The organism is Pandoraea sp. NE5 (assembly GCF_024363545.1).
Lineage (GTDB): Bacteria > Pseudomonadota > Gammaproteobacteria > Burkholderiales > Burkholderiaceae > Pandoraea > Pandoraea cepalis.
In genome coordinates, this window is the sequence record NZ_AP025517.1 from 1,195,467 (window position 1) to 1,251,793 (window position 56,327).

General features: G+C 65.3%; 54 protein-coding genes and 1 riboswitch (2 of these 55 cut by a window edge). Of the genes, 10 read left to right on the plus strand and 44 right to left on the minus strand.

Annotation, left to right across the window (positions count from 1 at the left end; translation table 11 throughout):
- The 5 genes from PanNE5_RS05605 to PanNE5_RS05625 all read right to left on the minus strand — a co-directional run.
- Positions 1 to 204: the 5' portion of a TlyA family RNA methyltransferase gene (locus PanNE5_RS05605; RefSeq protein WP_261939384.1), read on the minus strand. The gene continues 636 nt to the left of window position 1, outside the view; 204 of the gene's 840 nt are visible here — the first part of the coding sequence; the start codon lies at positions 202 to 204; the stop codon falls past the left edge of the window.
- Positions 205 to 251: 47 nt separating this feature from the next.
- Positions 252 to 611: a phage holin family protein gene (locus PanNE5_RS05610; RefSeq protein WP_017234007.1), complete on the minus strand. Its 360-nt coding sequence runs from the start codon at positions 609 to 611 to the stop codon at positions 252 to 254.
- Positions 612 to 784: 173 nt separating this feature from the next.
- Positions 785 to 2,200: an adenosylhomocysteinase gene (gene ahcY / locus PanNE5_RS05615; protein WP_017234006.1), complete on the minus strand. Its 1,416-nt coding sequence runs from the start codon at positions 2,198 to 2,200 to the stop codon at positions 785 to 787.
- Between the two features lie 32 nt (positions 2,201 to 2,232).
- Positions 2,233 to 2,358: riboswitch (S-adenosyl-L-homocysteine riboswitch) on the minus strand.
- A gap of 108 nt (positions 2,359 to 2,466) precedes the next feature.
- On the minus strand, positions 2,467 to 3,150 hold the full coding sequence (locus tag PanNE5_RS05620; RefSeq protein ID WP_261939385.1) for an LrgB family protein: 684 nt from the start codon (positions 3,148 to 3,150) through the stop codon (positions 2,467 to 2,469).
- 70 nt (positions 3,151 to 3,220) lie between these two features.
- On the minus strand, positions 3,221 to 3,664 hold the full coding sequence (locus PanNE5_RS05625; RefSeq protein ID WP_017234004.1) for a CidA/LrgA family protein: 444 nt from the start codon (positions 3,662 to 3,664) through the stop codon (positions 3,221 to 3,223).
- A 196-nt stretch (positions 3,665 to 3,860) separates the two neighbouring features.
- On the opposite strand from PanNE5_RS05625, the gene PanNE5_RS05630 reads away from it, so the two are divergent.
- Both PanNE5_RS05630 and PanNE5_RS05635 read left to right on the plus strand, forming a co-directional pair.
- Positions 3,861 to 4,805 (plus strand): LysR family transcriptional regulator, encoded by a 945-nt coding sequence (locus tag PanNE5_RS05630; protein ID WP_017234003.1) that lies wholly within the window; start codon positions 3,861 to 3,863, stop codon positions 4,803 to 4,805.
- Positions 4,806 to 4,898: 93 nt separating this feature from the next.
- Positions 4,899 to 5,672, plus strand: a complete 774-nt coding sequence (locus PanNE5_RS05635) for an exodeoxyribonuclease III (RefSeq protein WP_039830358.1) — start codon at positions 4,899 to 4,901, stop codon at positions 5,670 to 5,672.
- A gap of 88 nt (positions 5,673 to 5,760) precedes the next feature.
- Here the strand turns inward: PanNE5_RS05635 and PanNE5_RS05640 are convergent, their stop codons facing one another.
- The 19 genes from PanNE5_RS05640 to PanNE5_RS05730 all read right to left on the minus strand — a co-directional run bounded on the left by PanNE5_RS05640 (position 5,761) and on the right by PanNE5_RS05730 (position 23,795).
- On the minus strand, positions 5,761 to 7,056 hold the full coding sequence (locus tag PanNE5_RS05640) for an AmpG family muropeptide MFS transporter (RefSeq protein ID WP_017234001.1): 1,296 nt from the start codon (positions 7,054 to 7,056) through the stop codon (positions 5,761 to 5,763).
- 106 nt (positions 7,057 to 7,162) lie between these two features.
- A complete protein-coding gene (gene metW / locus PanNE5_RS05645; protein WP_017234000.1) occupies positions 7,163 to 7,825 on the minus strand; it encodes a methionine biosynthesis protein MetW in 663 nt (220 codons plus the stop codon).
- Positions 7,822 to 9,003, minus strand: coding sequence for a homoserine O-acetyltransferase (locus tag PanNE5_RS05650; RefSeq protein WP_017233999.1), 1,182 nt, complete (start codon positions 9,001 to 9,003; stop codon positions 7,822 to 7,824). Before PanNE5_RS05650 ends, metW begins: the two co-directional genes overlap by 4 nt.
- Before the next feature lie 308 nt (positions 9,004 to 9,311).
- Positions 9,312 to 9,968 carry a nucleoid occlusion factor SlmA gene (gene slmA / locus PanNE5_RS05655; RefSeq protein ID WP_261939386.1) on the minus strand — a complete coding sequence of 219 codons (657 nt, stop codon included), beginning with the start codon at positions 9,966 to 9,968 and terminating at the stop codon, positions 9,312 to 9,314.
- A gap of 10 nt (positions 9,969 to 9,978) precedes the next feature.
- Positions 9,979 to 10,782: an HAD-IA family hydrolase gene (locus tag PanNE5_RS05660; RefSeq protein WP_017233997.1), complete on the minus strand. Its 804-nt coding sequence runs from the start codon at positions 10,780 to 10,782 to the stop codon at positions 9,979 to 9,981.
- Between the two features lie 270 nt (positions 10,783 to 11,052).
- Positions 11,053 to 12,132, minus strand: coding sequence for a porin (locus PanNE5_RS05665; RefSeq protein WP_369751577.1), 1,080 nt, complete (start codon positions 12,130 to 12,132; stop codon positions 11,053 to 11,055).
- A 196-nt stretch (positions 12,133 to 12,328) separates the two neighbouring features.
- The gene (locus tag PanNE5_RS05670) at positions 12,329 to 12,811 is read right to left on the minus strand and encodes a nuclear transport factor 2 family protein (RefSeq protein ID WP_017233995.1); all 483 of its coding nucleotides are present in this window, start codon (positions 12,809 to 12,811) and stop codon (positions 12,329 to 12,331) included.
- Positions 12,808 to 13,563 (minus strand): alpha/beta fold hydrolase, encoded by a 756-nt coding sequence (locus PanNE5_RS05675; RefSeq protein WP_261939387.1) that lies wholly within the window; start codon positions 13,561 to 13,563, stop codon positions 12,808 to 12,810. The genes PanNE5_RS05670 and PanNE5_RS05675 overlap by 4 nt, the downstream gene beginning before the upstream one ends.
- On the minus strand, positions 13,560 to 14,678 hold the full coding sequence (locus PanNE5_RS05680; protein ID WP_017233993.1) for a 4-oxalomesaconate tautomerase: 1,119 nt from the start codon (positions 14,676 to 14,678) through the stop codon (positions 13,560 to 13,562). Before PanNE5_RS05680 ends, PanNE5_RS05675 begins: the two co-directional genes overlap by 4 nt.
- Positions 14,679 to 14,688: 10 nt before the next feature.
- Entirely contained in the window at positions 14,689 to 15,393 is a 705-nt protein-coding gene (locus PanNE5_RS05685) for a 4-carboxy-4-hydroxy-2-oxoadipate aldolase/oxaloacetate decarboxylase (protein WP_017233992.1), read from the minus strand.
- Positions 15,390 to 16,145, minus strand: coding sequence for a PIG-L deacetylase family protein (locus PanNE5_RS05690; RefSeq protein WP_261939388.1), 756 nt, complete (start codon positions 16,143 to 16,145; stop codon positions 15,390 to 15,392). The genes PanNE5_RS05685 and PanNE5_RS05690 overlap by 4 nt, the downstream gene beginning before the upstream one ends.
- A 35-nt stretch (positions 16,146 to 16,180) precedes the next feature.
- A complete protein-coding gene (locus tag PanNE5_RS05695) occupies positions 16,181 to 16,900 on the minus strand; it encodes an ABC transporter ATP-binding protein (protein WP_261939389.1) in 720 nt (239 codons plus the stop codon).
- On the minus strand, positions 16,893 to 17,645 hold the full coding sequence (locus PanNE5_RS05700) for an ABC transporter ATP-binding protein (protein ID WP_017233990.1): 753 nt from the start codon (positions 17,643 to 17,645) through the stop codon (positions 16,893 to 16,895). The genes PanNE5_RS05695 and PanNE5_RS05700 overlap by 8 nt, the downstream gene beginning before the upstream one ends.
- Positions 17,642 to 18,730 (minus strand): branched-chain amino acid ABC transporter permease, encoded by a 1,089-nt coding sequence (locus tag PanNE5_RS05705; protein ID WP_261939390.1) that lies wholly within the window; start codon positions 18,728 to 18,730, stop codon positions 17,642 to 17,644. Before PanNE5_RS05705 ends, PanNE5_RS05700 begins: the two co-directional genes overlap by 4 nt.
- 10 nt (positions 18,731 to 18,740) lie before the next feature.
- On the minus strand, positions 18,741 to 19,613 hold the full coding sequence (locus tag PanNE5_RS05710) for a branched-chain amino acid ABC transporter permease (RefSeq protein WP_017233988.1): 873 nt from the start codon (positions 19,611 to 19,613) through the stop codon (positions 18,741 to 18,743).
- A gap of 37 nt (positions 19,614 to 19,650) precedes the next feature.
- The gene (locus PanNE5_RS05715; protein WP_261939391.1) at positions 19,651 to 20,847 is read right to left on the minus strand and encodes an ABC transporter substrate-binding protein; all 1,197 of its coding nucleotides are present in this window, start codon (positions 20,845 to 20,847) and stop codon (positions 19,651 to 19,653) included.
- A 389-nt stretch (positions 20,848 to 21,236) separates the two neighbouring features.
- Positions 21,237 to 22,577, minus strand: coding sequence for a LysR family transcriptional regulator (locus tag PanNE5_RS05720; RefSeq protein ID WP_150562099.1), 1,341 nt, complete (start codon positions 22,575 to 22,577; stop codon positions 21,237 to 21,239).
- A 19-nt stretch (positions 22,578 to 22,596) separates the two neighbouring features.
- The gene (locus PanNE5_RS05725) at positions 22,597 to 22,956 is read right to left on the minus strand and encodes a hypothetical protein (protein ID WP_017233985.1); all 360 of its coding nucleotides are present in this window, start codon (positions 22,954 to 22,956) and stop codon (positions 22,597 to 22,599) included.
- Positions 22,953 to 23,795 (minus strand): gallate dioxygenase, encoded by an 843-nt coding sequence (locus PanNE5_RS05730; RefSeq protein ID WP_017233984.1) that lies wholly within the window; start codon positions 23,793 to 23,795, stop codon positions 22,953 to 22,955. Before PanNE5_RS05730 ends, PanNE5_RS05725 begins: the two co-directional genes overlap by 4 nt.
- 211 nt (positions 23,796 to 24,006) lie before the next feature.
- Here PanNE5_RS05730 and PanNE5_RS05735 point away from each other — a divergent pair, with 211 nt between their 5' ends.
- The 3 genes from PanNE5_RS05735 to PanNE5_RS05745 all read left to right on the plus strand — a co-directional run bounded on the left by PanNE5_RS05735 (position 24,007) and on the right by PanNE5_RS05745 (position 26,774).
- Positions 24,007 to 24,675 carry a GntR family transcriptional regulator gene (locus PanNE5_RS05735; RefSeq protein ID WP_017233983.1) on the plus strand — a complete coding sequence of 223 codons (669 nt, stop codon included), beginning with the start codon at positions 24,007 to 24,009 and terminating at the stop codon, positions 24,673 to 24,675.
- A gap of 84 nt (positions 24,676 to 24,759) precedes the next feature.
- Positions 24,760 to 25,833, plus strand: coding sequence for an aromatic ring-hydroxylating oxygenase subunit alpha (locus tag PanNE5_RS05740; RefSeq protein WP_150562096.1), 1,074 nt, complete (start codon positions 24,760 to 24,762; stop codon positions 25,831 to 25,833).
- Entirely contained in the window at positions 25,830 to 26,774 is a 945-nt protein-coding gene (locus PanNE5_RS05745; RefSeq protein ID WP_261939392.1) for a PDR/VanB family oxidoreductase, read from the plus strand. The genes PanNE5_RS05740 and PanNE5_RS05745 overlap by 4 nt, the downstream gene beginning before the upstream one ends.
- A gap of 115 nt (positions 26,775 to 26,889) precedes the next feature.
- Here PanNE5_RS05745 and PanNE5_RS05750 read toward each other — a convergent pair whose 3' ends face one another.
- The 3 genes from PanNE5_RS05750 to mdlC all read right to left on the minus strand — a co-directional run bounded on the left by PanNE5_RS05750 (position 26,890) and on the right by mdlC (position 31,503).
- The gene (locus PanNE5_RS05750) at positions 26,890 to 28,257 is read right to left on the minus strand and encodes an MFS transporter (RefSeq protein WP_261939393.1); all 1,368 of its coding nucleotides are present in this window, start codon (positions 28,255 to 28,257) and stop codon (positions 26,890 to 26,892) included.
- A 94-nt stretch (positions 28,258 to 28,351) separates the two neighbouring features.
- A complete protein-coding gene (locus tag PanNE5_RS05755; RefSeq protein WP_261939394.1) occupies positions 28,352 to 29,821 on the minus strand; it encodes an aldehyde dehydrogenase in 1,470 nt (489 codons plus the stop codon).
- A gap of 53 nt (positions 29,822 to 29,874) precedes the next feature.
- Positions 29,875 to 31,503 (minus strand): benzoylformate decarboxylase, encoded by a 1,629-nt coding sequence (mdlC, locus tag PanNE5_RS05760; protein WP_261939395.1) that lies wholly within the window; start codon positions 31,501 to 31,503, stop codon positions 29,875 to 29,877.
- Between the two features lie 249 nt (positions 31,504 to 31,752).
- On the opposite strand from mdlC, the gene PanNE5_RS05765 reads away from it, so the two are divergent.
- Positions 31,753 to 32,658: a LysR family transcriptional regulator gene (locus PanNE5_RS05765; protein WP_261939396.1), complete on the plus strand. Its 906-nt coding sequence runs from the start codon at positions 31,753 to 31,755 to the stop codon at positions 32,656 to 32,658.
- Positions 32,659 to 32,673: 15 nt separating this feature from the next.
- Here the strand turns inward: PanNE5_RS05765 and PanNE5_RS05770 are convergent, their stop codons facing one another.
- The 3 genes from PanNE5_RS05770 to PanNE5_RS05780 all read right to left on the minus strand — a co-directional run bounded on the left by PanNE5_RS05770 (position 32,674) and on the right by PanNE5_RS05780 (position 35,582).
- Complete coding sequence (locus PanNE5_RS05770; protein ID WP_261939397.1) at positions 32,674 to 33,372, minus strand: diphthine--ammonia ligase; 699 nt, start codon at positions 33,370 to 33,372, stop codon at positions 32,674 to 32,676.
- Positions 33,373 to 33,485: 113 nt separating this feature from the next.
- Positions 33,486 to 34,391 carry an acetylglutamate kinase gene (gene argB, locus PanNE5_RS05775; RefSeq protein ID WP_150562090.1) on the minus strand — a complete coding sequence of 302 codons (906 nt, stop codon included), beginning with the start codon at positions 34,389 to 34,391 and terminating at the stop codon, positions 33,486 to 33,488.
- Positions 34,392 to 35,054: 663 nt separating this feature from the next.
- On the minus strand, positions 35,055 to 35,582 hold the full coding sequence (locus PanNE5_RS05780) for a copper chaperone PCu(A)C (protein ID WP_261939398.1): 528 nt from the start codon (positions 35,580 to 35,582) through the stop codon (positions 35,055 to 35,057).
- 241 nt (positions 35,583 to 35,823) lie between these two features.
- Between PanNE5_RS05780 and PanNE5_RS05785 the strand changes: the two genes are divergently transcribed.
- Positions 35,824 to 37,092 (plus strand): ATP-binding protein, encoded by a 1,269-nt coding sequence (locus PanNE5_RS05785; protein WP_150562088.1) that lies wholly within the window; start codon positions 35,824 to 35,826, stop codon positions 37,090 to 37,092.
- On the plus strand, positions 37,089 to 37,631 hold the full coding sequence (locus tag PanNE5_RS05790; RefSeq protein WP_017235115.1) for a response regulator transcription factor: 543 nt from the start codon (positions 37,089 to 37,091) through the stop codon (positions 37,629 to 37,631). The genes PanNE5_RS05785 and PanNE5_RS05790 overlap by 4 nt, the downstream gene beginning before the upstream one ends.
- Positions 37,632 to 37,705: 74 nt before the next feature.
- Here the strand turns inward: PanNE5_RS05790 and hslU are convergent, their stop codons facing one another.
- The 7 genes from hslU to PanNE5_RS05825 form a co-directional block, all read right to left on the minus strand.
- Complete coding sequence (gene hslU, locus PanNE5_RS05795) at positions 37,706 to 39,064, minus strand: ATP-dependent protease ATPase subunit HslU (RefSeq protein ID WP_017235116.1); 1,359 nt, start codon at positions 39,062 to 39,064, stop codon at positions 37,706 to 37,708.
- A 107-nt stretch (positions 39,065 to 39,171) separates the two neighbouring features.
- The gene (gene hslV, locus PanNE5_RS05800; protein ID WP_017235117.1) at positions 39,172 to 39,723 is read right to left on the minus strand and encodes an ATP-dependent protease subunit HslV; all 552 of its coding nucleotides are present in this window, start codon (positions 39,721 to 39,723) and stop codon (positions 39,172 to 39,174) included.
- Positions 39,724 to 40,012: 289 nt separating this feature from the next.
- Positions 40,013 to 42,202 (minus strand): TonB-dependent receptor, encoded by a 2,190-nt coding sequence (locus PanNE5_RS05805; protein ID WP_261939399.1) that lies wholly within the window; start codon positions 42,200 to 42,202, stop codon positions 40,013 to 40,015.
- A gap of 225 nt (positions 42,203 to 42,427) precedes the next feature.
- Positions 42,428 to 42,910 carry a hypothetical protein gene (locus tag PanNE5_RS05810; RefSeq protein ID WP_157211529.1) on the minus strand — a complete coding sequence of 161 codons (483 nt, stop codon included), beginning with the start codon at positions 42,908 to 42,910 and terminating at the stop codon, positions 42,428 to 42,430.
- 236 nt (positions 42,911 to 43,146) lie between these two features.
- Complete coding sequence (dksA, locus tag PanNE5_RS05815) at positions 43,147 to 43,566, minus strand: RNA polymerase-binding protein DksA (protein ID WP_130027651.1); 420 nt, start codon at positions 43,564 to 43,566, stop codon at positions 43,147 to 43,149.
- 390 nt (positions 43,567 to 43,956) lie between these two features.
- A complete protein-coding gene (locus PanNE5_RS05820; RefSeq protein WP_017235121.1) occupies positions 43,957 to 45,024 on the minus strand; it encodes a CobW family GTP-binding protein in 1,068 nt (355 codons plus the stop codon).
- A 91-nt stretch (positions 45,025 to 45,115) separates the two neighbouring features.
- Entirely contained in the window at positions 45,116 to 45,610 is a 495-nt protein-coding gene (locus tag PanNE5_RS05825; protein ID WP_017235122.1) for a Fur family transcriptional regulator, read from the minus strand.
- Between the two features lie 144 nt (positions 45,611 to 45,754).
- Here PanNE5_RS05825 and PanNE5_RS05830 point away from each other — a divergent pair, with 144 nt between their 5' ends.
- On the plus strand, positions 45,755 to 46,630 hold the full coding sequence (locus tag PanNE5_RS05830) for a DMT family transporter (protein WP_261939400.1): 876 nt from the start codon (positions 45,755 to 45,757) through the stop codon (positions 46,628 to 46,630).
- Between the two features lie 19 nt (positions 46,631 to 46,649).
- Here the strand turns inward: PanNE5_RS05830 and PanNE5_RS05835 are convergent, their stop codons facing one another.
- The 5 genes from PanNE5_RS05835 to PanNE5_RS05855 all read right to left on the minus strand — a co-directional run bounded on the left by PanNE5_RS05835 (position 46,650) and on the right by PanNE5_RS05855 (position 51,718).
- Entirely contained in the window at positions 46,650 to 47,864 is a 1,215-nt protein-coding gene (locus PanNE5_RS05835; protein WP_026132182.1) for a class I SAM-dependent rRNA methyltransferase, read from the minus strand.
- Between the two features lie 120 nt (positions 47,865 to 47,984).
- Positions 47,985 to 49,031, minus strand: a complete 1,047-nt coding sequence (gene xerC, locus PanNE5_RS05840) for a tyrosine recombinase XerC (protein WP_261939401.1) — start codon at positions 49,029 to 49,031, stop codon at positions 47,985 to 47,987.
- Positions 49,032 to 49,089: 58 nt separating this feature from the next.
- Entirely contained in the window at positions 49,090 to 49,758 is a 669-nt protein-coding gene (locus PanNE5_RS05845) for a DUF484 family protein (protein ID WP_130024549.1), read from the minus strand.
- 168 nt (positions 49,759 to 49,926) lie between these two features.
- On the minus strand, positions 49,927 to 50,778 hold the full coding sequence (gene dapF, locus PanNE5_RS05850; RefSeq protein ID WP_026132183.1) for a diaminopimelate epimerase: 852 nt from the start codon (positions 50,776 to 50,778) through the stop codon (positions 49,927 to 49,929).
- A gap of 43 nt (positions 50,779 to 50,821) precedes the next feature.
- Positions 50,822 to 51,718: a lipid A biosynthesis lauroyl acyltransferase gene (locus tag PanNE5_RS05855; RefSeq protein WP_017235128.1), complete on the minus strand. Its 897-nt coding sequence runs from the start codon at positions 51,716 to 51,718 to the stop codon at positions 50,822 to 50,824.
- Between the two features lie 188 nt (positions 51,719 to 51,906).
- Here PanNE5_RS05855 and metK point away from each other — a divergent pair, with 188 nt between their 5' ends.
- On the plus strand, positions 51,907 to 53,085 hold the full coding sequence (gene metK / locus PanNE5_RS05860; protein WP_017235129.1) for a methionine adenosyltransferase: 1,179 nt from the start codon (positions 51,907 to 51,909) through the stop codon (positions 53,083 to 53,085).
- 128 nt (positions 53,086 to 53,213) lie between these two features.
- On the opposite strand, the gene PanNE5_RS05865 is transcribed toward metK, so the two are convergent.
- Together PanNE5_RS05865 and PanNE5_RS05870 are read right to left on the minus strand one after the other, a co-directional pair.
- The gene (locus PanNE5_RS05865) at positions 53,214 to 54,692 is read right to left on the minus strand and encodes a coniferyl aldehyde dehydrogenase (protein WP_017235130.1); all 1,479 of its coding nucleotides are present in this window, start codon (positions 54,690 to 54,692) and stop codon (positions 53,214 to 53,216) included.
- A 70-nt stretch (positions 54,693 to 54,762) separates the two neighbouring features.
- A protein-coding gene (locus PanNE5_RS05870; protein WP_261939402.1) for an isovaleryl-CoA dehydrogenase crosses the window boundary here: on the minus strand, positions 54,763 to 56,327 show its 3' portion. It continues 100 nt past the right edge of the window; the window shows 1,565 of its 1,665 coding nt (coding positions 101–1,665); the start codon falls outside the window, past its right edge — the gene reads right to left on this strand; the stop codon is at positions 54,763 to 54,765.

The window sequence follows — 56,327 nt, forward strand, 5'->3', positions numbered from 1 at the left end:
GCGGTCCTCGCCGGGCAGGCCGTCGGCGGCGGCACGTACTTCCAGATCTTCGTCGCTCGCCACAACCTCGCTGGCTTTCTTCACGGCCGTTTCGGTGCCCGCGTAATAAACACGTGCGGCATCGATCAGACGTTGCGCGGCGGTGCGCGATGCGGCCAAGCCTCGGGCGACGAGGGCTTGATCGGCACGAAGGGCTTGCGACATGACAGCGAATTTCCTGCAATACAAGGTCGACGACGACGCGTCGACCGTTACACGTTGGTAGCGCGGTCGCCGCCGAACACCAGCGCCGACAGAATCCACGAGATCAGGCTATACAGCAGCGAGCCGAAGAGCGCCGCCCAGAAGCCCGAGACTTCAAAGCCCTTGACGACATGCGCCGCCAGCCAGAACAACAGCGCATTGATCACGAAGATGAACAACCCGAGCGTGAGCACCGTGACCGGCAACGTCAGCACGACGAGCAACGGCCGGAGAAACGCGTTGATCAGGCCGAGCACGATCGCAACGACCAGGGCCGTCCCGATGCCCTTGAGCTGAATGCCCGACACAACGTGCGGCAAAACGAGAAGTGCAATGGCATTGATGAGCCAAATCAGCAGCAGACGCATGGCAAGCTCCGAAGGACAGGCCGGTGCGGGAGGTCGCTCCCGGCACCGGCAGTGACAAAAACCAACGCGGCGCACGATGTCGCCGCGCGAAACCGTTGCCCGTCACCCGTGCCTTGCAGCGCACCGGCGACGGTCGGTAAGACACGTTATTGATCGGTAGCGATCGCGACCGATCAATAACGGTAATGCGCCGGCTTGAACGGACCGTTCTTGTCGACGCTGATGTAGTTCGCCTGATCGTCGGTGAGCACCGTCAGTTCGGCGCCGATACGTCCCAGGTGCAGGCGCGCGACCTTCTCGTCCAAATGCTTCGGCAGCACGTACACGCTGTTCTTGTACTTGTCGCCATGCACGAACAATTCGATCTGCGCGAGCGTCTGATTGGTGAACGAGTTGCTCATCACGAACGACGGGTGGCCCGTGGCGCAGCCCAGGTTCACGAGGCGGCCTTCCGCCAGCAGGATGATGCGCTTGCCGTCCGGGAAGATGATGTGATCGACCTGCGGCTTGATGTTTTCCCACTCGTACTTGCGGGTCGACGCCACATTGATTTCCGAATCGAAGTGACCGATGTTGCACACGATGGCCTGGTGCTTCATGGCCGCCATGTGGTCGTGATCGATCACGTGGAAGTTGCCCGTGGCCGTCACGAAGATGTCGGCCTTGTCGGCGGCGTATTCCATCGTCACCACGCGGTAGCCTTCCATCGCGGCCTGCAGCGCGCAGATCGGATCGATTTCCGTGACCCACACCGTGGCGCCCAGACCGCGCAGGCTTTGCGCGCAGCCCTTGCCCACGTCACCGTAGCCCGCCACGAGGGCGATCTTGCCGGCGATCATCACGTCGGTCGCGCGCTTGATACCGTCGACCAGCGACTCGCGGCAGCCGTACAGGTTGTCGAACTTCGACTTGGTGACCGAGTCGTTCACGTTGATGGCCGGGAACGGCAGCGTGCCGTCCTTTTCCATCTGATACAGACGGTGCACGCCCGTGGTGGTTTCTTCGGTCACGCCCTGGATCTGGGCCAGGCGCTTGCTGTACCACTGCGGATCGATGGCGATGTGGCGCTTGATCGACGCATACAGCGCGACTTCTTCCTCGTTGGTCGGGTTGCCGACAACCGACAGATCCTTCTCGGCCTTGCTGCCCAGAATCAGCAGCAGCGTGGCGTCGCCGCCGTCGTCGAGAATCATGTTGGCGAACTCGCCGTTCGGCCATTCGAAGATGCGGTGGCTGTATTCCCAGTATTCGTCGAGCGACTCACCCTTGAAGGCGAACACGGGGATCCCGGCAGCGGCGATGGCCGCCGCGGCGTGATCCTGCGTCGAGAAGATGTTGCACGAGGCCCAGCGCACTTCGGCGCCGAGGGCGATAAGCGTCTCGATGAGCACGCCCGTCTGGATGGTCATGTGCAGCGAGCCGGCGATGCGCGCGCCCTTGAGCGGCTGGCTGGCCTTGAATTCGGCACGCGTGGCCACCAGACCCGGCATCTCGCTCTCGGCGATGGTCAGCTCTTTGCGGCCCCAATCGGCCAATTTGATATCGGCAACATGGAAATCGGAGAATTTTGAATCGACTACGGCGTTCATCACGCCTCCTTTCTCTAAAAGACTAGATAGTTGGGACGTGAGCGCCGTTCTTGGGGCCCACACGCCATGCGCTCCGGAGGTAACCGGCGGCCGGCGGGGCCAATAGGAAGGATCTTGAGCCTGGCAGCACGGTGGCTGTCGCAACGCTCCTCAAGACCCCGGCATTGTAGCAAAACTGATGCGCGCCGTCGGGGCAAGGGCAACGCCCGAAGGGATATTTTTCGAGGGGGAGGCGCGAGCGGCACGGCGCCCGTGCCGACCGGTCGTCAGATGGGCAGATGGGCGAGCAACGGCGCGGCAAAGACCATCACGATGCCGTTGATCATCATGACGAGACTGGCCACGACACCCTCTTCGCTGCCGATCTGGCGCGCCTTGGCGGTGCCGAAGCCGTGGGCCCCCGCGCCGAACGGCGCGCCGCGCGCCATACGGGTGCGCAGCGGCAACCACGACAGCAGCGCCTCGCCGAGCAACATGCCGATAAACCCGGTGATGATGACGAAAAGCCCCACCAGATCGCGCGAGCCGCCGACCTTGTCGGAGACCGCAAGGGCAAACGGTGTCGATATCGACCGGGCGAGCAGGCTGCGCGCCATTTCGGGGGGCAGCTCGAACAGGCGGGCAAGCACGAAGGAGCTTCCCACGGCCACGACCATCGCGACGAGCACGCCGACGATCAGTGCAAAGGCATGCCGGCGAATGATGTCGCGATGCTCATAGATCGGCACGGCAAACGCGATCGTCGTCGGGCCAAGCAGCCACACGAGCCAGCGCGAGTCTGAGATGTACGTCGTGTACGAAATGTCGCCGCCGACCATCACGGCGATGAGCAGGACCGGCGCGAGAATGGCCGGGCCGAGCCACACCTTGCCGAAACGCGCATAGAGACGCTTCGACACGTAATAGAAGACGACCGTGAGAGCGAGCAGCAGGAGCGCCGTATGATTCATGGCAAGACCCGGCAAGCGCCAGCAGGATTGGGCGCCGCTGCGACAGCGGCGACTTGGCACACGTCACGCATCAGCGGGCGTCGTGCGCGTGCGCACGGCGAACGAGGGCGCGCTTGAGATGACGCTCGGCGCGGCAGGCCAGATCGACCGCCAACGCCGTCGAGACCATCACGAGCACCGTGCCGACGCCGATCACGGCGAGCAATTGCAGGCCCTCTTGGCGCAGCAGATCGGTGTATTGCATGACGGCCGCGACCATCGGCACGAAGAAGAGAATCATTTCCGCCAGAAACCAGTCGGCACCGCGCTTGATCTTCTCCGTCTTCAGCACACCGCTCATGAGCAGTGCCACCACGGCGAGCAGCCCCAGTACGCCACCCGGCAGCGGGAGATGAAAATGCCGCGATGCAGCATCCGCCACCAGATAGATACCGGTGAGCAGCGCGATCTGCCAAACCACGTCAACCACGCCCTTGCTACGGCGATACATACGGCTGGCAATCATCTTGGTCATGGCGGGCTCCCGGGTGTGGCATCAATATGAGACGGAGTATAGGAAGCACCGCAACATAAATATAATGAATTAGAATTATCAAATCGATTCCAAATTGGAATAATTTAAGTATTAACCCTAATGGTGCGTGAGAAAGCCATACAGGACGGGGCTTTCCCGCCGATCGCACCAAAGCGGTGCAAACGAGAGATCCAAAATGGAACTGCGCGCGTTGCGAGGATTTGTGGAAGTGGTGCGACAGCAGAGCTTCACGGCGGCGGCCGAGGCGCTGTTTGTCACGCAACCGACCGTGAGCAAGATGGTCAAGGCGTTGGAAGACGAGTTGGGTACGCCGCTGATGTTGCGCGAGGAGCGCGGCATGGGGCGCAGGCTCCAATTGACCGATGCGGGACGCGTCGTCTTCGAGCGCGGGCAGGATGTGCTCGCCGCTTACGCGCGCCTGCAGCAGGAGGTGGCCGATCTCGAGACGGTCGCGCGCGGCGAATTGTCGATCGGGATTCCGCCGCTCGGCGGCGACTTGTTCATCCCGGTGATCGGCGCGTTTCATCAGCACTACCCGGATATCGAGATGAAGCTCTTCGAAACCGGCTCGCGTGCCATCGAACAGGCGTTGCTGGCCGGCGACATCGAATTGGGCGCCGTGCTGCTGCCGGTCGATCCCACGATTCTCGACGTGCTGCCCGTGTGCCATTACCCGTTGCGGTTGATTGCACCGCGCGATTCACGCTGGGAAGGCCGCGCCTCCATCGGTCTGGGCGAGTTGCGCGACGAACCGTTTGTCTTTTACGGCGAGGGATTTGCCTTGTCCGAACTGGTCATCACCGCATGTCGTCGCGCGGGCTTCACGCCCAAGATTGCGGGACGCTCCAGCCAGTGGGACTTCATTGCGTCGATGGTGGACAACGGCGTCGGCATCGCCTTGCTGCCCGAGCCCTTCTGCGCGCGGCTCGACCCGAAACGCTTCGTGATCGCGAACGTGCGCGACCCCGAGATTCCGTGGGATCTGGCGATGGCGTGGCGGCGCGACTCGTATCTGTCGCACGCGGCGCGACGCTGGCTCGCGCTCGCGCGCGACCTGCTCGGCCCGGGCGGCGACGGCGAGGCCAAGGCGGCCATCGCCGGCGGCGCCCGGCGGACGTGACATCTGGCCGTCGACCGGCGACCGGCTGGCGATTGCGGTATCCTTGCCGCTGACATTTTCCCCTTGCCGCGTCAGCGCGGCGCATCGACACTCATGCGCATCATTACCGCGAATCTGAACGGCGTGCGATCGGCCGCCAAGAAGGGCTTTTTCGAGTGGTTCGGCAATCAGGACGCCGACATCCTGTGCGTGCAGGAAATCAAGGCGCAGTTGCCGGACATGACAGCGGACTTCCTCACGCCCCACGACTACCAGGGCCACTTCCATTACGCGCAGAAGAAGGGCTACAGCGGCGCGGGCGTCTACGTGCGACGCGAGCCGGACGACGTCGTCGTCGGCTGGGGCAATGCGGAGTTCGATGCCGAGGGCCGCTATGTCGAAGTGCGTTACGGCAACCTGTCGGTCATTTCGGTGTACATCCCGTCGGGCTCGAGTGGTGAGGAACGACAAACCGCCAAGTTCCGCTTCATGGCCGACTTCATGCCGCATCTGCTCGCGCTCAAGGCGGCGGGACGCGAGGTCGTCCTGTGCGGCGACGTGAACATCGCGCACAAGGAAATCGACATCAAGAACTGGAAGGGCAACCTGAAGAACTCAGGCTTCCTGCCAGAAGAGCGCGCCTGGCTCACCCAGTTGTTCGACGACCACGGCTATGTCGACGTCTTCCGCACGCTCGACCCGCGCGCCGATCAATACACGTGGTGGAGCAATCGCGGACAAGCCTATGCGAAGAACGTCGGCTGGCGCATCGACTACCAGATCGCCACGCCCGGCATCGCCGGCAAAGCCAAGACGACCTCCGTGTTTCGCGACATCAAGTTCAGCGACCACGCGCCGCTTACGGTCGACTACGATCACGCGCTGTAATCCAGACGCCCAAGGGGCCGGCACGCTCGTGCCGCGCCCGAGCCATAGCATCACAGCGAAGGCGACGAACGGTGCCGGCCCCTTCGCGTCAGCGCGACCCGCTTGCCGCGGGCACGCCATCGCCGTCGTCATCGTCGGCTCCCCAGGGGGCGACCTTCGGCAAGAGCAGCATGCCCGGCACGGCCAGCACCGTGCAGATGAGGAAGAACGTCACCCAGCCCACGCCGTCGACGATATACCCGGTGCCCGCGTTCGCGAACGTGCGTGGCACCGACGCCAGACTCGTGAACAGCGCGAACTGCGTCGCCGTGTAACGCGGGTCGGTGGTACGGGCAATGTAGGCGGTAAACGCCGCCGTGCCCAACCCGGCCGTGAACGCTTCGAAGGCGATCACCGCGCCCAGCCCCGTGACGACCGGCCCTGCCTTCGCCAGCCACGCGAAGCCCAGCACCGACACCAGTTGCAGCACGCCGAACACCCATAGCCCACGGTTGATGCCAAGTTTGATCAGCCAAACCCCGCCGATGATGCCCCCCGCCACGCTCGCCCACAGGCTCGTCGCCTTGGCGACCACGCCGATCTGCGTCTTCGTGAATCCCAGATCCAGGTAGAACGACGTGGCCAGCGACGTCGCCATCGAATCGCCCAACTTGTAGAGAAAGATAAACGCGAGCACCAACAGCGCCTTTGCCCAGCCGCCGCGCGTGACGAACTCGTGGAACGGCTCGACCACCGCCTCGCGCAGCGTCTTCGGCGGCGTACCGCGAATCGCCGGCTCCTTGACGACGAGCGTCATCACGATGCCCGGCAGCATGAACGCCGCCGTCGCGAAGAACACCTGCGACCACGGCAGATGATCGGCCATGATGAGAGCCAGGGACCCCGGCACGAGTCCCGCCACCTTGTAGGCATTCACGTGCATCGCCGTGCCGAGCCCCTGCTCGCGGTCGGACAGCAACTCACGCCGATAGGCATCCAGAGAAATGTCCAGACTGGCGCTGAAGAACGCCAGCGCGGCCGCGAGCGCGGCAATCGTCATCAGGTCGCGCTGCGGCGAATACGTTCCCATGAGCGCCACCACACCGGCCACCAGCAGTTGCGTGACGAACATCCAGCCGCGTCGCCGTCCCGGCTTCCATCCGAACACGTTGGGCGCGAAGCGATCCATGAGCGGCGCCCACAGGAACTTCCACGTGTACGGAAACTGGATGAGGGCGAACAGGCCGATGGCCTTGAGGTCCACGTGCTCGCTGCGCAGCCACGCCTGCACCAGGTTGAGCAGGATGAACAGCGGCAAGCCGGAGGTGAAACCGAGAATCACGCAGATGAGCATCCGCGTGGGGTGGAAGACGCGCCCGTCGTCGGGCGGCAGCGAATCGGTCATGGAAAGGACAGTTGGGGCCAGCCGCCCGCGGTGCACGGCACCCGGCCCCCTTTGCCTTCACCCGCCAGGGGCCCGGCGCTTCGCTGCCCCGTTAGCTGCCGTCGGTTCAGGAACGCTTGACGCGATAGACCGCAAGACTACCACGCCAGTTCGCGCCCACGGACACGAGTCGCCCGTTATGCAGCACGGCCCGATCGAGAATCTGCACACCGACGTCCGGGGCCAACGCCTCGAAGTCCTTGATGGTCAGCACGCGCACGTTCGGCGTGTTATGCCACTGGAACGGCAGGCTCTTCGACACCGGCATGCGTCCCTGCAACACCGACAGCCGGTGCGGCCAATAACCAAAATTCGGGAACGACACGATCGCTTCGCGGCCGACCCGCACGGTCTCGCGCAGAATGTCCGCCGTGCGGTGAAGCGTCTGCAAGGTCTGCGACAGAATGACCGTATCGAAGCTCTGATCCTCAAAGAGCTTCAGCCCGTCTTCCATGTTTTGCTGGATGACGTTGATGCCGCGCTGCGCCGAGGCCAGCACGCCAGCGTCGTCGATCTCTACGCCGTAACCGCTCACGTCGAGTTCGTCGATCAGCAAACGCAGCAGCGAGCCGTCGCTGCACCCGAGGTCGAGCACCTGCGACGACGGTTCGATCCATCGCGCGATCACCCGGAAATCGGGCCGCTCGGCCAGCGACGCCGCAATACGGCCCCGCGACGCCGCGAGCGCCGCCGCCTGGGCGCTGTTCACCGGTACCGTGGACTGACTCATACCCCGACCTCCTGGGCGATACGTTCGTAGTAGGCGCGCACCAGGTTGTGATAGCGCGCATCGGTGAGCAGGAAGGCGTCGTGCCCGTGCGGCGCGTCGATCTCGGCGTAGCTCACGGTACGGCGCGTGTCGAGCAGCGCCTTGACGATCTCGCGCGAGCGCGCGGGCGCGAAACGCCAATCGGTCGCGAACGACACAATCAGGTACTTGGCCGTGGTGTGCGACAACGCCTTCGCCAGATCGCCGCCCACGGTGCGGGCCGGGTCGAAATAATCGAGCGCGCGCGTGATCAGCAGATAGGTGTTGGCGTCGAAGTACTCGGCGAATTTGTCGCCCTGATAGCGCAGGTACGACTCCACCTCAAACTCCACGTCGAAGCTGAAGCGATAGCCTTCGTCCTGCGCGTTGCCGTCGCCCTTTACGCCGTCGGCCATCACCTCGGCACGGCGCAGCGCGCGGCCGAACTTGGTCGCCATGTCCTCGTCGGACAGATAGGTGATGTGGCCGATCATGCGCGCCACGCGCAGCCCGCGACGCGGCACCACGCCATGCGCGTAATAGTTGCCGCCGTAGAAGTCCGGATCGGAAAGGATGGCCGAGCGCGCCACTTCGTTGAAGGCGATGTTCTGCGCCGAGAGCTTCGGCGTGGAGGCGATCACCAGACAATGCCCAATGCGCTCCGGATACATGATGCTCCACGCCAACGCCTGCATGCCGCCGAGACTGCCGCCCATCACCGCCGCGAACTTGTGGATGCCGAACGCATCGGCCACGCGCGCCTGCGCATTGACCCAGTCTTCGACGGTCACGACGGGGAAGCGGGCGCCGTACGGTGTGCCCGTGGCTGGGTCGAGACTCATCGGCCCGGTCGAGCCGAAGCACGAACCGAGGTTGTTCACGCCGATGACGAAGAAGCGATTCGTGTCGAGCGGCTTGCCGGGCCCGACCATGTTGTCCCACCAGCCGATGTCCTTGGGATTGTCAGCGGCGATACCGGCCACGTGATGCGACGCATTGAGCGCGTGACACACCAGCACCGCATTGCTGCGATCGGCGTTCAATTCACCGTAGGTCTCGACCATCAGGTCGTAGCCGGCGAGCATGCTGCCGTTCTGCAGTGCCAGCGGCTCAGCGAAGTGCATCCGCTGCGGTGTGACGATTCCGATTGAAGATTCCATAACTCCCTTTCCGAAACATGCCGGGGCCAGCGCCCCAGTCGACAAGGGTCGACGGACGGCGTCCTGAAGCGTTCTGTGCGGGAAAAGGGGTCGACGGAAAAACGGCGGCGTGCGCGCACGACCTCTTTAGCCGCATTTTTAATGAATGCCCTCTGCCGGGAAGCCCCCCAGAGTCATTCGCGCGCCCGCAAGCGAGTCACCAAATCGGCGCGCCAATCATCGCGTCAAAGCCTGTCAAACGTACGTCGGCCTCGGCGCGGGAAGCAAAAGTATAACGTAATCCGCGCCGTCGGCGCAGACCCGGGATCTTAGCGCAGGAGCGCGGCGATCTGGGGCTCGGCCCCCTCGACCAGCGAGCGCTTGAAGCCGCTCTTGGCGAAGCGATGCCAGCGGCCGAGCACGTAAGACACGAGCAGGTTGGCGCGCGAGTTGGCATCGAACGTCTCCGGCAGCGTGCCCTGTGCACACGCCAGACGCAACACCTGGCGCAGCGAGGCCTCGATGCGGTCGAGCAACTGGTTCATGCGCTCCTGCAAGCGCTCGTGTTCGCCGACCAGCGCTTCGCCGGTCAGCACGCGCGTCATGCCGGGGTTCTTCTCTGCGAACCCGAGCAGCATCAGCACGATGGCGCGTGCTTGCGTCACGCCGTCCTGATCCTGCGCGGAGATCTGGTTGATCAAACCGAAGATGGTCTGTTCGATGAACTCGATCAGACCCTCGAACATCTGGGCCTTGCTCGCGAAGTGGCGATAGAGCGCCGCTTCGGAAACGTCGAGACGCGCGGCGAGCGCGGCCGTGGTGATCTTTTCGCCCTTGGGCGTCTCGAGCATGGCGGCGAGGGTCTGCAACACCTGCACCCGGCGCTCACCCGGCTTGGGGCGGGTTGTCTTCACTGGCGCGGGCACGGCCTCAAGCGCATCGGCGGCGCCGTAACCGGCACCGCTCGAAGAGTTTTCCTGCTGCATCGTCTGGTCGTTATCGGTAGGTATTTTTGGGTCGGGCGGCTCGGGCTGCGCGTCTCGCACCGGCCCCGGTCGCAAGGCGCGCCCGTAACTCGCGCAGAGATTGTACTTTGATATCCACGTAGTGTGGGCGCCCACTGCGCGGCATGGCATCGCCAAGACTGTTTCTGGCCGGCAGATGCCCCGTGATCCAGACCGTCTTGATACCGAAATGCCGGAGGTGCTTGAGGTGGGAGCGCGTGTCTTCGACCAGCCACGTCCGATACGGCGCGAGGCCCTCGCGCACCAGCAGACGACGCAACATGATCGCGTCCGGTTTGGCGCGCCAGGCCCGGCGGTCCGCCATGTCCTCGATGCTCACGCAGCGCTCGAAATGTCGGCGAATGCCCAGCGCCTCGACAATCGGCAGGGCGTAATGCGCGGGCGCATTGGTCAGGAGAATTTTGCGCCCGGGCAGGCCGGCGAGCAGGCGGGCGATCCCGCGCTCGGCGCGCAGCACCTCGACCAGCGGCGGCAGCTCGTGCACGCGCGCCAGAAACTCATGTGGATCGATGGCGTGATGCTTGATGAGGCCCAGCAGCACGGCCCCATACTTCGCCGTGTAGTCGGTACGCAGACGATTGGCTTCGTCGGGCGGCAGCCCCAGCTTCTCGACGATATAGGCCGTCATCGCGCGATTGATGCGCGGAAAGATCGCGTGCGACGCGCGATGCAGCGTGTTGTCCAGATCGAACAGCCAGACCGGACCGCGCGTGCCGTGTTCGCTGCGGGCGCGGGGCGCCCGGCGTCGCCGGCTCAGAACGTGAGAAGAAGACACGAAGATAGCGGATTCATGCGAGGAGATACGGGGAGATGGCTGCCGCGCCCCGACAGCCACCCTTCCTGTCGCAGAACACATTGCCGCCATGGCTAGGCACGATGCTAGCGCGTGAATCCCGCTTTGACAAACCTCGGGGCGCAGCACCGCATCACGTGGGGATCGCCCCCCCGGACGATCCTCACGCCTGAACGACACGCGATGCTGCGCGATCTGGCCGTTGTCATGGCGCCTCGATGACGTCTTTCGCGTCATCGCCAGCGCCACCGATCAGAACGTGTGCTGAATGCCCAGCATCGTGCCGAACTGATTACCGCCCGTGGCAACCGAGCCGCCTGCGGCAATCGCCACCGCGCCGTTTTGGCTGTTTGCCACCCAGCCGACCAGGCCATACAGCGACGTGCGCTTCGAGAGCGAGTACGAGGCGCGGCCGATGAGCATCGTCGCGTTGGCACGGCTCTTCAACTGGTAGCGAATGGCCTGCGCGTCGAACGCCCACGTGATCGTCGGCAGATAGCTCACGCCGATGAAGTAGATGTCCGAGCGCAGCGAGGCGGCATCGGCGCTCACGTTACGGTGAATCCAGCCACCGCCCACGCGTCCCGTCGACCATTTGTAGTACGCGTTGATGACCGAGTGCGAGTCGGTGTAACGCGAGCTGGTCAGCGGGGCCGCGGCGCCCGTGTTGCCGCGCATCTGGTCGTACGATGCCGAAATGCCGAAGTTCTGGTAGTCGTAGCCGATCAGGCCCGTGAACTGCTTGCAGGCCTGGTAGTTGCCGGCGACGTTGCCCGCGCAGTTCGTGGCCGACGGACCGCCGGCGGACGAGCCATCGCGCCCGAAGCTATACGTCGCGCCGAGCGTCACGCCGGAGAATTTACCCATGTAGCCGACCGCGCTGTCGCTACGTGCGCTGGCGATGTACGGATCGACGCTGGCCAGCGAGAAGATCGACGGTCCGATCACGTCGGCGTTGCCGGTCACGTAGAACGTCATGTTGTTCTGACGGCCGAGGAGCACCGTGCCCCAATCGCCCGACAGACCGACGTTCGCCTGACGGCCGAACAGACGTCCGCCGTAGTTCAGGTTGCCGGTGCCCGGCTGGAAGCCGCTTTCCAACGTGAAGACGGCTTTCAGGCCGCCGCCCAGATCTTCGACGCCCTTGAAGCCGAAGCGCGACGGCACCTTGCCCGTGAGGGTCGGCTCGCCGATGAAGCTACCGCCCGTGGCGGCGTTGTTGTAGTAGGCGATGCCGGTATCGACGATCCCGTACAGCGTCACGTTGCTTTGTGCGTGCGCCAGGCCCGCCCCCAGCAGCAGGCCAGCGGCCAATGCATGTTTCACTTTCACTTCTGTCCCCTTGTTTTTTGAAATACACAGCAACTACAGACTTCAACCTCCGGACCGTTGGCAACCTCGCCGGCCCAGTCTTTTGCAAGACGGCATGCTGGCCGCCTCGGGTACTGCCCTTGGAACCACCGCCCTGACTGCGCCCTCGGCCGGGTTCAAGTGCAGGGATGGCGCGACGTGCGATGCTGTTTTTTCCTCACGCCTCGCGTACGAAAGCGAAACGCGCTTCGCGGCGGGCAATGCGCCAACCCTGCGCGGTCCGCACGAACGTGTCTTCGAACTCCCCCATGACCTGCCGGCCCTGTGCCGGACGTCCGAATGGCCCCGGCACATCGTGTGCCGAGCCGCTCCAGAGCAACACCGTGCTGCTGCCGATTGCGCGCGTCGGCGACGTGACATCGATCAGCACGTTGCCTACGAGATGCCGCGTGAGCCGATCCACTGGACGCTGCGCATAGGCAGCCGCAATGGCGACGGGGCCAATGAGCGCGTCGCCGTTGGGGCGCACGAGCACCCCCGCCTCGGCAAACAGCGCGGCGAGTCCCTGCGCGTCGCGCCGGTCGTTGCAGGCGACGAAGCGCATCACCAGGTCGTGGCAAGCCTGTTTGGCCAGCAGGGCGTCGAGCGATTGCGGGTCGACGCCGGGCGTCAGGTCCTGATCGGCGGCATCGTTCGTCATGCGTCGCGCCCCTCGGTGGGTGCGATGTCCAACGCGGGCCGTGCCAGCCAGGTCCGCATGGCCTGCGCCACGTCCTGCGGGCGCTCCATCGGACTCATATGGCCACTGTGTTCTATGACGTGCAGCACGCTCCCCGGGATGAGCCCCGCCATCACTTCGTGGCGCGCGAGCGGGCTCCATGTGTCCTGCCGGGCGCACAACACGAGCGTCGGACAGCGAACGCCGCCCAGCAGCGACGTTGCATCCGGTCGACCGAGCAATGCATGAATCTGGGCGGCAAACTGATCGGGGTGGCTGCGCTCGATCATGTCGAGAATCGCGCCGAACAGCGGCGTGCCGATCTGGTCGGGATGCACCATCCCGGTCGCCCATACCTGCCCCATCGCCCGCATGCCGGCTTCGCGCGCGCGAGCGAGCAAGGCGGCGCGTCCGGCACGTTCCTTCTCGGCCGCCTCGCCGTCGGGCAGCGCCTGATAACCCGTGTCGAGCAGCGCAAGATGCGTGACGCGATGCGGTGCGCGGCGCACCACCTCCAGCGCCACGCGTCCGCCCATCGAGTGCCCTGCGAGGGCGAAGCATGGCGCGGCGGTACTTGCCAACACGTGATCGGCCATCGCGTCGATGGTGTCGAGCATGCCCCACGTGGGAACGCGGCAATCGTATTGCGGCAGCGCTGCCGCCGTGGCCGCCCAGGCCACGTGATCGCAAAGCAAGCCGGGGAGCAGGAGCAACGGGGAACGTTCGACACTCATGGTTTTCCTCCCTGCGGCCAAGCACGATTCGGTATGCACACCTCGCCGTCGAAGAGCCAGCGCGCCGTGCGCAGCAGGCCGGCGCCGGCGACGTCCGGCGCACCGTCGGCATCGACGCCGAGCGCGAGGCGCACGGTGAATTCGCCCGTCGGGTGTTCGATGGCGAGCAGCGGCGCGTCGTCGTCCGGCACCACGGCCATCGCGTGGCAAACGGTGCCCGGCAGCGCGGCAGCCGTCGCCACGCTCACTGCCGCCAACACGCCGATGGACGAGTGGCAACGATGTGGGATGAAACAACGTGTCGCGAGGGCGCCACCGGCCTTCGGCGGCGCGACGAGACACATCTTGGGCACCGTGCGCGAACGCACGTCGCCAAGATGCATGCGCGGGCCGACGGCCAGTCGAATGGCCTCGATCCGGTCGCGCATCGTCTGAAACGCTGGCGCCGAGTCGAGCTGCTCGCAAGACTCAGCGCCAGTGATGCCCAGGTCCGCCGCGCGCAGGAGCACGAGCGGCATGCCGTTGTCGATGCATGTCACCGTGATGCCGTCCACGACGTCCTGACGCTGCCCCGTCGGGAACAGCGCACCGCAGGAGGAACCTGCCGTATCGCGAAACATCAACGGAATCGGGGCAGCCGTGCCCGGCACACCGTCGATGGCCACGTCGCCGTCGTACTTCACCACGCCGCGCGGGGTCTGCACGGTGGCCACCGCCACCTGCCCCGTATTGAGCATGTGAATGCCGACGTCCGTCACGTCACCCGGCGCGCTCACGAGCCCCCGCTCGATCGCGAACGGCCCCACCCCGGCGAGCAGGTTGCCGCAGTTCTGTCCATAGTCGACACGCGCTTCATCGACCACGACCTGGGCAAATAGATAGTCCACGTCGGCGTCGGGCCGCGTGGCGCGCGAGACGATGGCGACCTTGCTCGTGAGCGGATTCGCACCGCCCATGCCGTCGATCTGACGTGCATCGGGCGAGCCCATCGCCGCGAGCAGCACGGCGTCGCGCGCGGCGCCCTGCTCAGGCAAATCCTCGGCGAGGAAGTACAACCCCTTCGAGGTGCCGCCCCGCATGACGGCCGCCCGGATACGCGTTTGCGAATGCGTCACGTCGCGGTCCTCATTCGCCTTGCAGCTCGTCGAGCGAATCGACGTAGCGCAAGCCCTTCGCGGCAAGGCGTTCGCGCATCTTGTAATAGTCGAGCCCCAGCGTGCCGCCCGCGAGCACACCGCGCTTGTAGGCTTCGTCGGCACCGCGTGCGGCCGCCGCCTTGGCCACGGCCTCGGCGTTCGCGAACGGCACCACGACCACGCCGTCGTCGTCCGCGACGATCACGTCGCCCGGGTTCACGATCTGATGGGCGCACACGACCGGCACGTTCACCGAGCCGAGCGTCTCCTTGACCGTGCCCTGTGACGAGATGGCCTTCGACCACACCGGAAACCGCATGTCGGTGAGCGTGCCGATGTCGCGACAGCCCGCATCGATAACGAGGCCGGCGACACCGCGCGCCTTCATCGACGTGGCGAGCAGGTCGCCGAAGTAGCCGTCGTCGCAAGGCGACGTCACGCCAACCACAACGATGTCGCCCGGCTGCGCCTGCTCCACGGCAACGTGCAGCATCCAGTTGTCCGAGGGCGGCGCGAGCACCGTGACCGCACTGCCGGCCACCGCAGCGCCGGCGTAGATCGGGCGCAGGTACGTGGCCATCAGGCCGAGCCGGCTCTGCGCTTCGTGCACCGTGGCACTGCCTGCGCTGCGCAGCACGTCGAGCGTGGCGGCGTCGACACGGGGAATTTGACGAACGACGACGCCGCGGATCATGACAGTTGCTCCGTCACGACCGGCGTGAGGCGCATGAGCCCCTCTGCGTACTTGATGTCGCGCGCGGCGGCGATGCCGATGTTGCGCTTGGCCTGCACGCCGCGTTGCAACGCCACGCGCGTGTAGTAATCCCACAAGTGCTCCTGCCCCGCCATGCACTCGATGGCGGCACGCTTCGTGTCCCACACCGACGTGATATCGACGAAGGTGTTCGGGATCCATTCGCACTGCTCGGTCTGATGCGGCTCGAACGCGAGCACGGCGGGAGCGCCGATGATCTTTCCGCCCGGCTTGTGGCCCTCGGCCTGCGCAATGACGCGGGCTTCCTGCGTGACGTGCATCGCGAGCGGATGATCGAAGTTATACGGATCCTTCTCCGAGTGGCTCAGCACGAACGACGGTTGCAGCTCGCGATAGATGTCGACGAGCCGGAAGAGCGTTTCGTCGGATACGCGCATCGGGTAGTCGCCGATATCGAGGAATTCGATTTCCGCGCCGAGAATATCGGCCGCGCGCTGCGCTTCTTCGCGACGCGCGACCTTGACCTTCGCCTCGGTCATGTCCGCGCCCTTGCGCCAGAGCTTGGCCGACTCGCCACGCTCGCCGAAGGACAGGCACACGACCTTCATGCGATAACCCTGCGCGACATGCGTGGCAATCGTACCCGCCGCACGCCAGACGAAGTCCGCCGAATGGGCGCTGACCACAAGGCCGGCCAATCCGCCGGTGAGGGTGTGCTGTGATGTGCTCATATGTTTGACGTCAATACGTGTTGTGCTGTGCCCGTTCAGGCACTTTCCAAGCCGACCAGCGTGCCGAGCAGTTCCGGCGATGCGGCCAGTTCGCTGCTGCGTCCCGCCCAGACCTCGCGGCCCCGGTCGAGCACCAGTGCGCGGTCCGTCAGCTCCAATCCCAGTTCCGCGTGCTGCTCCACGAGCACCACGCCCATGCCGCCGTCCGCGCGCAGCTTCCAGAACGCATCGACCAGTTGATCGACGATCACCGGTGCGAGCCCTTCGAATGGCTCGTCGAACAGCAGCACGCGCGGATTGCCGATCAACGCACGGCCGATGGCCAGCATCTGCTGCTCGCCGCCCGAGAGTTGGTTGCCCAGGTTGCGGCGCCGCTGGTGCAGGCGTGGGAACAGGTCGTACACGCGATCGAGCGTCCAGGCGCCGTCGGCCGGCCCCATCGCGGACACCTGCAGGTTTTCTTCGACGGTGAGCGACTTGAAGATCTCGCGTTCCTGCGGCACCAGCGCCAACCCGGCGCGCGCTCGCTTGTACGCCGGCCACGACGAGATATCGTCATGGCGATAACGCACCACGCCGCCGTGGCGCGTGGTCAGTCCCAGCAGGCTGAGTAGCAGCGTGCTCTTGCCCACGCCGTTGCGACCGAGAATGGCGAGCGCTTCTCCCGACGCCAGACGCAGGCTCACGTCTTCGAGCACAATGGTCTCGCCGTACCCGGCGCTGAGCCCGCCGGCTTCGAGCACGATGTCAGTCATGATGGCGACGCCCCAGATAAATGTCGCGCACGCGCGGATCGCGGCGCACGTCGTCCTTCTCGCCTTCCATCAGCACCGCGCCTTCGACCAGCACCGTGATGCGGCGCGCGAACCGGAAGACCAGATCCATGTCGTGTTCGATGACCATCACCGCCACGTCTTCGGGCAAACGCTCCAGCAATTCGAACAGCTTGCGGCCCTGCCCTGACGGCACCCCGGCCACGGGTTCGTCGAGCAGCAGCACCTTGGGATCGAGCGCCAGACCGAGCGCGATTTCGACCTGACGACGTTGGCCGTAGGCCAACTCGTCGATGCGCCTGCCCGCGAGATCGAGCATGCCGAGCGCGCGCAAACGCTCCGCCGCTTCCTCCACGACTGCCGGACGGCTGGCCATCGGCTTGCCGACGCGACCGTCGAGGCCGCTGCGCGCCGAGAGGGCGAGCGCAACGTTCTCGGCCACGGTGAGTGTGTCGAATAGCGTGTTGAGCTGGAACGTGCGCGCCAGACCGAGCTTCACGCGCTTGTGCGACGGCATCGATGTCACGTCGGTGCCCCCCACGCGCACCACGCCCGCGTTCGGTTTGAGCACGCCCGTGAGCAGATTCATCAACGTGCTCTTGCCGGCGCCGTTCGGGCCGATCAGCGCGTGTCGCGCGCCCACGGGCAGCGACAGGCTGACGTTGCGTGTGACGTCGAGCTGGCCGAAACGCTTGGACAGCCCCTGAATGTCGAGTGCAGCGCTCACGGTGTCACCTCCTTGTCCGTGGTCGTTGCCTGGGTGTTGCCGATGGTGTCCGTCACGATCGCGCGCGGGTCGCGACGCCGCGCACGGGAGACGCGAGCGGCAAAGCGATCCACCAGTCCGATCAGGCCGTCGGGCGCGAAGCGCACCACGACAATGAGCAACACGCCGAGGGCGGCGAGCCAGTTCGTCGGGTCGATGGCAGCGATGCGATCGGACAACACCATGAAGACGATGGCACCGAGGGCCGCGCCATAGAGGCGTCCGGTGCCGCCCAGGGCGAGCATCACGAGCACGTTGGCCGACAGCGTAAACGACAGTGTGTCGAGGGCGACGATATTATTGACCTGTGCCGAGAGCGCGCCCGCGACGCCGGCCAGGGCGGCGGCGAGGGTGTAAAGCATCAGGCGCCGCAAGCCGACGCGCACACCGAGCAGCGACATACGCGTGGCGTTCTCGCGAATGCCCTTCACGGTCAGACCGAACGGCGAGTTCACGAGGAATTGCGTGAACAAATACACGACGAGCAGCACCGCGAGTGCGTAGAGATACGCCGTATGTCCATAGATATCGAACTCGAACTTGCCCAGCACCGGCGCGATGGTGTAGCCGGTCAGGCCGTCGTCGCCCATCGTGATCGACTTCGCGACGTTGCCGGCCTCATAGAGCAGCGTGGCGCACACGAGCGTGAGCATGATCTGCGTGAGCCCACTTACCCGTAGCACGACGACGCCGGTGACGAGCCCCACCAGCGCCGCTACCACGGCACCCGCGACCAGCCCGAGCAGCGGGTCGGGCGAGACGTGCAGCGCGAAGAGACCGGCCGCGTAGGCACCGCTGCCGAAGAATGCCGCGTGCCCGAGTGTCTCGATGCCGCAATAGCCCTGCACGAGATCAAGCGAGAGCGCAAAGATGATCATGATCAGCACGCTCGTGGCGAGCGCGAGATACAGATCGGCGAAGAAGTAAGTGGCAACGGCAGCGAGAAGCAACACCGCATCGAGTGCACCGAGACGTTTGCGTCGCAGCGCGGGGACAACGTGCGTCGTGCCTGCGGCCGACGGCAGCGGATTCGTATGAGACATCATGACCCTCCGCTCAGGCGCGGCCGACCAACCCTTGCGGGCGGATCAGCAGAATGGCCAGCACGGCCAGGTAAATCATGAAAGCGCCGAGCGCTGGCACGTAATAGCGCCCCAGCGTGTCGATCAGGCCGAGCAGCAGGCCTGCATAGAGCGAGCCGCGCAGACTGCCGAGACCACCGGCCGCCACCACGATCAGCACGAGCACCAGATACTTCAGACCGTAATAAGGCTCAAGCGGCAGGATCTGGCTCGACAGCGCGCCGCCTAGTCCGGACAGCCCGCATCCGATGGCAAATGTGATCGAGAACACGAGCGGCACGTCGATGCCAACGCAGCGCGCCATGCGCGGGTTGTCCACGGCCGCGCGCAGCTTCGCGCCGAACGGCGTGCGCTCCAGCCCCCACCAGATGCCGAGGGCCACGACCGCGCTGCAGACCAGGGCGAAGATGCGATAGACGGACACGGAGAATGCACCGAAGTCCCATGTGCCGCGCAGTGCCTCGGGAATGGGAATCGACTGCAGCTCGGTCCCGGCGAGATGCTTGGCCAGCGCGCAGATGATGAACGCGAGCCCGATCGTCATGAGCAATTGCCCCAGACCGTTGGCCGTGTAGACCCAGCGATACAACGTGCGTTCGAGCACAGCACCGAGCACCATGGTGCCCGCCACACCGACGAGCAACGCGGCGAAGAAATCGAGCCCGGCACGCTGCATGGCCCACAAGGTGAAATATCCGCCGATCATGGCGAAGGCGGAGTGCGCGAGATTGACCACGCGCATTACGCCCAACGTGACCGTGAGACCCACGGAGATGAGGAACAGCAACATCCCGTAGGCCACACCGTCGATCGACAACGACAGGAAAGTGGCAAGCGATTGCGTCATGACGAATTACCGAACGAACTGAGCGACAACGCCTGCGTTACTTGGCGGCCACTTGGGGGTGGCTCACATGCCACGGCTCGACCACCGACTTGAAGGTCTCGATGGGCTTGTTGCCCAGCTTTCCGTCGATGTTCTCCACCCGGCGGATATACACGTTCTGCACGATCTCACGCGTCTTCGGATCGATCGACACCGGACCCCGGGCGCTCGTCCAGGCGAAACCCTTCACGGCGGCGATCGCCTTGTCGCCATCCTTCTTGCCCTTTGTGGCCTTGATCATCTGTGCGATGACGGTCATCGAGTCGTAGGCCGACACCGAGGCAATCGACGGCAGCGCCCCCGGACCGTACTTCGCCTTGTAGGCCTTCACGAATGAGGTGTTTTCCGGCGACGTCAGGTACGGCGAATAATGCAGGGCGGTAATCGTGCCGATTGCGCTGTCGCCGATGGCCGGCAAATCGGACTCCATCGTCTCCGTCGTTGCGAAGAGCTGGATACCCGCTTTGTCGAGTTCGCGCTCCTTGAACGCCTTGACGAAGCCGGCTGACATCGGCCCCACCGGCATGAACAGGAAGAGGGCATCCGGCTTGGCATCGCGAACACGTTGCAGATAACTCGAAAAATCGGTCGTGCCGAGCGGCACCTTCACTTCGGTGGCAATCTTGCCGCCCGCCTTCTTGAACGTCTCGCTGTAGGCGTCGATCGCGTCGTAGCCTGGCGCGAAGTCGGCCACCACGATGGCCGCGTTCTTCACGCCCTTGCTGGCGGCGTACTCTACGAGCGGCACGCTCACGGCCCACTGCGTGAAGCCCGTACGCACGAAATACGGCGACTTGAGCGTCACACTGGACGTGCCCGAATTGCCAATGACGAGCGGCGTCTTGGTCTGCGTCGCCACATCGGCCATGGCCAGCACGTTCGGCGTGAACGAACCGCCGAACAGGTACTGCACCTGATCGCGCACCACCAGCTCCTGCGCCAGCTGACGCGTGCGTTGCGGGTTGACGCCGCCTTCGTCACGCTCAAGGATCACGAGCGTGTCGTCGCCCACTTTGCTCTTGTGCTGCTCGAGCCACAGGTTGACGCCGCGACGATACTCCGTGCCCCACCAGGACGCCGAGCCTGAGAACAGCCCCAGCATGCCGACCTTGATTTCCTCGGCATGCGCCGAGACAGCGGTGAATTGGCAAACACTCGCAAGTGCTACAGCAAGCCACAGATGGCGCTTCATCATGATGTCGTCTCCTCGTCGGCGTCGAGCGCCGCTCCGCTTTTTCGATGTGGCACGCCGGGGGGCGGGCCTTTTCAAGGTATGGGAAACAGCTTAGGCAGCCGAGCGCGGCGCGTCGAATGAAACTCCCGCGTCGAGCGTCGCGTTTTTCGTATATCCCCGAGATTTCCCTTACGTGACGGGACGCATTTCGCGAGCGAGATTTCGCAGTGCGAGACGTTTTGCGTTCCCATGGTGGAACGCCCGCCGCAAAAGGCGCGGCGGGAAGGCGTCACGGCACATTTCAAGTCGAATGACTCGGAAGGAAGAGAACGCGTCGACACATGCAAGCCATGGCGAAATCAGCGAATTTCGCCGCGCTCGCGAACCGTATCGCGAGCCTGTCACGCGTCTTACGTCGGATGCTGCATTGTCGGGGCCAGCGCGCGCAGCTCGTCGAGCAATTGCTCAGCGGCCGGGGACAGCAAGCCGTCGCGCCGCGTGGCGACACCGATCGCACGACGTGCATGCTGCAACGGCACCGGTACAACGGCCAGCTCGCCGGTGCGCAACTCCGACGTGATCTGCACCGGCGAGAGCAACGCAAGCCGGTCGCTCGATGACAATAACCCGCGTACCACCGGTGAACTGCTCGCGTGCACCTGCGTACGCGGCAATGCCAGACCCTCCGCATGAAACACGCGCTCGAATACCCGGCGCGCGGGCGTGGAGGGCAGCGGGCTCACCCAGCCGTACTCGGCCAGTTCCGCGAGCGTGGGCGTGCGGCCCGACGACAGGCAGGGATGGTCGGCACGGGCGACCACCGACAGGTGATCCTCGAACAGCGCCTCCTGGCGAATGTCCTGCGGCACGTCGCTCGCTCGCAAGGCGCCGACGATCATGTCGACGTCGGCCTGTCGCAACTGGCGAATCAGGGCTTCGTAGGTGCCGTCCACCACTGTCACATTCAGATACGGCGACTGGTACAGCAGACTGTCGATGGCTTTGGGCAGCAGAAAGCCACTGGACAGCGGCAACGCGGCCACGATCACGGTGCCTTGCTGACGCCCCCCGAATGGCGCGAGTTCGTCTTCGGCGATCGCCAGCTCGGCCAGCGCGCGCTTGACCGGGCCGAGCAACGCCTGCGCCTCGTCCGTCAGACGCGTGCCGCGCGGCGTGCGTCGAAACAGCTTGATACCGATCAGATCTTCGAGCTGATCGAGATTGCGCTGGATGGTCGGTTGAGAGCATTGCAGGCGGCTCGCCGCGAGCGGCCCGCTACCCAGCTCCGCGACCGCGATGAAGCTGGTGAGTTGCTGGGGAGCGACAACCGCCGCGAAGCGACTTGCGGCCCGCGCACCGCCGTCGGCCTGCGACGCCGTGGCGGCAAACGCGTCGCGATACCCGTTGGCCAACTCCGCGAGTGCGCGCGTGGCGCGCACACCCAGGCGCTGACCGGCCGCGTTCGGCGTCAGGCCGCGCGCGCTGCGGTGAAACAACGGAAAGCCCAGCTCCGCCTCGATATCGGAGATCGAGCGTGCAACGGCCGACTGTGAGAGATGCAGCATGCGCGCCGCACGCGCTACCGAATCGCATTCCAGCACGGCGACCATCGCGCGCAGGCCGCGCAATTTTCGGCACAGGAGCGTCGCCTCGTTGCTCTGTGGCGCACGGCTCCATGTGCCGCGCTCGTGACAGGCGAGTTGAGGGGCGGCCAACGGCGTGGTCAGGCTGATCGACGTGTCGATGGACATGCGCGGTGCGTCGCCGGGTTCAGCGCAGGGTCGGCACGCGGCGCGTGGCCATGAACTCGTCGAGCGTCTCGCCGCGCATGAGCGCATAGACTTCGAGGTTCGTCTTGCGCACCACGCGAGCGAATTTTTCGAGCACGAAGAAATTCACGCCGTGACGCACGAGTCCAAGCCAGTCCTGCGCTTGCACCATCGCCTGTTCGTCGGCGGTCAGACCGGCGGCGGTCATCGCAGCAACGGGGTCGCCGAGAAACGACTCCCGATTGTCGGCGCGAATCATGTGCCAGAAGAAGCGATTGAGCTTGAGCGTGCGATGGCTCACGCGCAAGTCGAACGCGTACGTGCCGGTGATCGCCTCGATGCCTTCGAGCTGCGGGTTCATGCGGCGTCCTCCTCGTAGAGCGCGACGGTCATGGCCGTCGTCGTCGCCAGGTAGTAGTTCAGATGCAGACGCTTGATGCGCGGGCCCAGCGCACCGCGCATCGACAGCCACATGATTTGCTCCACGCTCTCGGCACCGCCGCGCTCGACGTAATCCACATGCCTGAGTTCGGTCAGCGTCTCGGGCTGATGTTCGAGCAACGACAGGAATTCGCGATCCCACGCTTCGTCGTTGTAGCCCGCGCGCTCGCCGTGGATCTGGTGCGAGAGACCGCCCGTGCCCACCACCACCACGCGCAGATCTTCCGGATACGACTCGATGGCGCGGCGCACGGCCTGACCGAGGCGATAGCAGCGGCGCCCCGTCGGCAATGGGTATTGCAAAACGTTGATGGCGATCGGCACGACCGTACCCGGCCAGTCCGGCTTGTGCGGCCACAGCAGCGGCAGCGGCGACGCGCAGCCGTGATCGATGGGCTTGTCCTGAAATACGGTGATGTCGAATTCGTCGTTCACGAGCGACTCGGCAATGTGTGCCTGCAGCGCGACGTCGCCCCGAATCGGCGGCAACGGACGCAGCCCGGCCCCTTCGTCGGCGATCGGGAACGAGTCGCCCACGCCGAGCGCGAACGTCGGATACATGTCGAAGAAAAACGTGGTCGCGTGATCGTTGTAGAAGAACACCAGCACATCGGCCTGCTTCTCCGCCAGCCACTTCGCCACGGGCTCGTAGCCCTGGAACAGCGGCGCCCACGCGGGATCCTGCTGCTTGCCCTTGTCGTACGCCACGCCGATGGTCGGCACATGCGACGTACCGATCCCCCCAATGATCTTTGCCACGTGAAGTCTCCGTCCTTTGTCTTGTCATGCGTGGGCGATGCCATGCGATCCCCCACCGTTATGCTGCGGCGAGTCTATACGGGATCCCATATGCACATAAAGCAGGGTATTTACTGATGCAATGTCTTATTATGGGATCCCATAATAAAAAAGCCGGGCCTGGAAGCCTCCAGAATGACCGGCACGAATTCCCGCCATCGAAAGGAGACGCATGCTGCATCCCACGCCCACCACGGTTCAGTTGCGCGAGATGATTCTCAAGGGTGAACTTGCGCCGGGCGAGCGTCTGGCCGAAGCCAAGCTCGCGGAGCAACTCGGTGTCTCGCGCATGCCGGTGCGGCAGGCATTGCCGGTGCTTGCCGAGGAAGGGCTGGTCGTGCGTGCCGGTCAGCGCGGCTACGCGGTGCGAGCGCATACGCGTGAGGAAAGTGTCGAGGCGCTGCATCTGCGTGGCGCGCTCGAAGGTTATGCCGCACGTCTGCTGGCCGAAAAGGGCGCAAGCGCCGAGCTGCTCAAGCAGTTGCGCGACCTGTTGGCCGAAGGCGACGCCCTGCTCGCCGACCATACGATGACAGCCGAAGTACAGATCGGTTACGCGTCGCTCAACGCGCGCTTTCATGACCTGCTCGTCGTCGGCGCGCAGAATCCGCTGCTCGAAGGCTTCGTCGCGCGCTGCAATCTGGTGCCTTTCGTCGCGCCGCGTACGGTGGCCTTCGGACACAAGGACCGACGCCAGTACGCCGACATCATCGCGTACGCGCATCGCCAGCATCACGCGATTGTCGAGGCGATTGCCGCCCGTCAGCCCGATCGTGCCGAGTTCATGTGCCGCGAGCACATCGTCACCCAGGAACACAGCATGGGCGCGCAGTTGCTCTGACACGCGTCCCTCGACTTCATCCCGACCATCCTCTATCGACACGAGAGCGCGCCCGTCGACGGCGCGCCAAGGAGACAAACGAACATGTTTCTGAAAAATACCTGGTACGTCGCATGCACGCCGGACGAGTTCGCCGACAAGCCATTGGGCCGCAAGGTCTGCAACGAAGCGATGGTGTTTTTCCGTGAAGCCAACGGCAACGTCGCGGCCCTGGAAGACTTCTGTCCGCATCGCGGCGCGGCGCTGTCGCTGGGCTTCGTCAAGGACGGCCACCTCGTGTGCGGCTATCACGGCCTGACGGTCGACGGCGGCGGCAAGTGCACGAAGATGGTCGGCCAGCGCGTCGGCGGCTTCCCGAAAACGCGCGCGTATCCGTGCGTGGAGCGTTACGGCTTCGTGTGGGTCTGGCCGGGCGACGCCGCGCTCGCAAATCCCGACGAGATTCCTCACCTGGAATGGGCGGTGAGCGATCAGTGGGCCTACGGCGGTGGCCTGTATCACATCAAGTGCGACTATCGACTGATGATCGACAACCTGATGGATCTGACGCACGAGACCTACGTGCACGCGACGAGCATCGGTCAGGACGAGATCGAGGAAGCCCCGCCGAAGACGACGGTCGAGGGGGATAGCGTGATCACCGCGCGTCATATGGAGAACATCAAGGCCCCGCCGTTCTGGGCGAGCGCACTGCGCGCGAACGGCCTGGACGACCAGGTGCCGTGCGACCGCTGGCAGGTGTGCCGCTTCACGCCGCCGAGTCACGTGATGATCGAAGTGGGTGTGGCGCACGCGGGTCATGGCGGTTACGACGCCCCGGCCGACAAGAAGGCCGGCAGCATCGTGGTCGACTTCATCACGCCCGAGACCGACGAATCGATCTGGTACTTCTGGGGCATGGCGCGTAACTTCAAGCCCGAAGATGCCGAGCTGACCGCCGCGATCAAGCGCGGCCAGGGCGGTATCTTCGCCGAGGACCAGGAAGTGCTCGAAGCCCAGCAACGCAACCTCTCGGCGTATCCGGAGAAGAAGATCCTGAAGCTCAACATCGACGCCGGCGGCGTGCAGTCGCGCAAGGTGCTCGATCGGCTGATCGAGGCCGAACGGGCCGCAAAGGGGATCGTGGGCAGCCTGGGGAACGCGGAGAACGCGGCATGAAGGTCCGGCTCGCGAGCAAGCGCGATGTTGCCACCGACATCTGCGAATTCGAATGGGTGAGTGTCGACGGCACCCCCTTGCCGGCCTTCACCGCGGGTGCACACATCGACGTGCATGTCGCCGACGGGCTCGTGCGGCAGTACTCGTTGTGCAATGCGCCGGGTGAGACCCATCGCTATTGCGTGGGTGTACTGCGCGACCCGGCGTCGCGCGGCGGTTCGACCGCCATGCATGCGCTCACGCCCGGCACGACGGTGGAGATCAGCGCGCCGCGCAATCACTTCCCGTTGGTGGAACACGCCACGCACAGCATCCTGCTTGCCGGAGGGATCGGCGTGACGCCGATTCTGTGCATGGCCGAAGCGTTGTGCGCCCGCGGCGCGTCGTTCGAAGTGCATTACGGCACGCGTGAACCGGCGCGCACGGCGTTTCGCGATCGTTTCGCGCGCGACGATCTCGCGGCGAAGACGCACCTGTACTTCGACAGCGAAGGCGAGCGCGCCGATCTCGACGCGATTCTTGCGCAACCGTCCGGCGGCAAGCACCTGTATGTCTGCGGCCCGGCAGGATTCATCGACGCCGTGCTGGCACGCGCAGAAGCGGCGCAGTGGCCGGAAGGCAATGTGCATCGCGAGTACTTCGCCGCACCGATGCCGTCGGACACGGCGGGCGACAAGGCATTCCAGGTCAAGCTGCATTCGAGCGGTCGCGTGATCGACGTGAAGGCGGGCGAGACCATTGTCGCGGCGCTCGCCGCGAACGGCGTGGAAGTGCAGATGTCGTGCGAGCAGGGCGTGTGCGGCACGTGCCTCACGCGGGTGATCGACGGCACCCCGGAGCATCGCGATGTCTACCTGACCGACGACGAGCGCGCCGCCAACGACCAAATCCTGCCGTGCTGCTCGCGCAGCCGGTCGCCCATGCTGGTGCTCGATCTGTAACGCATCCTTGTCCTCACCGAAGGAAATCGCCCCGCTTCGCATCGCGAGCGGGGCTGACTTTTCTTGATGACCTGACCGCGTCGCGAACGCCATCGACGTCTCTATGTCGTGGGCCTCACAGCACCCGGGCCTTCGTCTCCCGGACGAGGAACGTCGAGATCAGCGCCATCGCGGCGAGCACGAGGAAGTAGACGATGACCGGCCAGATGTGGCCATGGCTCCAGGCAAGCAGACTCGCCGCGATCATCGGTGCGAGTCCGCCCCCCAGCACGGTACCGATCTGCTTGCCGAGCGACACGCCCGAGAAGCGTACGCGCGTATCGAACAGTTCCGAGAAGAAGCTGCCTTCGGGACCGAACATCATCGGGTGAATCAGGCCCGCGCCGATCACGATGGCGAGCACGACCAGCGCCGTCTCCTTGCTGCCCATCATCAGGAAGAACGGATAGATGAAGATCGCCGTGGCAGCCAGCCCCAACAGGAACATCGGACGGCGGCCCAGCTTGTCGGAGAGCATGCCGAACGTCGGGATCGTCAGCATGGCGAGCAGGTTCGCGTACAACACGCCGTCAGCCATCATGCTGCGCGGCAAGCCGAGCGTCTTGGTGCCATACGACAGCGAGAAAATCGCGACCAGGTAAAAGAAGCTCGTCTCGGCCAGGCAGATGAAGAACGTGACGAGCGTCGGCCGCCAGTAATGCGTGAGCACTTCCACGACCGGCACTTTCGCGATGTCGCGATGCTGCTCCGCCGCCTTGAAGCTCGGCGACTCCTCGACTTTCAGGCGCACGTAGGTGCCCAGCGCCACGAGCAGCAGGCTCACGAGAAACGGCACGCGCCAGCCCCACGCGAGCAGATCCTTTTCGGGCAGGCGGGTAATCAGCACGATAGCGAGCGACGCGCCAACGATCGACGTCGGCCCGGCGGCCTGGATCAGTCCGCCGAACAGGCCGCGTAAGTGCGCGGGGGCCGCCTCGACGGTCATCAGCAACCCGCCGACCGACTCGCCACCGAGCGCAAATCCCTGCACGAAGCGCAGCGTCACGAGCATGATCGGCGCCCACATGCCGACCTGGTCGTAGGTCGGCAACAGACCGATCATCGTGGTGGCCACGCCCATCAGAATCAGCGTGAACAGCAGGATCGACTTGCGACCGATGCGGTCGCCGAAGTGTCCGAATACAATGCCGCCGATCGGCCGCGCGAGGAAGCCTACGGCGAACGTGGCGAATACGGCGATCATGCCGGTCATCGCGTCGAGCTGCGGGAAGAACAGCCGATCGAACACGATGGGCGCGAGAAAGCCGTAGACGAAAAAGTCATACCACTCGATGGCGGTACCGAAGCAACTAGCCGCCACTACGCGGCCGAAATTCGCCGTCGCGCCAGCGGTGTTCGCTTCAGGGTGGTGCGCGTCGCCGGCCTGGGTGTGGCCGGACGTGGCGCCGGCAGTCGCCGGCGCAGTCTCAAACGGTTGTGACACGGTTGTCTCCTCCGGCCGTCTGTTCCGGTGTCCCGGCTGCGGCGGTATGGTGGTCCTGCATGACATCATCGGTGCGCTGGCGACTGGACGTCGCTCAGAACGGGTAATGACGCGGGGTGGTCTGCACCGTCATCCAGCGCAGATCGGTAAATTCGTGAATGCCGGCTTTGCCGCCGAAACGTCCCCAGCCGCTCGACTTCACGCCGCCGAACGGCATCTGCGCTTCGTCGTGCACTGTGGGGCCATTGATGTGGCAGATGCCCGATTCGATGCGCTTGGCCACGCCCATCGCGCGGGCGATGTCGCGACTGAACACGGCGCACGACAGGCCATAGGCGTTGTCGTTGGCGCAGGCGATGGCGGCTTCGTCGTCCTTCACGCGCACAATGCCCTTGACCGGACCGAACGACTCTTCGCGGTAGATCTGCATGTCCGGCGTGACGTGATCGAGCAACGTCGCAGGCATGAGCGTGGTGTCGGCACGGCCGCCGCACAGCAGCGTTGCGCCCTTGGCAAGCGCATCGTCGATCAACGCATTGCAGCGCGCGACGGTCGCCATGTCGATCACCGAGCCCAGCACGACCGGGCCGTCGCGCGGATCGCCCAGCGGCAGTGCGCGCGCCTTGGCGGCAAGCTTGTCGACGAAGGCGTCGGCAATCGATTCCGCCACCACGATGCGCTCCGTCGACATGCAGATCTGGCCGGAGTTGGCGAACGCGCCGAACGCGACACCGTTGACGGCCGCGTCGAGATCGGCATCGTCGAGCACAAGACACGGCGCCTTGCCGCCCAGCTCCAGCACCGCCGGCTTGAGATGCTCGGCGCACAGCGTGGCGATGATGCGGCCGACGCGCGTCGAGCCGGTGAAGTTCACGCGACGCACCGCAGGCGCGGCGATCAGCGCTTCGACGATGGCGCCCGCGTCTTTCGGTGCATTCGTAATGAAGTTCACGACGCCCGGCGGCAGACCGGCTTCGTCGAGCGCATCGGCAATCAGGCCGTGCGTGGCCGGGCACAGCTCCGAGCCCTTGAAGACGACGGTGTTGCCGCAGGCGAGCGGCAGCGCGAGCGAGCGCACGCCAAGAATCACCGGCGCGTTCCACGGCGCGATGCCCAGCACTACGCCGGCGGCCTGACGCACGCCCATCGCGAGGCTGCCCGGCACATCCGAGGGGATGATCTCGCCGGCGATCTGCGTCGTCATGGCGGCGGCTTCGCGCAGCCCCTGCGCCGCCAGATGCACGTTGAAGCCGGCCCACAGACCTGACGCTCCCGTTTCCGCCGCCATGGCCGCCTGAAACGCCTCGATCTTCGCTTCGAGCCGGTCGGCGGCCTTCATCAACAGCGCGCGCCGTTCGCCGGGACCGGTGTTCGACCAGGCGGGGAACGCGTCCCACGCGGCGCGCACCGCGGCGCGGGCGTCGTCGACCGTGGCGGCGGGGGCGCGCGAGGCGACCTCGCCGTCCAGCGGATTGCGTCGCTCGAACGTGGCGCCGTGTGTGGCGCCGACGCGCTTGCCGGCGATCAACATCGTCAGCGCTTTGGGATCTTGCTGGGCTTGCATGGTGTTTTGTCTCCTGGCTCGGTAGTTCGTCTCGGGATGGCACGCGCCGTGCGTCACGTCACCACGATCTCGACAAGACGCGTCTCGCCGCTCGCGAGTGCCTGCGACAGGACGCCGTGCAACTCGCCGCCCTGCGCGACGCGTTGCGCGCGCACGCCCATGCCTTCGGCCAGACGCACGAAATCCAGATCGGGCAGATCGGTCCCCTGCACCGGATCGGTGGGGCCGAAGCCGAACGACGGCGCGAAGTCCTGCAACGCAGCGTAGCGCCGATTATTCAGGATAACGAACGTGATTGGCAGTCTGGCCTGCGCCGCGCTCCACAAGCCTTGAATCGAGTACATCGCGGAGCCATCGCCAATCAGGCCGATGACGCGCCGCCCGGGATGCGCCATCGCCACCCCGACGGCCGCGGGCAGCGAGTAGCCGAGACCGCCGCTGTTCATCGTGTAGAACGTGCCCGGCTGCGAGAACGGCAGGTATTGCTGCATGACAGAGCGTGCGCTCGGCGCCTCCTCGACGACGATGTCGTGCGCCGCGCGAACGCTCGCGAGCGTTTGCAGTGCGAAGGCCGTCGACATGCGCTCGCCTGCCGCGTTCGGCAGCGCCACCGGCGGCATGCTGCGCGGCGGCGGCAACGCGCGCTCGCCGGGGACCTCGCGCGCGAGCAAGGCTTCGACGCCAAGTCGCACGTTACCGACGACGGAGGCGCCGACCGGCGTCCACGCGGCCACGCCCGGATCTTCGATCAACTGGAACAGCGAAGCGCCCTCGGGCACGTGCGGCCCGGTCCCTTCCACGTGATACGTGAACGCCGGGGCGCCAATCACAAGAATCAGATCGTGACCGCCCAGCAGATCGACGATCTTCTCGCGCATCGGCGGCAGGAAGCCGGCAAACAGCCGGTGATCTTCCGGGAACGCGCAGCGCGCGGACATCGGTGCGGTGAAGACGCGCGCGTGATGCCGCTCGGCCAACGCGCGCACGGCATCGAACGCCCCCGCGCGGTCAATCGACGAGCCGACCACGAACACCGGACGCAAGCATGCATCGAGCGCCGCCCCCAGTTGGGCAAGTGCGAACGGATCGGGCTGCACCCGCGTGCTCACCTGACGCGGTGGCAACGCCTCGGCCGGCCGGTCCCAATCATCGACCGGAATGGAGGCGAAGACCGGCCCCTTCGGTTCCTGCATGGCGATGTGATAGGCGCGGGCCAGCGCCATCGGCACGTCTTCGGCGCGCGCCGGCTCCAGACTGAACTTGACGTACGGTTGCGGCAACTCGGTCGCACGCACCGACGCGAGGAACGGATCGAACGGGAGAATCGAGCGCGCCTGCTGTCCGGCCGTCACGATGAGCGGCGTCTGGTTCCTGTAGGCGGTAAAGATGTTGCCCATCGCGTTGCCGACACCGGCGGCCGAGTGCAGGTTGACGAACGCCGCGTTGCCGCTCGCCTGCGCATAACCATCGGCCATGCCGACAACGACGGCCTCCTGCAGGCCCAGCACGTACTCGAAGTCCGGCGGGAAGTCGCGGAACAGCGGCAGCTCAGTCGAACCGGGGTTGGCGAATACCTTTGTCATGCCATGGCGGCGCATCAGATCGATGACCACCTCGCGAACCGTCAGGGTTTGCGGGTCGCCGGCGCGTTGGCCGGCACGAAGTTCTCGGCTGTCTTTCATGGGGGCTGTCGTCTCCTGCCACCGTCGACGGGCGAACGCGTGACGGCGGGCGGTTGTCGTAGCTCGGGCCGCGCGATCAGGTGCGGGTCTCGGCGAGCGTTTCGACGAGTATAGGGAGTCGATATATGCACCGGAATTGCTTTTGCGTGCCGAAGTCATTACGATCTTGCATGGCTTATGCGTCGCCCTGCTGCCACGTTGCCGGAGCGGCGCTCGGTCTCGTTCCGACCTCTGGACTGCCCTCCCCCCATGAGCCTCAATCTCCAGCAATTGCGCGCTTTCACGACCATCGTCGAGACCGGCAGTCTCGGACGCGCCGCCACCGAGCTGCATCTCACGCAGCCCGCGCTGAGCCGTACCATCAAACGGCTCGAAGCCGATCTCGGCGCGCCGCTGTTCGAGCGTCACAGCAAGGGGATGGCCTTGACGGCATTCGGGCAAGCGTTGCTGCCGCACGCCATGTTGCTCGAGCGCGAAGCCGAGCATGCGCGTGAAGAAATCGATGCGCTGCGCGGGCTCGCGAAAGGCACGATCAAGGTCGGCGCGGTCGGCGCCATCGCCAGCCATGTGCTGCCGCTCGCGGTCGAGCGCGTGCTCGACCGCTGGCCGAACCTGCGCGTGGAAATCATCGAAGGGGTTTGGGACCGGCTCGCCCAGGGACTGATGCACCACGAGATCGATCTGGCGCTCTCGACCGTGGCCCCCGACACCGATGACATCGTCGCGATCTCCGACTGCCATTGGAAGGACGACAGTTATGTGGTCGCCGCGTGCGACCATCCGTTGCGCCAGCGCGGCACGCTCACACTGGCCGACACACTCGGGGAACGCTGGGCGATTCCGCCGCGCGGCACCGCGCCATACGCGCATGTGGAAAGCGTGTTCGCCTCGCATGGGCTGGCGTTGCCGAACATTGTCGTGGAGACGCGCTCCGTCCCGGTGCTCAAGAGCATGGTCGCGCGATGCGGCTTTCTGACGTGGATGCCCGAGCCGATGTATGACGTCGAAGCACGCGCGCGTGTGATGGACACCCTGCCGATCCCGACCGTTCACGCCACGCGCATGCTCACGGCCTTCCGCCGCCGTCAGGGGATCTTGCCAAGCCCCGCCGCCAAGCTGCTCGACGAACTGCGTCGGCTGACGGCGCCCGGCTGATGCCGTGGGCGCCGGTCAGCCGCCCGCTGCCACGATCTGCGCGCGGTGGTACGGCGTGCCGCCGTACTCTTTGGGGCCGTGAATCGTCTCGACACACTCGATGCGCCACGGCACCGGGCGCGTGAAGCGAGGGCCATCGTAGGCGAACGTGTGGAACTCGCCGTTCTCACCGCACGCGTCGACGTGCGCCGGCAGGTCCGCCAGCAGCGAGGCATCGTATTCGCGGCCGACGAATTCCGGCCCGAGGTGCCGACCGTCCACACAGACGATCACCGCCCGATAGCCCAGCGAGATGAATTCGTGCGCGAGTGTCAGGCGCTCGCGTTGCCACAGCGGCAATACGGCGGTCATGCCCGCCGCCGCGCAGACCTTCTCTTCCCAATCGCGATGCGGCTGCAAATCGATATCGCCGAACAAGCCGTGCGTGATGCCCTCGGCACGCATCGCCAGCAAGCGGGCGACGAACGCCGCCTCGTATTCGTGCCAGCCGGCATGGCCGACGTCGAGCGGGATGCCGAGTGCCTCGGCCTGCGACTGCATCAATTCACGCGGCAAACCATGCGAGCGCGAGCTGTCGCCCGTTTCGTCGAACATCGCAAGCAGACGACGCACCTCGTAGTGCGGCTCGCCGCGCGTGTCGCCAGACAATGCGTGATGCAGGGCAAGGCAGGAATCCTTGCCGCCGCTCCAGGAGAAAAAGGCGGGGGTAGGCATGCGGTCTCGCGAAGAAGGGGTCACACCAAAACAAAGCGGACCCCGCAGGGTCCGCCTTCGATACTCGGGGGGCCGGGCGATGTGGGCATCGTCACCGCCCCCACGCGTCGCACTCAGTGCGAGCGGATCATCGTGCCGAATGGCTGTTCCGTCAGGATTTCGAGCAGCACCGAATGCTCGATGCGGCCGTCGACGATGTGCACCGACTTCACGCCGCTCTTCGCAGCGTCGAGTGCCGACGAGATCTTCGGCAGCATGCCGCCCGAGATCGTGCCGTCGGCGAACAGGTCGTCGATCTCGCGCGCCGACAGGTCGGTCAGCAGATTGCCGTCCTTGTCCATCACGCCCGGAATGTTGGTCATCATCACCAACTTCTCGGCGCCCAACACCGTGGCGAGCTTGCCGGCCACGAGGTCGGCGTTGATGTTGTACGCCTGGCCATCTTCCCCAACGCCGATCGGCGAAATCACCGGGATGAAAGCGTCGTCTTGCAGCGCACGCACCACGGCCGGATTGATCGAGTCGACTTCACCGACGAAACCGATGTCGAGCAGCTCGCCGGCGTTTTCGCGATCCGGAATCAACATCTTGCGCGCGTTGATCAGGCCGCCGTCCTTGCCGGTGAGACCCACCGCCTGGCCGCCGTACTGGTTGATCAGCATGACGATGTCCTGCTGGACTTCGCCGCCGAGCACCCACTCAACCACTTCCATCGTCTCTTCGTCGGTCACGCGCATGCCCTGGACGAACGTGCCCTGCTTGCCGATCTTCTTGAGCGCCTGATCGATCTGCGGGCCGCCCCCATGCACCACCACCGGGTTGATGCCCACGAGCTTGAGAAGAATGACGTCGCGCGCGAAGCCTCGCTTCAGGCGCTCTTCGGTCATTGCGTTGCCGCCGTATTTAATCACCACGGTCTTGCCGTGATATTTGCGGATATACGGCATCGCCTCAGCCAGAACTTCGGCCTTGAGAGCAGGAGCGATGTCGTCGATGGAAGACGGTTGCAGATCGGACATGGCGGGAAGGTTTTTCGCAGGTGGACCAGAAACACGGCGAATTGTACAGCCAAGGCGCCCGGCCGTGCGGGGCTTTGACGGGATTCGACAGGGTCTGGGACTTGCGTCGGTCGATGCCCATGGCGACCCTTCGTCACATGCGGGGCGGCAACCGCAAATGCGGCGATTCTCGCCCCGTCAGCGGCGCAGGGCTGCGCGTACGTATCTCCCCTTTGGCCTCTCCATGCACGCCCGTCAGTGGCCGATTTTTACCGCGCCCCCTTTCGCCCCCGATTTACGCGCTGCGCCCCCCCCGCCAGAGGCCAGCCCCTGACAACGCCGCCGCTGTTGCAGTTGTGCAACTCGCTTCGCCGCGGGGCACCTGTCTATGCCCCGCCTGTCTTCGCGCGGCGCTGCTTGCGGCCGGTGTGGGAATCAACGGCACCGCCGCCGCCCGTGCGACGTCCGCCAACCTCACCAACCCCACCGACCTCGCGACCATTGCCAATCCCGACTGAGCCCTGCCGACGGCCCGGCACCTCGGGCGCGCCAGGCGCCGGTGACGGAGGCCGCCCCCCCGTGTAACGGGCGCCCACCCGGCCGCCGACACCCGCCGCGCCGCGAAACATCAGCTTCTGCCGGGTACCGAGCGTCTTGTTGGCCATGACCTGAACCGCCGGTGCTTTATTGACTATGGGCGGCGCCGTGCGCCATACCGGCCATACCGCTCATACCACTCATACCCCTCATGCCGGTGCCCGCAGGCCCGCTCGCCGTCAGGTCGAGCACAGGGATCTGAACCTGCTGCTCGGACATCTTGTGATCGGCGGATTCGAAGCGCAACGTGACCGGCACGGTGTCGCCCTTCTTGAGCGGCGTCTTCAGGTCGCTGAGCATGATGTGATAGCCGCCCGGCTTGAGCTGCACGGGCTGATTGGCCGGCAGCGGCAAACCGCTCGGCAGGGCGCGCATTTTCATGAGCGCGCCTTCGAGCTTCATTTCATGCACTTCGGCGTTTGCGGCGGCGGGGGTGCTCACGCCCACGAGCGTGGTCGCCCGAGGCGCCTGCAACGTCATGAAAATGCCGGTCGCACTCTGACCCGGCACGGTACCGCGTGCCCACGCGTCGGACACCGTCACCTGCCCCACCTGTGCGTAGGCCGAAGCCATGCTGAAACTCAGTGCGGCAACTGCCCATAGCTTGTGCTTCATGCAAACTCCTTATCGTTGTCGACGGAAGGCTTCCGCCCTGTATCGCATGAGAGGTTACGCGACACCCTGCCGCGCAAGACGTGGATGCTCATTGTAGTCGCGCCCCGCCACCCGCGGGAACGCGTTGCGTGATGCCGGTCATCGGCGCCTCATCGGTTCTTCATCGGCACCCATGCGGCAGAGTGTCGCAGCGCCCTGCGACGCGGGATAGCCCGTGACCCGGACTTGGTACACTTGTCGTATGACCCATTTCCCCATCGAGCGAGCCAACGTCGTTCAGCTCTTCTGGTTGCGCTGTCTGGCCATCGTCGGCCAGTTGGCGACGATCGGCGTTGTGCAACTCTGGCTCGGCGTGCGACTGCCGCTCGAGCCGATGCTCACCATCATCGCCCTCGAAGTGCTGTTCAACGTCCTCACGTGGGTGCGCGCGCGGCGGGGTATCGAGCGCGCCCGGCGCCGCACCGATCTGGACCTGATGAGCCAGTTGCTTGTCGATCTGGCCGCGCTCACGGCGCTGCTGTTCTTCTCGGGCGGCGCGACCAACCCGTTCGTCTCCCTCTTCCTGCCGGGCCTGGCGATCGCCGCCGCCGTGCTGCCATGGCGCAACGCGTCGCAACTGGCGCTGCTCTCGCTGGTCGCGTATGGCGCGCTGAACTTTCAGTACGTGCCGCTCGATCTGGCAGACCCGGGCAATCTGCTGCGCCTGCATCTGGCCGGCATGTGGGTCAACTTCGTGGTCAGCGTGCTCGTGATCGCGTGGTTCGTTTCGCGGATGTCGCGGGCCTTGCGCGCGCGCGACGCGCAACTCGCCCGCGCTGAACAGCGGTTGCTGCGCGACGAGCGGATGGCCGCTCTCGGCGCTCAGGCCGCGAGCGTGGCACACGAACTCGGCACCCCGCTCTCGACCATGGCCGTGGTCGTCGGCGAACTGCGCAGCGAGAGCCTGGGCAATGCCGCGTTGAAGCCCTACGAGCCGGATCTGCAGACGCTTGAACAACAAATCGCGCTGTGCAAGAGCGCCATCGGCCACGTGCAGACGCGTGCGGCGGCACCGGTGCGGCAGGCGTTGGCCGAATGGTTGCCGGCGTTCACCACGCAATGGCGCTTACGGCATCCGCAAGTCCAGTTCCAGATGCACGTGCCGCCGAAGTTGACCGCGCGCATCGAAGACACCGTGCAAGTTGGCCAGATCCTGACCATCGTGCTCGATAACGCCGCGTATTTCAGCCCGTCGTCGGTCACCCTCGACGTGGCGGTCACGCCTGACGACATCCGCTTCACGGTCTGCGACGAAGGCCCCGGCATGACCACTGAGCTGCGTACCCGGCTGGGAAATTCACCCGTCATGAGTACGCACGGCGGACAAGGCATGGGCCTGTATCTGGCCTTTGCCAGTGCCCAGCGTCTCGGCGGCGACATCGTCCTCACCCCCAACACGCCGCAAGGCACGCGCGCCGAGCTGCGCCTGCCGATGGCCACTTTCCTCTTCGGCTCGCGGAGTCAGACATGAACGCCTCCCACTTCCTTCTTATCGACGACGACGTCGTTTTCGCCGAAACGCTCGCCCGCGCGCTGACGCGGCGCGGCTACGACGTGCAGATCGCCGCCGACAGTGCCGCGGCGCTGCTCGCGGCGCGCACGCGCCAGTTCGACCTGATCTCGGTCGACCTCCATCTGGGTCACGACTCGGGACTGCCGCTCATCGCGCCATTGCGCGCGTTGCAACCGAAATCACGCATGCTGGTGCTCACCGGCTACGCGAGCATTGCGACGGCGGTGCAAGCCGTCAAGGATGGCGCCGACAACTACCTGGCCAAGCCGGCCAACGCCGACACCATCCTCGCATCGCTGCGCAGCGATGCGAGCGAGACCCAGGCCGACGAAGCCATCGAAAACCCCTCGCCGCTGTCGGTCGCGCGCCTCGAATGGGAGCACATTCAACGCGTGCTCACCGAGCACAACGGCAACATCTCCGCCACGGCACGCGCGCTGAACATGCATCGGCGCACGCTGCAGCGCAAACTGCTCAAGCGTCCGGTGAAGCAGTAACGCCCATCGTCAAATCGTCAAACGCAAAAAAGGCCCCGAGGGGCCTTTTTCACATTGCAGCGAACGTCACGCCATCACAGCACGTAGCGCGACAGATCTTCGTTCTGCGCCACTTCCTCGAGGAAGCGATTGACGTAGCCGGCGTCGATCGACACTACTTCGTTCGCCTGCTTGCCGGCGTTGTACGAGATGTCCTCGAGCAGCTTTTCGATGACGGTGTACAGACGTCGCGCCCCGATGTTTTCCGTCTTCTCGTTCACAGAGAAAGCGATTTCCGCGAGCCGCTTGATGCCGTCCGGCGCGAAGTCGAGCGTCACGTCTTCCGTGGCGAGCAAGGCCTGATACTGCTTCACGAGGCTGGCATCCGTCTGCGTGAGGATCGCTTCGAAATCCTGGACCGACAGCGATTCGAGTTCGACGCGAATCGGGAAGCGGCCCTGCAGTTCCGGAATCAGATCGCTCGGCTTGGCCAGATGGAACGCCCCGCTCGCGATGAACAGAATGTGATCCGTCTTGATCATGCCGAACTTCGTGCTCACGGTCGTGCCTTCCACGAGCGGCAGCAGGTCGCGCTGCACGCCCTGACGCGACACGTCGCCGCCACCCACTTCGCTGCGCGTGGCGATCTTGTCGATTTCGTCGAGGAACACGATGCCGTTCTGCTCGACGTTGCGCAAGGCCAGTTGCTTGACCTCCTCGTCGTTGAGCATCTTCGACGCTTCTTCGTCGGTCAGCACCTTGAGCGCGTCCTTGATCTTGAGCTTCTGGCGCTTCTTGCGCTGGTTGCCCAGATTCGCGAACATGCCCTTGATCTGCTCGGTCATCTCTTCCATGCCCGGCGGGCCCATGATCTCCATGCCCTGCGCCGGAATTTCCACTTCCAATTCGACTTCCTTGTCGTCGAGCTGACCTTCGCGCAGACGTTTGCGGAACGTCTGGCGCGTGGCGTTATCCTCGCTGCTGGCCTCGACCTCGTGCGACGCCGAACCGAAACGGATGTCGCGCGACGACTCGCGCCCGCTCGGCAGCAACAGATCGAGAATGCGATCCTCGGCGCGATCTTCCGCCGTGGTGCGCACCTTCTTCATTTCAGCTTCACGCGTCTGCTTGATCGCGATTTCCGCGAGGTCGCGCACGATGCTGTCCACGTCGCGCCCCACGTAGCCGACTTCGGTGAACTTGGTCGCCTCGACCTTGATGAATGGCGCGTCGGCCAGCTTGGCCAAACGGCGCGCGATTTCGGTCTTGCCGACACCGGTCGGACCGATCATCAGAATGTTCTTCGGCGTGATTTCCTGACGCAGGGGATCGGCCACCTGCTGACGGCGCCAGCGGTTGCGCAACGCCACCGCGACGGCCTTCTTGGCCTTGTGCTGGCCGATGATGTGTTTGTCGAGTTCGGAAACGATCTCTGAGGGGGTCATATGGGTCATGACGTTCGCCAAATTAGGGGGTTCGCACGGAGGGTGACGTCCGGCCGGTCACCTGCCGACCGGCCAATCGTGCCGCAGGAGGGAGGCCCGCTGCGGCACGCGCGTCGTCACTGCGCTGCCTTCGGGGGCAGCGCCTCGATGATGTGATTGCCGTTGGTGTAGATGCACATTTCGCCCGCGATCGTCAGCGCCTTCTTGACGACTTCCGCCGGCGTCAGGTCCGTGTTCTCGACCAGCGCGCGGGCGGCCGCCTGGGCGTACGATCCGCCCGAACCGATCGCGGCAACGCCACCCTCCGGATCGAGCACATCGCCGTTGCCGGTGATGACCAGCGTGGTCTCGGCATCGGCGACGATCATCATCGCTTCGAGCCGGCGCAGCATGCGGTCGGTACGCCAATCCTTGGCCAGTTCCACCGCCGAGCGCGTCAAATGCCCCTGGTGCTTCTGGAGCTTCGCCTCGAAACGATCGAGCAGCGAGAAGGCATCGGCCGTCGCACCCGCGAAGCCAACCATGACCTTGCCGTCGTAAATCGTGCGCACCTTGCGGGCGGTGCCCTTCATCACGATATTGCCGAGGGTGACCTGACCGTCGCCGCCAAGCGCGACCTGATCGCCGCGCCGAACGCAGACGATGGTGGTGCCGTGATATTGCTCCATGCCTGTTCCTTTTCGGGGGGCGACGTGCGCCCCGTAACGATTGGCCCGGCCGCGCGCGCCACACAATCGTGACGACGTGCCCGACCGGGCGAGATGTCACTGTAGTTTAGGGCAATCGAAAGAATATCAAGAGGCGTCGACGGCAACACGCCCGCCCTGCTTGACGCCCTCGAGGCGATGTCGCACAACGTGGCATGGATCGTGAAATTCGCGCGGCAATGCGCCGCGCGAATCGCCTACTGCGAGGAAATTTCTCGGAAATTACTCCGTTTTTGCGGCACGATCCCGCTCAAAACGTGGTGCGCAAACCCACGCGAACCGAGCGCCCCCCCTGCGGCGCAATGTCGCGCAGCACCGAGCTGGCCAAACGTACCTCCTGGTTGGTCAGGTTCTCTCCCTTCAAGTACGCCAGCCACTGCGCGCCACCCGCCTTGAACTGATAGGTGAGCGCCGCACCGAGCGTGGTGTAGCCACGGGTCGTCAGATCGTTGGCAGGCACGCGGCCTTGAGGACTCGCGTGCACCATTTCCAGTCGCGCGCCCCAGTGACCCAACGCATAGGCAAGCGCCGCTGTCAGACGCAATGGTGCGATGCGCGGCAGCGGTTCGCCCGTCTCGCGGTTGCGCGCGATCGTGTAGTCGCCGCGCAGTTCGAGATCGAGGTTGCCGTGACCGCGCCAAAGGCGCGCACGGCCTTCGGCTTCCATTCCGTAGAGGTCGGCTGGCACACCCGCGTACTGATAGACCGGCAAACTCTGGCCGCCCTCATCGATCGTGCGCCCCGTATTGTTGAGTGCGATGAAGTTGTTGAAGCGGCTGTAGAAGAGACCGACGCTGGCCTTGTTCGGGCCCTGTACATAGCGTAGCGACAGGTCCGTCGAAAACGCCTTTTCAATCGCGGCCTGCGGACTGCCGATTTCCCAGACCCCGGTCGCCAGGTGCGGGCCGTTCGCATACAGCTCATAGAACGTGGGCGCGCGCTCGGTGTACGAGGTGTTGAGCGCGACCGACCACGCGGGGGCCAATGCGAAGACCGCACCCGCCGACACGCTGCCCGGCGTGAAGTCGCGCGACGGCAGATTGTCGAAGCGTTCATTACCGCCCGCCGTCGGCTTGACGCTCGAGTGCTCGATGCGCGCGCCGAACGAGAGCTTGATCGCCGGATGCATCGCCCACTCTTCGAGGGCAAACAGCGCGACATTGCGCGTGTCGCTCTTCGGCACAAAGGCCTCTTCACCTAGCGCTGAGAAGGTGTTCTGCGAGAACTGCACGCCCACGGCGCCGTCGAGTGGCCCGAGCTTCGCGTGACGCGCTTCGATACGGCCTTCGTAGCCGTGATTCTTGAAGGTCGTTCCCGTCTCGCCGTTTTCGATTTCCTTGTGCTCGTAATCGGTGTAGCCAAAGTTGAACTTGAGAGCGGTGATCGGGCCGCTCAGGTCGCGGATCTCGCTGGCCAACGCCAAACGCTGCTGCCGCAGCCGAATGCGTGTGTCCGCCTCGGCCACGGTGCCGTAATCCGAGTCGTAACCGGAGTACGACAGGCCCGTATAGCCGTCGGCCCACGTCCACGACGCACCGACAGCCGCGCCACTCACCTGCCCCTGGCTGTTGGGCAAGGTGCCCGACGGTTGCGGCGTGTTCTCGTCATCGCGGGCGCGTTGTTGCGCCGAACGGGCGAAGCCGGGAATGCGCAGGTCCGCGCTTTTTCGGGCGAAGCCGTCAACGTGGAACGCGAACTCGCCGTTGCCGAATTCAAGTTGCGCGGCCCCGGCACGCTCGCGGTTCGCACCGCCATAGCTGAAGTCCGTCGCACCGGAAATGCCGGTGATGGATTCTCGCGGAATGCGGTTGTCAATGGAGTTGATCACGCCGCCGACCGCATTGCCGCCGTAGAGCAGTGCCGCAGGGCCCCGCACGACTTCTACGCGTTCGATCGTCAGCGGATCCTGCGCCACGGCGTGATCGTAGGATAGCGACGAGGCGTCGAGCGCCGCCGTGCCGTTCTGCAACACGCGAATGCGGTCGCCGTCGAGGCCACGAATGATGGGGCGACTGACGTTCGGGCCGTACGATGTGGCCGACACGCCCGGCAGCCCGTCAAGCGTCTCGCCCAACGTGCCTGCACGGCGCAACGCCAGCGCCTTCCCGTCGAGTTCGGTAAGTGGCACGGTCAAGTCGGCAGCGGCGCGCCCAAGCGGATTGCCGGTCACGAAGGTGGTTGGCAACGTCACTTCAGGCCTCGCCGGGACGGCAGCGGCAGACGTTGCTTCCAAGGGTGCATCGGACACATCGGCCGCCTGCACGGACGCGCTTGCCGCAGCGAGCGCGCTGAACGTCAGCGCTGCGGCGAGCGGGCGCGGCGAGTTCACGGGCCACGGGCGGCGTGCCCGGCGGGAAGCCGAAGGGGCCTCGATGGGGAAAGCGGGGGCTAGCAAGGGCGTCGCGCGCTCACGCGCGGCGTTCAAAGCAGAAAGTGCCATGTCGGTATCGGGTGTGTTGGGTCGGTGCGCGGGAGCCTCGTCAACGGGCTCCCGAGGATTCCGGGCCTCGGCGCGAACGAAGCCCCGCCGCGTCGGCGATGATGGGCCGACGAGCGTGCAGCCGCCGCCATCGCGGGCCCGAAGGCTGCGAGGGTCGGCACGGACAGTGGCAGGGATTCGCGCAGTCAGCGCGGAGAAGTTCGAATGGCGCGAATACGCGTGGCGTCAGATCGCGAGCGGCGGTGCGCGGGAGTCGAACGGTCGTCGGTGAACGCTCGGGTGACGGCGCCCGGTCGCGCGCTGGGGGAGGCTCGCGATGACGGTATCGCTTCCCCACGACAGGACGGCCACGGCCATGGCCGCGGCCAGCGTGGCGCCTTCGAACAGATGGCAATGGTGGTGGGAGTTGCCGAAATCGACGGACACCGTGCCGACCGCTTGGGCGCGACCGTCTGCGGCCATCGCGAGATCCGCACCTCCCGCCTCGTCCGGATCATTCGCCTCGCCCGCCGCTGACCGGCTCGCATCTGCCGAAACCGGCGGCACGCCGGACAACCTTCGGGCATGCAGAATTTCGTGTTGCAGCCCCCAGATCTGTACGCCGATCAGCGCAACGATGAGCCACGCGACCCAACCGCTTCGCCCACACCCCACCCGCGTGCGCAAACGCGCGCGCCAAAAGCGAGAAGCGGATTCGATAGACGGCATAGGCGGCCACAATTGCAACTGAGTTGCAATTGTGGCATAAAGTTGGCTCGACGGCGAGCGTCAGCAAGCGTTGCGTGCAAGCCACAGTTCCGGGAGGAACGGGCCGCGGTCGACCGGACGACGTCAAAAAACGGCAACAAAAAAGGCACGTCGAGACGACGTGCCTTTGGCAAACCGGGCGCCGACGGACCTGACCTGCCGCCACCGCGCGGCGTCGGGCCGGTTGTGCGATGCGATCAGTCGCCGAACAGCTTCTGACGCAATTCGCGACGCTCTTGCGCTTCGAGCGACAGGGTGGCGGTCGGGCGGGCGAGCAGACGCGGAACGCCGATCGGCTCTCCGGTTTCTTCGCACCAGCCATATTCGCCCGATTCGATGCGAGCGAGCGACTGTTGCACCTTCTTCAGCAGCTTGCGTTCACGATCGCGGGTACGCAGCTCAAGCGCGTGCTCCTCTTCAATCGTGGCGCGGTCGGCCGGATCCGGGACGAGAATGGTTTCGCGCAGGTTCTCGGTGGTTTGACCGGCGTTACGCAAAATGTCAGCCTGCAGGTTTTCCAGACGATCCTTGAAGAAGGCGAGTTGATCTTCATTCATGTAGTCCTTCTCGCCCATCTTCAGAATTTCGGCCTCGGTCAAAAGTCTTTTCTTGCTCATGGGTTTTTGTGGCGTCTCTTTCGGATAGTCCGGTGACGCCCCTGCAGCGAGTGGGACGTCTTGCTTACCGGCGATGCCGCGGGCGGCTTCTTGGGTTACGTTCCTACCGGACGATTTGGGCGCCCCGTGCTTGGCGGCGGCCTTTTCGCCCGTCTTCGAATTACCTGCTGGAGCCCGCTTGGCGCCCGCTTCCGACGCCGGCTCTGACCGGCGCGTGGGGCCTGCGGTGGCAGTCTTGCGAGAGGCGGTAGCCATGGCGGTGCTCCCCTGCCGGCCCTCCGAAGTGCCGCGTTGGTTCGCTGGCGGCAGCCCCAGTGGGCACGTATTGTAACCGAATCGTTCAACAGCCCTGATTAAGGGGTTTCCCGTTGCACGGTTCGCCGGTCCCGCTCAGACCAGACAGCGCTCCAGCCCTTGCAGGATGATCTCTTTCGGCAGCTCGGCACCAATAAACACCATCTTGGTGTTCGGCGTCTCATCGGGCTGCCATTTCGCGCCCACGTCGCTGCCCATCATCTGGTGAACGCCCTGGAACACGACCCGGCGGTCGATGCCACGCATGTTTAATACACCTTTATAACGCAATAAGCGTTCGCCGTACACCTGTAGGATGCTCCCGAGGAAATCCTCCAGCTTCGCCGGATCGAAGGCTTTCTCGCTGCGAAAGACAAACGATTTGATGGCGTCGTCGTGGTGGGCATGGGCGTGACCGTGGTCGTGCCCCTCGTGCGCGCACTGGTCATGATCGTGATCGCAGTGCGAGTGATCGTGATCATGGCTGTGATCGTGATCGTGCGCGTGGTCGTCGGCGCCCAGGAATTCCGGATCGATGTCGAGCTTGTCGTTCAGGTTGAAGCCGTGAAGGTCGAAGATCTGCTTGAGCTCGGCCTGGCCGAAGTCGACTTCCTGCTGCGGCGCGCGCGGATTCATGTGCGCGAGGCGATGCTTCAGGTCGTCCAGCGCCTCGGGCGTGACCAGATCGGCTTTGGTGATGAACAGGCGATCGGCAAACCCCACCTGGCGCTGCACCACTTCGTGCTGATCGAGCTGCTGCTGGGCGTGCTTCGCGTCGACCAGCGTGATGATGGCGTCGAGCCGGTAGGTGTCGGCCACCTCGTCGTCGATGAAGAAGGTTTGCGCCACCGGGCCGGGGTTGGCCAGGCCGGTCGTCTCGATGACCACGCGGTCGAACTGGATCGCACCCGCGTCGCGCTGGCTGTTCAGGTCGGACAGCGCCTTCACCAGGTCGCCACGAATCGTACAGCAGATGCAGCCGTTGCTCATCTGTACGATCTGCTCGGCGTTGTCGTGCACGAGGATGTCGTTATCGATGTTCTCTTCACCGAATTCATTTTCGATGACGGCGATCTTCATGCCATGCGCCTCGGTCAGGATGCGCTTGAGCAGCGTGGTTTTTCCGCTGCCGAGAAAGCCGGTCAGGATGGTGACGGGGGTCATGAATGCTATGTCCTGTTGTAATGCGGCGTACTCGACGCCGTCTCAATGTCGCCCACTGTACCCGAGGTAACGAAAAGCGGCTGGGGACGCGTCAGTTGGGGGCGCCCGCGCACTGTGCGCAAGTGCCATGAATCATCAGCTCGACCTGTTCGCCCACGAAACCCTTGGGCAGGCGCTTGAGTTCGCGCTCACTCAATTGGGGATGCTGGGGCCAATCGTCAAGACAGAAGGTCCGGTGGCAGCGTACGCAACGAAAATGTCCGTGTTGCGTATGCGGACGCGGCGATGCCGCACGCTGCGGGTCGACATGCTCGGCCATGACGAAGCGGAAGATTCGGTCGTCACCGGCCTGCTTGATGGCCCAGCCCTGCGCGACCAGCCAATCGAGCACGCGGTAGGCCGTTACGCGGTCGAGCGGATCGGCGTCGGTGGCCAGATCGGCCAGCACTTCCTGGTGCGTGAGCGGACGGCCCGCCTTGAGCAGCATCGCCAGCACGCGCACGCGTCCAGAGGTCACGCGGCCCGATTGCTCTTGCAAGCTCGTACGGGCGGCTTCCAGATAAGGTTGTAGTTGAATAAGGCTCATAAATCGATTTAAGCACAGCACCGCCAGCACTGCAACGGAGTTGCAAAAGTAGGCATTTCCCGAGCCCTGAAGGCCGCCGACCGAATCTGTCCGGAGGTGAACGGGCAATGCGTCATACAATTGACGCAAAAAACACCGCTCACCATGTCGCTCACCGCTCTCGCCCTCGTTGTTACCGCCGCATTCCTGCATGCCACCTGGAATTTCCTCGCCAAGCGCATCGACACGCGCGAAGGCGGGGGCCCGCAGCTCGTCTTCCTCTATGCGCTGCTGACCGTCGTGCTGTACACGCCGCTGGCGATGTTTTTCCTGATCGGTTCAAACGCCAGTTGGCCGAATGCGCTGGGTTGGGGCGTGATCGCCACGAGCGCCATGCTGCACTACGGCTACACGCTAGTCCTGCAGCGCGGCTACCGGGTGGGCGACCTGTCGGTCGTCTATCCGCTCGCACGGGGCACCGGGCCATTGCTGTCGTCGCTGGGCGCCATCGTGCTGCTGGGGGAACGCCCGGGCTGGCTGGCGCTTTTCGGGATCGGGCTGGTGGTCGTCGGCGTGCTGATCATCGCCGGGGGCGAGCGCCTGTTCCGGCGCGACACCATGCACGCGGGCGCGGGCTGGGGCGTGCTGACCGGCGGATTCATCGCAGCGTATACGCTGGCCGACGCCTACGCCATCCGCACCCTGCTGCTTGCACCGCTCGTCTATTACTACCTGGAGAATGTGCTGCGAGTCGTGCTCTCGGCACCGATGGCGTGCTCGCGTCCCGCCCGCATGGTCATGGTGTGGCAGGCGAACTGGCGCAAGATCGTGCTGATCTCGCTTATCTCGCCGATGTCCTACTTCCTGATCCTGACGGCGCTCAAGTACGCGCCGGTGTCGCACGTCGCCCCAGCGCGGGAGATGTCGATGATGATTGCCGCGCTGTTGGGCGTGCGGCTGCTGGGCGAAGGGGAGATGCACCGCCGCGTGGGCGGTGCCGTGTTGATCGCGCTGGGCGTGGTCGCACTGACACTGGGTTGACGCCCACAGAAGCGAGCGCTTACATACGCTGCAACCAAAGCCCCTTGAGATATTCGCCTTCGGGGAACTGGGTGAGCATGGGGTGATCCATGCCCGCCGACAGGCGCCGCAGAATGCGGGCGTCCACGCCGGCATCCACGGCCGCGCCCGCCACGATCTTCTGGAACAGATCGGCATCGATCGCGCCTGAGCACGAGTACGTCAGCAGCTGGCCGCCCGGGCGCAGCAGCTTGAAACCGGCCAGATTGATGTCCTTGTACGCCCGTGCGGCACGCTCCACGTGATGGGCCGACGGTGCGAACTTGGGCGGATCGAGCACGATCATGTCGAACAGGCGCCCCTCTTCGCGCAACGCGCGCAGGGTCTTGAAGACATCGGCGTCGCGCCATTCGGCGCGCGCGGCGTCGAAACCGTTGAGTTCGACATTGCGCGCGCCGATGGCCAACGCGTCGCCCGACGAGTCGATGGACAACACGCTCTGCGCCCCGCCCGCCAGCGCCGCCAGCGAAAAGCCCCCGGTATAGCAGAAGCAGTTGAGCACGTCGCGGCCCTTGGCCTGCTGCTTCACCAGCAGACGATTGTCGCGCTGATCGACATAGAAGCCGGTCTTGTGCCCGTTGCGCACGTCGACGTAATACTTCACGCCACACTCGTACGTCGTGAGCAAGTCGGGCGCCTGGGGCGGCTCAGCCCCCGCCAGCACGCCAGTGAGGCTCGGCAGACCTTCGCGCTCGCGCACGGCGGCGTCGGAGCGCTCGTAGACATTGGGGCAGCCGGTCGCGCCGACGAGGGCATTCACGATCGCGTCTTTCCAGACTTCCACGCCCGCCGCCATGAACTGGCAAACGATCTGGTCCGTCACCGGCGCACCGGGCGCGGACTGATAACGGTCGACGATCAGACCCGGCAGGCCGTCGGCCTCGCCGAAGATCAGGCGGGTCGCCCCGGTGTCGTGCACCATCTGCTCGCGATAAGCGAGGGCGGCGGTCACGCGACGCTTGAAGAACGCATGATCGACCGGCTCGTTTTCATCGAACGTCCACACGCGTGCGCGGATGGCCGAGACCGGGCTGAAGGCGGCGCGAGCGAGAAATCGCCCGTCGGCGGCGCGCACCACGACCGTCGCGCCGGAAGCCGGTTTGCCGTCCACGCGTGCCACGGCGGTGGCGTAAATCCAGGGGTGACGGCGCAGCAAGGACTTTTCTTTGCCGGGCTTGAGGGTCAAGGTATTCATGCGGGACGGACCAACGGTTGACGACGGGGTGACGGCAAGTCATCCAGCAGACGGAGAACATGCGGGACTTGCTGAGGAAGGACGCGATTCTACACCGAGTCGCGCCGCCCACCGCAACGCTCAGGGCTTCTTGCGCGAGCGCGGATGCGCCTGATCGTAAACCTTCGCGAGATGCTGGAAGTCGAGCTTCGTGTAGATCTGTGTCGTCGAAATATTGCTGTGCCCCAACATCTCCTGCACGGCGCGAAGATCGCCGGACGATTGCAGGACGTGCGTGGCGAACGAGTGACGCAGCATGTGCGGGTGCACGTGTGTCGGCAGCCCGGCCGCCAGCGCGTGGCGCGACAGCCCCTGCTGCACCGCGCGCGCGCCGATGCGCTTGCCGCGCGCCGACAGGAACAGCGCATGCGGCTCAGCCGTTGCCAGTTCTGCCCGCATGTCCAGCCAACCGGCCAGCGCCTGCGCCGCTTTCTCGCCCACGGGCACGCGGCGTCGCTTGTTCCCCTTGCCGGTCACGACCACCTCGCGTTCGGGCAAATCAAGCCAGCTCACGGAACGGTAGCCCTCGGCCTCGACGTAGCGATGATCGAGGCTCGTGAGTTCCGACAGGCGCAGGCCAGACGAGTACAGCAGCTCGAACATCGCCCGATTGCGCACGGCCTCGGCCGACGTGCCGGAGACGAACTCGACGAGCGCCGATGCCTGATCCGGCGACAGCGCTTTCGGCAACGGCTTGGGTTGTTTCGGCGCGCGCACGCCGTCGACGGGATTGGCCGCCAGCGACGTGCGCTGGGCAAGCCACGCGAAGTAGCCTCGCCAGGCGGAGAGCTTGCGGGCGATGGAGCGGCCGACGAGGCCCTCGCTGTGCAACTGCATGGCGAAGCGGCGAATGTCTCCATGCTCCAGCGATTCGAGCGGGCGGCCGCGCGCCAAACGCTGCAACTGGCGCAAGTCGCGCGTGTAGTTTTCCAGGGTGAGCTCGGCGAGCTTGCGCTCGCTGGCGAGCGACGTCAGGTAGTGGCGGATGCCCGGTTCGAGCGGCGTCTCGTCGTCCGACGCCTCTGCGTGCGCCCCGGGCTTGCGCGCGCGTTCCGGCGCGGCGCGCCCGGCGCGCGCCTTGGGCGTGGCCACGCTGGCAGGACGCGGCGATCGGGTCGAGGTGACCATAAGGCGTGGTGAAAGGTGCCGTCAGCGCGTCAGTCCGCCCGGGCGCCGGCGACGCGCATCAATCGTTCGCGCGCAGCTTGCTGAGCGCCGCGCCGGCCAGTTCCCCGATCTGCGTCAGGAAGTCGGTCGCCATGCCTTCATGGAAACGGCGGGCGTCTTCCGAGCCCATGACCAGCAGGCCGAAGACCGGCCCATCCGTGACTTGCGGGTCACGCAGCGCGAGCAGCGCCACCGACGCCGGATCGCTCGGCGCGCCGAGCCATGTCACGGCTTCGAAACCGGTGTTGGCACCGCAATAGGGAGTCGCCAGGCTCGAGGCGAAGATCTTGACCTCTTCGCTCACGCTGCGGGCGAACTCGGCCGGTTGGTACGGCGCGGCCACGTTCCACACACGAACGGCCGCAAAGGGGACGTTGAAAACGTCGCGCAGGCCGCGGGCAATCGCGTCGGGCAACGCGTGCGGATCGCGCTCGCCGAGCAGGCCGAGGTTCCAGCGATGCAGCTTGGCCGAGATGTCGTCGTTCTCGTGCCCGTAGCGCATCAATTCGGCGAGGCGTCGCTCGATCTGCTTGGTCTTTTCGCGCTGCATCTCGATCTGGCGCTCTTGCAGCGACACGGCGCGCTGGCCGTGCGGGCTGGTGAGCCGCACGCCGGCCAGCAATTCGGCATGGCGTTCGAAGAAGTCGGGATGCGCGATCAGGTATTCCGCAATATCTCGGTCGTTCATGAGTGTCCGTCTGCTGTTCGTCAACTGCCGCCGACCGCCGCTGCGCACGAGGCACAACGGTGGCGCACGGCCGCCTGGGTCGCTAAATCAGAGTCCGTCAGAAACCAAAATCTTACTGTGCTGCGCCCGCGGCCTGCCCGCGCGGAACACCGGGACCGACGTTTGGCGTCAGATCTCGATCGTCCCTTCGAAGACCGTGGTGGCGGGTCCCGTCATGATGACGGGACCGCTTGCGCCGTCCCAGTCGATGGTGAGCGTGCCGCCGTGCGTTTCGATGGCCACGGGCGCGGCCAGCAGCCCGCGGCGGATGCCTGCCACTGCCGCCGCGCATGCGCCGGTGCCGCAGGCGAGCGTCTCGCCCGCACCGCGCTCGTACACGCGCAGACGCGCCTGATGCTTGTCCACCACCTGCAGGAAGCCCGCATTCACGCGGCGCGGGAAGCGCGCATGACGCTCGATCAGCGGGCCGTCCGTTTCCACCGGCGCGGTATCGACGTTCTCCACCACCTGCACGGCATGCGGATTGCCCATCGAGACCACGGAAATCCACGTCGTCTTGCCGGCCACGTCGAGCGGCCAGAGCGTGTCGTCGCCCTCGCGACGACCTGCCAGCCCGCTGGCGTCGAACGGCACATCCGACGCCGTGAGGATCGGCGCGCCCATGTCCACGCTGACCTGGCCGTCGTCGCGCATCGTGAGCGTGATCAAGCCCTGCTGCACCTCGACGCGCACCGTGCGCTTGTCGGTCAACCCCGTGTCGCGCACGAACTTGACGAAGCAGCGCGCCCCATTGCCACAATGCTCCACCTCACCGCCGTCGGCGTTGAAGATGCGATAGCGGAAGTCAACGCCAGGCTGCGTCGAGCGTTCGACGAGCAGGAGCTGGTCTGCGCCGACGCCGAAATGGCGGTCGGCGAGCGCCCGCCACTGGTCGGGCGTGAAATCGATGGATTGCGAGATGCCGTCGATCACGACGAAGTCGTTGCCGGCACCCTGCATCTTGGTGAATTTGAGCTTCATGGCGCTATTGTAGTGGAGAAGGCCGACGCGCATCCGGCGCCTGTCAGTACACGCTTGGCTCGCCGGGCGGGCGCGTCTTGAAGCGCTTGTGCACCCAGTAGTACTGCTCCGGCATCTTCAGGATTTGTTCTTCGAGGAACGCGTTCATCCGGCGCGCGTCGGCGTCGGGGTCGCCGCTGGGATAGTTTTCCCACACCGGGAAGACCTTGAGGCGGTAGCCCTTGTAGTTGGGCAGCACCTCGCCGATGAACGGCAGGATCTGGGCCCGGCCGACTTCGGCCAGACGGGACACGGACGTCAGCGTACAAGTGTTCACGCCGAAGAACGGCACAAACGTGGAGTTCCGCGCGCCATAGTCCATGTCGGCCGCCAGCATGACCGGCTTGCCCTTTCGGAACATGCGCAGCACATCGCGGGCACTGTCGCCGCGCGCGATCATTTCCGCGTCGAAACGACCGCGCTGCTCGCGGGCCATGGCGTCGAACGCCGGGTTGGACATCGGCGTGTAGAGCGACGCGCACGGCCGGTGCAGCGAATAGTTGATGAACACCGAGCCCGCCTCGATGCCCACGAAGTGGAACCCGAGCAGGATCGTCGGTGGCATATTCGGGTCGAGCAGGTCGACCGCCGAGTCGAGTTCGATCAGCCGCTCCAGCTTCTTGCCGTCGGCGAACCATTGCACGCTGCGCTCCGCGTAGCTGCGAATGGCATGCACGAACGACGCCTTGGCCACGCGCTCACGCGTCGCCTCGTCCCAATGCGGGAAACACAGCCGCAAATTGGTGTGCACAACGCGCTTTCGCGAGCTGGGAATCAGGTACAACAGGTGCCCGAGACCCGCGCCAAAGCGCGCGACCCAGCCATAGGGCAGCAGGTTGAGCCCGCGCAGCAGGCCAACGCTCAGGTAGTAGCCGAGGGATTTCTTGGGTGTGGTTGCCATGTCGCAAGCAGGATTTCTTCAGGGGCGTATAATAAGCGACATCGCCGAGTTAACTGACAACTTGCGGGGCGATTCGAATGTGCCACCCTATCGAGGCAGCGCATACGACCAATTTTCCGCTAAAGCGTCGCCGCTTCCCCTCCGATGACGGCAACGTGAGTCGCCAAATTCGTTTAGAGGAGCCAGAAGTGGCGAACGATTATCTCTTTACTTCCGAATCGGTCTCCGAAGGTCACCCGGACAAGGTAGCCGACCAGATTTCGGATGCCGTGCTCGACGCCATCCTGAAGCAAGACAAGTACGCGCGCGTTGCCGCAGAAACGCTGTGCAACACGGGTCTCGTCGTGCTCGCGGGTGAAATCACCACGACCGCCACGGTCGACTATCAGCAAGTCGCGCGCGAGACCATCCGCCGCATCGGCTACGACAACACCGACTACGGTATCGACTACAAGGGTTGCGCGGTGCTGGTCGCCTACGACCGCCAGTCGCCGGACATCGCCCAGGGCGTGGACCGTGCGCATGACGACAACCTCGATCAGGGCGCCGGCGACCAGGGCCTGATGTTCGGCTACGCCTGCGACGAAACGCCGGAACTCATGCCGCTGCCGATCTATCTGTCGCACCGCCTGGTCGAGCGCCAGTCGCAAGTGCGCCGTGACGGTCGTCTGCCCTGGCTGCGCCCGGATGCCAAGTCGCAAGTCACCATCAAGTACGAAAACGGCCGTCCGCACAGCATCGACACCGTCGTGCTCTCGACGCAGCACCATCCGGACATCGCGCTGGAAGCCCTGCGCGAAGCCGTCATCGAAGAAGTCATCAAGCCGGTGCTGCCGGCCGACCTGATCAAGGGCGACATCAAGTTCCTGGTGAACCCGACCGGTCGCTTCGTGATCGGTGGCCCGCAGGGCGACGCCGGCCTCACGGGCCGCAAGATCATCGTCGACACGTACGGCGGCGCCGCACCGCACGGCGGTGGCGCGTTCTCGGGCAAGGATCCGTCGAAGGTCGATCGCTCGGCCGCCTACGCGGGCCGCTATGTCGCGAAGAACATCGTGGCGGCCGGTCTCGCCTCGAAGTGCGTGATCCAGGTCTCGTACGCCATCGGCGTGGCGCGACCGACGTCGGTCATGGTCAACACGTTCGGCACGGGCAAGATCAGCGATCAGCGTATCGCCGAGTTGGTCGAGAAGCACTTCGACCTGCGTCCTAAGGGCATCATCCAGATGCTCGACCTGCTGCGTCCGATCTACGAGAAGACCGCCGCCTACGGTCACTTCGGCCGTGAAGAGCCGGAATTCTCGTGGGAAGCGACCGACCGCGCCGACATCCTGTTGGCCGACGCCGGCCTGCGCGCGGTGGCCTGATCCGGCATCGCTAGCGTGGTGCCCGCCGGTCTCGACCGGCGAGCACCCAACAAAACCCCCGCTCGGGTCGAACCGGCGGGGGTTTTGTTTTATCGCGACGTCGGATGCCCGACGTCAGAGCTCAGAGGTCAGCGCATCAATTGCCGGATCATCGTGGCGAATACCTTGCCATACGGCGGGTTGAGCAGGCCGGCGCCGTTCCAGCGCGCCTGCCGGAAGATCGGCTTCTCCTTGGAGAACGTCCGGAAGCCCGCCTCACCGTGGTACCCCCCCATGCCCGACGGCCCCACGCCACCGAACGGCAGCGCATGCTCCGCAACGTGCAGCAGCGTGTCGTTGATCGTCACGCCGCCGGAAATCGTGCCGTCGACGACACGGCCAATGCGCGTATTGTCGGTATCGAACACATACAGCGCGAGCGGACGCGCACGCTCATTGACATAGGCGATGGCGGCGTCCAGGTCATCGTAGGGCACCACCGGCAACAGCGGCCCGAAGATCTCCTCGCGCATCACGCGCATGCCGTCATGCACGCCAGTGAGCACCACGGGCGGCAGACGCCTGCGCGCCGCCTGCGCCGGGGTATCGAACAGCGCGTGCGACGTGGCGCCCTGCGCCGCCGCCTCGGCGGCAAGCCCGGACAACCGCTCGAAGTGCCGCGACGACACAATGCTCGTGTATTGCGGATTGTTCACGGCGTCGGGATACAGACGCGCCGCCACCTGCCGCGCCGTGGCAACGAAGGCGTCGAGCTTGTCGCGCGGCACGAGCACATAGTCGGGCGCCACACAGGTCTGACCCGCGTTGACCAGCTTGCCGAGCATGATGCGCTCCACCGCGTGCTCCCAGCGCGCGCCCGGCCCGATGATGGCCGGCGACTTGCCACCGAGTTCGAGCGTCACCGGCGTGAGGTGTTCGCTGGCCGCACGCATCACATGATGGCCGATCGACGTCGCGCCAGTGAACAGCAGATGGTCGAACGCCAGCGTCGAGAACGCCCTCGCGACCCGTGCATCGCCAGTCACGACCGTGACCCACTCCGGCGGGAACGTCTCGGCCACGGCGGCCGCAAACGCATCCGCGAAGCGCGGCGTGACCTCGGAGACCTTGATCATCACCCGATTGCCGGCGGCCAAGGCGTCGGTGAGCGGACCGACGGCCAGAAACAACGGGTAATTCCACGGCACGATCACACCGACGACGCCGAGCGGCTGCGGCACGACGGCGCGTCGCGCAGGCAGCATCCACAGGTTTGCCCAGCCGCGCGACCCGCGCATCCAGCGGCGCGTGTGCGCGAGCGCATGCTTCAGGTTGCCGTGCGACGGGAACAGTTCGAGCATGTCCGTTTCCTGCGCCGAGCGGCCGCCGAAATCCGCATCGATGGCGTTCGCGAACGTTTCACGATACTTGTGAAGCATCGCTTGCAGCGCTTTCAGGTGACGCTTGCGCGTCGGCCAATCGACTTGCGGCGCCGCGTCGTGTGCGCGGCGCATCGCGTCGAAGCGCGGCAATAGCGACGCGCGGGCGATGTCGTCGTCGGTCGAGGTATCCGGTGCCGACGACGGTGTCGCCTCATGCAACCCGTTCAATTCATGTTGGTATCCCATGCCTTCTCCTCCCTGAGGTCGCAGGTGGCCCCGTCGGTGCCGCCCAACGCCATCGATATATTGTTATCCGTTATGCGAGAAAAGCCCGGTCGAGCCAGGCACGTTGCACTGCCACCGCGAGCGTGTCCGGCATCACGCCGTACACCCGCCCGCCCGCGTTCGAGAATCGGCTCTCGATGAAGCCATGCGCCAACTCGGCCGGCGCGTGTTCGAGCAGCAATGCCGCCTGTGCCAGCAGTACCACCTGCTGTGCAATCGCACGCGCGCGGGTCGCGTGCGTTGCCTGATCGGCCGCCAGCCAACCGTGCAACTGCGCCAACGCCGCGCGCAGCGGCGCATGCGATCCCGTGCGCTCACCGATCCATCGGAACCAGTACTGTGCGACGTCAGGCTCGCGGCTCATGGCGCGCAGCACGTCGAGACACATCACGTTGCCCGAGCCTTCCCAGATCGAATTGACGGGCGCCTCGCGATACAGCCGCGCGAGCGGGCCGGTCTCGACGTAGCCGTTGCCGCCCCACACCTCCATGCACTCGCCCGCGAGTTCGAGCGCGCGCTTGCATACCCAGAACTTCGCGGCGGGCAACACGATGCGGCGCCACGCCCGCTCACACAGCGAATCGTTGTCGGACACGCCCGCGTCGAACGCCTGCGCCAGCCGCATCGCCAGCCACGTCGCCGCTTCCGACTCCAGCGCCAGATCCGCTAGCACCGTCGTCATCAGATCCTGATCGACAAGCTTCGCCCCGAACGCCGAGCGATGGCGCGCGTGATGAATCGCCTGCACGACACCCGCGCGCATCATTGCCGCGCTGCCGATCACGCAGTCGAGCCGCGTATACGTCGCCATCTCGATGATCGTGGGAATACCGCGCCCCGGCGCACCCACGCGTGTGCCATACGCGCCCTGCAACTCGACTTCACTGCTCGCGTTGGAGCGATTGCCGAGCTTGTCCTTGAGACGTTGCACTTGCACACCGTTCTTGCGCCCGTCCGGCGCGTAGCGCGGCACGAAGAAGCAGGACAACGCTTCGCTGTCGGCGTCGCGTGCGAGCACCAGATGCGCGTCGCACTGCGGCGCCGAGAAGAACCATTTGTGCCCGACGAGCGAGAACGTGCCGTCGCCGCAATCGGTGGCCGTGGTGGTGTTGGTGCGCACGTCGGAGCCGCCTTGCTTCTCCGTCATCCCCATGCCGATGAGAATGGCGTGCTTCTGCGCGAGCGGCACGTCGCGCGGGTCGTGCTGTGGCGCGAGCAACTTGTCCTTGATCGACGCGAAGGCCGTGGGCTCCTTGGCGAGCACCGGAATGCTCGCGAACGTCATGGTCGTAGGGCACAACGCACCGGCCTCGTTCTGCGCGTGCAGGAAATACGCCGCCGTGCGCGCCGTCATCGCGCCGTCGCGCGGATGCGCCCACGGCAATGACTGCAGTTCGGCCCCCCGCAACAAACCCATGAGCGCATGCCACGCCGGATGAAACTCGACGCGATCGATGCGATTGCCTTGCGAATCGAACGATTGCAGTTCCGGCGCGTGACGATTGGCCGCCTCCGCCCACGCCTGCACCTCGGCTTCGCCCAGGCGAGCGCCCTGACGGTAAAGCGTTGTCGCATGCCACCCCGCGCCGAAGGCCG

Excerpts from the sequence above, each read along its gene's own strand:
- PanNE5_RS05610 (WP_017234007.1), bottom strand. The coding sequence starts at position 611 with ATGCGTCTGCTGCTGATTTGGCTCATCAATGCCATTGCACTTCTCGTT.
- ahcY (WP_017234006.1), bottom strand. The coding sequence starts at position 2,200 with ATGAACGCCGTAGTCGATTCAAAATTCTCCGATTTCCATGTTGCCGAT.
- PanNE5_RS05620 (WP_261939385.1), bottom strand. The coding sequence starts at position 3,150 with ATGAATCATACGGCGCTCCTGCTGCTCGCTCTCACGGTCGTCTTCTAT.
- PanNE5_RS05625 (WP_017234004.1), bottom strand. The coding sequence starts at position 3,664 with ATGACCAAGATGATTGCCAGCCGTATGTATCGCCGTAGCAAGGGCGTG.
- PanNE5_RS05630 (WP_017234003.1), top strand. The coding sequence starts at position 3,861 with ATGGAACTGCGCGCGTTGCGAGGATTTGTGGAAGTGGTGCGACAGCAG.
- PanNE5_RS05635 (WP_039830358.1), top strand. The coding sequence starts at position 4,899 with ATGCGCATCATTACCGCGAATCTGAACGGCGTGCGATCGGCCGCCAAG.
- PanNE5_RS05640 (WP_017234001.1), bottom strand. The coding sequence starts at position 7,056 with ATGACCGATTCGCTGCCGCCCGACGACGGGCGCGTCTTCCACCCCACG.
- metW (WP_017234000.1), bottom strand. The coding sequence starts at position 7,825 with ATGAGTCAGTCCACGGTACCGGTGAACAGCGCCCAGGCGGCGGCGCTC.
- PanNE5_RS05650 (WP_017233999.1), bottom strand. The coding sequence starts at position 9,003 with ATGGAATCTTCAATCGGAATCGTCACACCGCAGCGGATGCACTTCGCT.
- slmA (WP_261939386.1), bottom strand. The coding sequence starts at position 9,968 with ATGCAGCAGGAAAACTCTTCGAGCGGTGCCGGTTACGGCGCCGCCGAT.
- PanNE5_RS05670 (WP_017233995.1), bottom strand. The coding sequence starts at position 12,811 with ATGACGAACGATGCCGCCGATCAGGACCTGACGCCCGGCGTCGACCCG.
- PanNE5_RS05675 (WP_261939387.1), bottom strand. The coding sequence starts at position 13,563 with ATGAGTGTCGAACGTTCCCCGTTGCTCCTGCTCCCCGGCTTGCTTTGC.
- PanNE5_RS05685 (WP_017233992.1), bottom strand. The coding sequence starts at position 15,393 with ATGATCCGCGGCGTCGTCGTTCGTCAAATTCCCCGTGTCGACGCCGCC.
- PanNE5_RS05690 (WP_261939388.1), bottom strand. The coding sequence starts at position 16,145 with ATGAGCACATCACAGCACACCCTCACCGGCGGATTGGCCGGCCTTGTG.
- PanNE5_RS05695 (WP_261939389.1), bottom strand. The coding sequence starts at position 16,900 with ATGACTGACATCGTGCTCGAAGCCGGCGGGCTCAGCGCCGGGTACGGC.
- PanNE5_RS05705 (WP_261939390.1), bottom strand. The coding sequence starts at position 18,730 with ATGATGTCTCATACGAATCCGCTGCCGTCGGCCGCAGGCACGACGCAC.
- PanNE5_RS05710 (WP_017233988.1), bottom strand. The coding sequence starts at position 19,613 with ATGACGCAATCGCTTGCCACTTTCCTGTCGTTGTCGATCGACGGTGTG.
- PanNE5_RS05715 (WP_261939391.1), bottom strand. The coding sequence starts at position 20,847 with ATGATGAAGCGCCATCTGTGGCTTGCTGTAGCACTTGCGAGTGTTTGC.
- PanNE5_RS05720 (WP_150562099.1), bottom strand. The coding sequence starts at position 22,577 with ATGTCCATCGACACGTCGATCAGCCTGACCACGCCGTTGGCCGCCCCT.
- PanNE5_RS05725 (WP_017233985.1), bottom strand. The coding sequence starts at position 22,956 with ATGAACCCGCAGCTCGAAGGCATCGAGGCGATCACCGGCACGTACGCG.
- PanNE5_RS05735 (WP_017233983.1), top strand. The coding sequence starts at position 24,007 with ATGCTGCATCCCACGCCCACCACGGTTCAGTTGCGCGAGATGATTCTC.
- PanNE5_RS05740 (WP_150562096.1), top strand. The coding sequence starts at position 24,760 with ATGTTTCTGAAAAATACCTGGTACGTCGCATGCACGCCGGACGAGTTC.
- PanNE5_RS05745 (WP_261939392.1), top strand. The coding sequence starts at position 25,830 with ATGAAGGTCCGGCTCGCGAGCAAGCGCGATGTTGCCACCGACATCTGC.
- PanNE5_RS05755 (WP_261939394.1), bottom strand. The coding sequence starts at position 29,821 with ATGCAAGCCCAGCAAGATCCCAAAGCGCTGACGATGTTGATCGCCGGC.
- mdlC (WP_261939395.1), bottom strand. The coding sequence starts at position 31,503 with ATGAAAGACAGCCGAGAACTTCGTGCCGGCCAACGCGCCGGCGACCCG.
- PanNE5_RS05765 (WP_261939396.1), top strand. The coding sequence starts at position 31,753 with ATGAGCCTCAATCTCCAGCAATTGCGCGCTTTCACGACCATCGTCGAG.
- PanNE5_RS05770 (WP_261939397.1), bottom strand. The coding sequence starts at position 33,372 with ATGCCTACCCCCGCCTTTTTCTCCTGGAGCGGCGGCAAGGATTCCTGC.
- argB (WP_150562090.1), bottom strand. The coding sequence starts at position 34,391 with ATGTCCGATCTGCAACCGTCTTCCATCGACGACATCGCTCCTGCTCTC.
- PanNE5_RS05780 (WP_261939398.1), bottom strand. The coding sequence starts at position 35,582 with ATGAAGCACAAGCTATGGGCAGTTGCCGCACTGAGTTTCAGCATGGCT.
- PanNE5_RS05785 (WP_150562088.1), top strand. The coding sequence starts at position 35,824 with ATGACCCATTTCCCCATCGAGCGAGCCAACGTCGTTCAGCTCTTCTGG.
- PanNE5_RS05790 (WP_017235115.1), top strand. The coding sequence starts at position 37,089 with ATGAACGCCTCCCACTTCCTTCTTATCGACGACGACGTCGTTTTCGCC.
- hslU (WP_017235116.1), bottom strand. The coding sequence starts at position 39,064 with ATGACCCATATGACCCCCTCAGAGATCGTTTCCGAACTCGACAAACAC.
- hslV (WP_017235117.1), bottom strand. The coding sequence starts at position 39,723 with ATGGAGCAATATCACGGCACCACCATCGTCTGCGTTCGGCGCGGCGAT.
- PanNE5_RS05805 (WP_261939399.1), bottom strand. The coding sequence starts at position 42,202 with ATGGCACTTTCTGCTTTGAACGCCGCGCGTGAGCGCGCGACGCCCTTG.
- PanNE5_RS05810 (WP_157211529.1), bottom strand. The coding sequence starts at position 42,910 with ATGCCGTCTATCGAATCCGCTTCTCGCTTTTGGCGCGCGCGTTTGCGC.
- dksA (WP_130027651.1), bottom strand. The coding sequence starts at position 43,566 with ATGAGCAAGAAAAGACTTTTGACCGAGGCCGAAATTCTGAAGATGGGC.
- PanNE5_RS05820 (WP_017235121.1), bottom strand. The coding sequence starts at position 45,024 with ATGACCCCCGTCACCATCCTGACCGGCTTTCTCGGCAGCGGAAAAACC.
- PanNE5_RS05825 (WP_017235122.1), bottom strand. The coding sequence starts at position 45,610 with ATGAGCCTTATTCAACTACAACCTTATCTGGAAGCCGCCCGTACGAGC.
- PanNE5_RS05830 (WP_261939400.1), top strand. The coding sequence starts at position 45,755 with ATGTCGCTCACCGCTCTCGCCCTCGTTGTTACCGCCGCATTCCTGCAT.
- PanNE5_RS05835 (WP_026132182.1), bottom strand. The coding sequence starts at position 47,864 with ATGAATACCTTGACCCTCAAGCCCGGCAAAGAAAAGTCCTTGCTGCGC.
- xerC (WP_261939401.1), bottom strand. The coding sequence starts at position 49,031 with ATGGTCACCTCGACCCGATCGCCGCGTCCTGCCAGCGTGGCCACGCCC.
- PanNE5_RS05845 (WP_130024549.1), bottom strand. The coding sequence starts at position 49,758 with ATGAACGACCGAGATATTGCGGAATACCTGATCGCGCATCCCGACTTC.
- dapF (WP_026132183.1), bottom strand. The coding sequence starts at position 50,778 with ATGAAGCTCAAATTCACCAAGATGCAGGGTGCCGGCAACGACTTCGTC.
- PanNE5_RS05855 (WP_017235128.1), bottom strand. The coding sequence starts at position 51,718 with ATGGCAACCACACCCAAGAAATCCCTCGGCTACTACCTGAGCGTTGGC.
- PanNE5_RS05865 (WP_017235130.1), bottom strand. The coding sequence starts at position 54,692 with ATGGGATACCAACATGAATTGAACGGGTTGCATGAGGCGACACCGTCG.